At 41.3% G+C, this 57,671-nt stretch carries 22 protein-coding genes; 3 read left to right on the forward strand and 19 right to left on the reverse strand.

Going from position 1 to position 57,671, the window contains the following annotated elements:
- Window positions 1-164 precede the first annotated feature (164 nt).
- Together IFO66_RS15950 and IFO66_RS15955 are read right to left on the reverse strand one after the other, a co-directional pair.
- Window positions 165-1,445 carry a hypothetical protein gene (locus IFO66_RS15950; RefSeq protein WP_192026121.1) on the reverse strand — a complete coding sequence of 427 codons (1,281 nt, stop codon included), beginning with the start codon at window positions 1,443-1,445 and terminating at the stop codon, window positions 165-167.
- Window positions 1,446-1,725: 280 nt separating this feature from the next.
- Entirely contained in the window at window positions 1,726-3,621 is a 1,896-nt protein-coding gene (locus IFO66_RS15955) for a PrkA family serine protein kinase (protein WP_192026122.1), read from the reverse strand.
- A 345-nt stretch (window positions 3,622-3,966) separates the two neighbouring features.
- Between IFO66_RS15955 and IFO66_RS15960 the strand changes: the two genes are divergently transcribed.
- Window positions 3,967-4,767, forward strand: a complete 801-nt coding sequence (locus IFO66_RS15960; protein ID WP_225445818.1) for a DUF2161 family putative PD-(D/E)XK-type phosphodiesterase — start codon at window positions 3,967-3,969, stop codon at window positions 4,765-4,767.
- A gap of 15 nt (window positions 4,768-4,782) precedes the next feature.
- On the opposite strand, the gene IFO66_RS15965 is transcribed toward IFO66_RS15960, so the two are convergent.
- Together IFO66_RS15965 and IFO66_RS15970 are read right to left on the reverse strand one after the other, a co-directional pair.
- Window positions 4,783-5,997, reverse strand: coding sequence for an aminotransferase-like domain-containing protein (locus IFO66_RS15965; RefSeq protein ID WP_192026123.1), 1,215 nt, complete (start codon window positions 5,995-5,997; stop codon window positions 4,783-4,785).
- Window positions 5,998-6,142: 145 nt separating this feature from the next.
- Window positions 6,143-8,497: a hypothetical protein gene (locus IFO66_RS15970; protein ID WP_192026124.1), complete on the reverse strand. Its 2,355-nt coding sequence runs from the start codon at window positions 8,495-8,497 to the stop codon at window positions 6,143-6,145.
- A 348-nt stretch (window positions 8,498-8,845) separates the two neighbouring features.
- On the opposite strand from IFO66_RS15970, the gene IFO66_RS15975 reads away from it, so the two are divergent.
- Window positions 8,846-9,256 carry a hypothetical protein gene (locus IFO66_RS15975; protein WP_028594358.1) on the forward strand — a complete coding sequence of 137 codons (411 nt, stop codon included), beginning with the start codon at window positions 8,846-8,848 and terminating at the stop codon, window positions 9,254-9,256.
- A gap of 13 nt (window positions 9,257-9,269) precedes the next feature.
- Complete coding sequence (locus IFO66_RS15980) at window positions 9,270-10,331, forward strand: phosphodiester glycosidase family protein (RefSeq protein ID WP_192026125.1); 1,062 nt, start codon at window positions 9,270-9,272, stop codon at window positions 10,329-10,331.
- 367 nt (window positions 10,332-10,698) lie between these two features.
- Here the strand turns inward: IFO66_RS15980 and IFO66_RS15985 are convergent, their stop codons facing one another.
- The 15 genes from IFO66_RS15985 to IFO66_RS16055 all read right to left on the reverse strand — a co-directional run bounded on the left by IFO66_RS15985 (window position 10,699) and on the right by IFO66_RS16055 (window position 57,540).
- A complete protein-coding gene (locus IFO66_RS15985; protein ID WP_028594356.1) occupies window positions 10,699-10,947 on the reverse strand; it encodes an AbrB/MazE/SpoVT family DNA-binding domain-containing protein in 249 nt (82 codons plus the stop codon).
- A gap of 216 nt (window positions 10,948-11,163) precedes the next feature.
- Window positions 11,164-11,628, reverse strand: a complete 465-nt coding sequence (gene trmL, locus IFO66_RS15990) for a tRNA (uridine(34)/cytosine(34)/5-carboxymethylaminomethyluridine(34)-2'-O)-methyltransferase TrmL (protein ID WP_192026126.1) — start codon at window positions 11,626-11,628, stop codon at window positions 11,164-11,166.
- A gap of 323 nt (window positions 11,629-11,951) precedes the next feature.
- On the reverse strand, window positions 11,952-13,352 hold the full coding sequence (locus IFO66_RS15995; RefSeq protein ID WP_192026127.1) for an acyl-CoA thioesterase/bile acid-CoA:amino acid N-acyltransferase family protein: 1,401 nt from the start codon (window positions 13,350-13,352) through the stop codon (window positions 11,952-11,954).
- Between the two features lie 25 nt (window positions 13,353-13,377).
- Window positions 13,378-13,953 (reverse strand): helix-turn-helix transcriptional regulator, encoded by a 576-nt coding sequence (locus IFO66_RS16000; RefSeq protein WP_192026128.1) that lies wholly within the window; start codon window positions 13,951-13,953, stop codon window positions 13,378-13,380.
- Between the two features lie 217 nt (window positions 13,954-14,170).
- Window positions 14,171-14,503 (reverse strand): hypothetical protein, encoded by a 333-nt coding sequence (locus tag IFO66_RS16005; protein WP_192026129.1) that lies wholly within the window; start codon window positions 14,501-14,503, stop codon window positions 14,171-14,173.
- A 146-nt stretch (window positions 14,504-14,649) separates the two neighbouring features.
- A complete protein-coding gene (gene fabD, locus IFO66_RS16010) occupies window positions 14,650-15,912 on the reverse strand; it encodes an ACP S-malonyltransferase (protein ID WP_192026130.1) in 1,263 nt (420 codons plus the stop codon).
- Window positions 15,913-16,144: 232 nt separating this feature from the next.
- Window positions 16,145-17,431 (reverse strand): MFS transporter, encoded by a 1,287-nt coding sequence (locus tag IFO66_RS16015; RefSeq protein WP_028592996.1) that lies wholly within the window; start codon window positions 17,429-17,431, stop codon window positions 16,145-16,147.
- Between the two features lie 85 nt (window positions 17,432-17,516).
- On the reverse strand, window positions 17,517-28,229 hold the full coding sequence (locus IFO66_RS16020; protein WP_192026131.1) for a non-ribosomal peptide synthetase: 10,713 nt from the start codon (window positions 28,227-28,229) through the stop codon (window positions 17,517-17,519).
- 22 nt (window positions 28,230-28,251) lie between these two features.
- Window positions 28,252-35,991: a non-ribosomal peptide synthetase gene (locus IFO66_RS16025; RefSeq protein ID WP_192026132.1), complete on the reverse strand. Its 7,740-nt coding sequence runs from the start codon at window positions 35,989-35,991 to the stop codon at window positions 28,252-28,254.
- A gap of 60 nt (window positions 35,992-36,051) precedes the next feature.
- The gene (locus IFO66_RS16030) at window positions 36,052-51,921 is read right to left on the reverse strand and encodes a non-ribosomal peptide synthetase (protein ID WP_192026133.1); all 15,870 of its coding nucleotides are present in this window, start codon (window positions 51,919-51,921) and stop codon (window positions 36,052-36,054) included.
- A 718-nt stretch (window positions 51,922-52,639) separates the two neighbouring features.
- On the reverse strand, window positions 52,640-55,039 hold the full coding sequence (locus tag IFO66_RS16035) for an ABC transporter permease (protein WP_192026134.1): 2,400 nt from the start codon (window positions 55,037-55,039) through the stop codon (window positions 52,640-52,642).
- 6 nt (window positions 55,040-55,045) lie between these two features.
- Window positions 55,046-55,828, reverse strand: a complete 783-nt coding sequence (locus tag IFO66_RS16040) for an ABC transporter ATP-binding protein (RefSeq protein WP_192026135.1) — start codon at window positions 55,826-55,828, stop codon at window positions 55,046-55,048.
- 101 nt (window positions 55,829-55,929) lie between these two features.
- Window positions 55,930-56,682: a DUF4097 family beta strand repeat-containing protein gene (locus IFO66_RS16045; RefSeq protein ID WP_192026136.1), complete on the reverse strand. Its 753-nt coding sequence runs from the start codon at window positions 56,680-56,682 to the stop codon at window positions 55,930-55,932.
- Entirely contained in the window at window positions 56,679-57,224 is a 546-nt protein-coding gene (locus IFO66_RS16050) for an HAAS signaling domain-containing protein (protein WP_192026137.1), read from the reverse strand. Before IFO66_RS16050 ends, IFO66_RS16045 begins: the two co-directional genes overlap by 4 nt.
- Window positions 57,217-57,540, reverse strand: a complete 324-nt coding sequence (locus IFO66_RS16055; protein ID WP_028593003.1) for a PadR family transcriptional regulator — start codon at window positions 57,538-57,540, stop codon at window positions 57,217-57,219. The genes IFO66_RS16050 and IFO66_RS16055 overlap by 8 nt, the downstream gene beginning before the upstream one ends.
- Window positions 57,541-57,671 lie beyond the last annotated feature (131 nt).

A 57,671-nucleotide genomic window follows, 5' to 3' on the forward strand; every position in this document is an offset into this window, starting at 1 on the left:
TCCAGCTTCCTTCAGATTCTGCCTCACGACAGACACCCTTGCTCTTGGCTAACGGTAGGCGTTCGCCAGCCCCCGTTCGGGACTTTCACCCTAGAGATGACGCCCATGCTGGGCGTACAACAATAAGAGAAGCGGCCTCATACAGCCGCTTCTTTGTGTCCACTTTATTGGGAAGTATAGTCTTGACCTGTCACACTGTGTACTTGTCCTGTCGCTTGATAATTCGTTAGCGCAGAACCCTGATGACCACCTTGTGCATGATAAATGTAGCTATGCACTTGACCCGTTGGTTGATACGATTGTGGCACTACGTTCTGATGCGCACCATGCGTTTCCGCTGTTACACTGTGAGCCTGGCCCGTTGGATGATAATTCGTTGGCTGCGTATGCGCATAGCTATTCACTTGACCGGTTGGCTGATACGATTGCGGCACTACGTACTGGTGTGCACCATGGGTTTCCGCTGTTACACTGTGTACTTGACCTGTTGGTTGGTAATGGGATTGTTGTGCATGAACGTGACTCTGTACTTGTCCTGTTGGTTGATAATGCGAGTCAGGTGCATGCGCTTGACTTTGTACTTGGCCAATTGGCTCATAGTGTACTTGCGTTTCTTGCACATGGGCATAACTCTGCACTTGACCTGTTGATTCGTAATGCGGTACCACTTCTTGATGTGCTCCATGCGTTTCCGCTGTAATACTGTGTACTTGGCCCGTTGATTGATAGTGCGTTTCTGGTGCATGCACATGGCTCTGTACTTGTCCTGTTGGTTGATAATGCGTGTCAGGTGCATGCGCTTGACTTTGTACTTGGCCAATTGGCTGATAGTGCACTTGCGTTTCTTGCACATGAGCATAACTCTGTACTTGACCTGTTGGATCGGTATGCGGCACCACTTCTTGATGCGCTCCATGGGTCTCTGCTGTTACGCTGTGTACCTGACCCGTAGGTTGATAGTGGGTTTGCTGCGCATGGACATAGCTTTGCACTTGTCCTGTTGGATGGTAATGGGCTTCAGGTGCATGCGCATAGCTTTGGACTTGACCCGTTGAATGATAATGGGATTCTTGCGCATGAGCATGGCTGTGTATTGGTCCTGTTGGCTGATACGATTGCGGCACTACGTTCTGATGCGCGCCATGCGTATGTGCAGTTACACTGTGTACTTGACCTGTTGGCTGGTAATGTTGAGCTGCGCCATAATAGTTGTGTCCTGCTGCTGAATAACCAGCTTGGTTATGTAAGGAACCACCTTGCGAATATCCGCCTCCATAGGAACCAGCAGTACCGCTGCTATACCCTGTATAAGCTGGGTATGTATTTTGTTGTTGCGAAAGCGTGTGTCCATATCCACCATAGGACGAATTAGATACGTGCTGCTCTATTCCATGAGCATGCTGCAACAATTGAGGAGCCTGATGACGCGATTGGTTGTTAGGCATGAAGTAGCCTCCTTTTAGAAATGTTCTGTCATGACGCTGAAGCATGAAATGCTCAGATTCAGCACATGACGTTATTATGCTTCCAAAGAGAGGAACCTTATTCATCCAATTGTGAATAAACCTCCATGTCATATTTCCCTATTTCCTCACCCTAACAACTCGAATGTTCTTGATGTATACGAACCTAAACACAAACAGCCTGCATGCAATTCGCATACAGGCCTTTACCATCTTCACGAAAATGACAACACACTCATTAGATCCAATAACAAACAAACCATCACCGGTTCAATAAGCTGCCAACATAACGAAGAAGCTCATTCGCGCACACTGAGCAATAGCCATGCTCATCAATAAGTCGAGCTGTTACTTCATTAATCCGCTTCAATTGATTCTCATCAGGCGTCTTCGTCGAAGTCGTAATTTTGACGATATCTTTCAAGTCTGAAAATAGCTTCTTCTCAATTGCCTCACGCAAACGATCATGGCTGTTATAATCGAACTTCCTGCCTTTTCGAGAATAGGAGGATAACCGAATGAGAATCTCTTCACGGAATGCTTTCTTCGCATTTTCCGATACCCCTATTTGCTCCTCAATCGAGCGCATGAGCCTCTCATCCGGGTCCATTTCCTCATCTGTAAGCGGATCTCGGATTTTTTTCCAATTGCAAAATGCTTCTATATTGTCTAGATAGTTCTCAAACAACGTCTTCGCCGACTCTTCAAACGAATATACAAATGCCTTCTGTACTTCTTTCTTCGCTAGCGAATCATATTCTTTGCGAGCAACGGAAATAAAGTTCAAATTCCGCTCTCGTTCTTCTTTTGTAATGGATGCATGCTGATCCAAGCCATCTTTTAGCGCACGAAGTACATCCAGCGCGTTAATGCACGAAAGATTTTGCTTAATCAAAGCACTGGAAATTCGGTTAATGACATATCGTGGGTCTACCCCTGACATTCCTTCTTCAATATACTCGCTCTGCATTTCCTTCAGATCATTTTCCTTGTAACCTTCAACTTCTTCACCATCGTACATTCTCATCTTCTTCAATAAATCCATACCTTGCTTCTTCGTTTCTTTCAATCGTGTCAAAATGGAGAATATTGCAGCCGCGCGCAGCGCATGCGGGGCAATATGGATATGGTGCATGTCACTCTGACCGACCAATTTCTCATATATTTTCTCTTCTTCTGAAACCTTCAAATTGTAAGGAATCGGCATTACGATCATGCGAGATTGAAGAGCTTCATTTTTCTTATTCGAAATAAAGGCACGGTATTCAGATTCATTCGTATGCGCGATAATTAATTCATCCGCTGAGATCAGAGCGAATCTTCCTGCCTTAAAGTTGCCTTCTTGCGTTAAGGAAAGCAAGTTCCAGAGAAATTTCTCATCGCACTTCAGCATCTCTTGGAACTCCATGACACCCCGGTTCGCTTTATTCAGTTCACCGTCGAAACGATAGGCCCTTGGATCAGATTCAGAGCCATACTCGGTAATTGTTGAGAAATCAATGCTTCCCGTTAAATCTGCAATATCTTGAGATTTCGGATCAGACGGACTAAACGTTCCGATACCAATTCGATTCTCCTCTGAGATAAGCACGCGCTCAACTAATACCTTTTCAATTTCTCCATTGTATTCCGTACGGAGACGCATTTGGCAGGAAGGGCATAAATTGCCCTCAATCCGAACGCCAAGTGCTTTCTCGACTTCTGGTCGAAGTTCATTCGGTACGAGATGCAAAGGTTCTTCGTGCATCGGGCAGCCTTTGATCGCAAATACAGCGCCTCGCTCTTGCCGCGAATATTGTTCCAAACCGCGCTTGAGCATCGTGACAAGTGTCGATTTTCCCCCACTTACTGGCCCCATGAGTAATAATATCCGTTTGCGCACATCCAGTCGCTTCGCTGCCGAGTGAAAGTACTCTTCTACTAATTTTTCAATCGCTCGATCCAATCCGAAAATTTCCTGTTCAAAAAACTTGTAACGCTTATGCCCATTCACTTCTTCCACGCCATGTGAAGAAATCATTTCATACACCCTTGCATGGGCGGTCATCGCCGGAGCGGGGTCGTTTCGCAACAGTTCTACGTATTCTTTGAACGTACCGGTCCAGCCAAGCCGTTCACTCTCGGCACGGTGTTCAGCTATTCGCTTGAAAATGTCCATCCCTCTTACCTCCATTGCTCCCGATTCACAACACTGCCCTCCATCGCCGTCTTTCTTCTGTCGTCGTTGTTATTAATAGGCACGTGCCAACTTGAGAATTGACTCGCGCTAATGACCCAGCAAACTTAAAAAGAAAAGTGTATTACATACCTATGCGCATAGGTGGGATTAGTTTCTAACAATTTTGCCTGAGACAACATTGTTACGTTCTCATATAGGAGGCATGACGAGACGGTTCAAACACTAGCTAGCACGAATCGTGATATAATGGAGGTTGTAGCTATTAGGAGTGTTTTGCATACAGCATGGAGGCTGTGCATGAAATAGACAAGGATGGGATGTAGGATGACGAAACGACAAGAAACGGAGCTGTATGCACCTTTAAAACAATATTGGGAGCAGTTAGGGTATGAAGTCCGTGCTGAAGTACGGCACTGTGATCTCGTTGCCATTCATCCACAATGTCCAGAGCAGCCAGTCATTGTCGAGATGAAAGCAAGCGCGAATCTTACCTTACTGCTGCAAGCGCTGGACAGACAAAAATCGGCTGCGCACGTTTTCATCGCAATAGAAGCCAAACGCAGCAAACAAGCCAATCAGAAGCGACTGCGTGCTGTTGCTGAGCTGTGCCGTCGCATCGGTATTGGCTTCTTAACGGTAACGCTTTATGCTCGCAAACCAGCGTTTGTAGAACTGCATACTGCACCCTACGGGTGGGAAGACCGAAGCTCTCGCTTCTTGTACTCAAACTTAGGAACAGGTGGTAGCATTCATGAAGACAACGAGACTTATGATGATCATGATCAAACTCCCCCTATTATTCCTCCAAAAAAGCCAATGGCAGCTCGCCAAGCCAAATTAATACGAGAGTTCAACGGTCGCAGCGGCGATTACAATGTTGGCGGCTCCACGAAACGCCCACTCGTTACTGCTTACCGAGAGAAGGCACTTCGAGTTGCTCTCGCTTTACAGCAAGGGCAAAGCAAGCCTGTTCGAGTCAAAGAAGCAAGCGGCATTGGAGATGCCGCTGCTATTCTACGCCACAATTATTATGGGTGGTTCGCCCGCATTGAACGTGGTCAATACGCTTTGACTAGAGATGGTGAGGCAGCATTGCTGCAATATGCCGAAATTGTAGATGTATAAGTCGGATATTACTTGTTACACATCCGCATAGCGACCCGTAAATTCGCCAATCGCTTCCCCAAGCCGTTCCATACCTGAACGAATAACATCAGGGGAAGCAAAGGAGTAATTGAGCCGCATCGTATTGCGTTTACAGTCTTCCACATAAAATGGGAAGCCTGGTACGAAAGCAACACCTTTCTGTACAGCAACGCGAAGCAAATGTTCAGCATCCAATCCTTCAGGAAGTTCCAGCCACAAAAACATTCCGCCTTGCGGCTTGTTCCACTGTGAACCTTTCCATACATCATTCTGCTGCAAGCTTGTTATCATCGTCTCCATACGTTCCTTATAAATGAGAGACACTTTATGAACATGATCATCCAGTGAAAAGGAATCGGAACGGAGTAGCTCACTTAATAGGAGCTGATCCAAAACACTAGAATGCAAATCGGCCGACTGCTTGCCTCGCGCCAACATTTGAATAATACGCCGATCCGCAGCAACCCAACCTGTACGCAGACCAGGGGCAACCAGCTTGCTAAACGTACTCGTATATACAACGAGTCGATCTGGCGCATCACCTTCCAAGGCAGCTATTGTTGGCAATTGATGATTCGTGAAGCTTAACTCCCCATATGGATCATCCTCAAAAATAACGGTTCCTGTGCGACGACACTGATCCAACAATGCTTGACGACGAGCCAAGCTCCATACACGTCCCGTTGGATTGCTAAATGTCGGAACCACATACACCATCTTCGGACGATATTTGTCCAACTTGTAAGCAAGATCTTCTGGAATCATGCCCTCTGCATCACTTTGCACTCCAACAACTTGCGCGCCGTACAGCTTCATTACCTGCAAGCATGCCAAGTATGTAGGGTTCTCTACTAACACAACATCACCTGGATCAATAAATGCTTTGGCCATCAAATCAATCGTTTGCTGTGAGCCAGACGTTAGCATAACCATAGCAGGTTCAACCGCGATCTTTTTGTGAAGCTCCATGCGTTTCGCCAATTGCTCGCGCAGTTCCATAATGCCTTCCGTTACTCCATACTGCAAAGCTTTAGGACTTTGCTTAAGAACGATATTACTGACCTTGCGAATTGCTTCCATCGGAAACCATTCCTCAGCAGGGAGCCCCCCTGCAAAGGAGATGATCGATTTACCTTGGGTAAGTTGTAAAATATCACGAACAACCGAACTTTCTACGGATTGAATACGATTGGAAAACATAAATTGCATCTGTCAACGCTCCTTTCATCTTTCTAAAAAGAATACACTCCGCCCTCTCGGTTGGCAATTGTTTAATGATGAATAACGAAAAAAACAGAACGAGGAAAGTCTCCCTTCGTTCTGTCTTCTATAAATATATACGTCTAAAACGCGCCTATTTCGTTGATACATTCCCACTTCGTGCAAACTCAGACTGCTTCTCTGAGCTCAGCGGCACATTTACTTGGAGGTAGGAGCCAATCTGATCAGGATATTGCGCGGAAACGAATTTACCATCCAGCATCGTTACTCGGTTACGTAATTGTTTAAACGTATATTCCTCAATGACTGCCTCATTCATATCGTAATGGAACCCAATCCCATTGTCTTGATAAACAATATGAGCATAACCATCATGAACATTAATCTGAAGCTGAAGCTCCGTTGCATATCCGTTTACTTTTCCATTGTATAATAGCAGCTGAGAAATACGAAATACACCTGTGACCCATTCTTCTGACTGGATATCCAATACAAGAGAAGGCTCATCTACGTGAAGAATCACTTTCGTTCGATCTGCGAACTCCCTCTCAACCCATTGACGAAGGGCGTTAGCGAACCCAGCTGTTTTTAACAGGGTAGGCTTTAACGTCTGACATACATGCTGCAACTGGCTGTTTACTTCAAAAATACTTTCTTTCACTTCAACCAAAACGATTTTGTGCATATCTTTGCTCAACTCAGAATCTGCACTGTGAAGGCTTTCTTCTAATGCTACCGTGACATCATGAAGTAGACGCATGACGCGCTTCTGAATCTCCGAAGAGAATCTACTCCGTTCCTGCTCGTCCATATCGAAGAGATCACCCATCACATTGCGTTCTATCGATTGTCTTAACTTGGAGTTTCTATCTGTATAGCAAGACAATTGCGTACGGAGCGTTTGAACATGATAAATATGATTCAAGCTAAGTGATAAATAAGTAATCACTTGCTGCATCCACTTATCTTCTTCATGGTTGAGCTTCGCCTTCGTAGATTTACGAACGATGACGACATAGTAAATCGAGTCCGACTGCAAATTGATTTCATACCAGAAGTAATGATGATGACGGAAATGAGAAGATTTCAACTGACGCTCTACTTTTTCTTGGTCGACATCGCCTTCAACTGACATTTCAATCGTACCCAAATGGTCTTTTCGCACAAGCGCAACTCCATCAGCATCAAGCGCATTCATAATGAGCGGAAGAATTCTCGTATACCACTCGTCTTGATACTGATGCTGGCCAAGCCGCTCCGCAATGACAAGCAATGCGTGATGCAGCTTGTGCTTCCGCGGAATTAGAACGGTTTCTAATCTATTTACATAATGGTCCAGCGTATGCGTAATGGCAGTAATCACAAATACCATAAACAAATATGTGAAAAATTGATAACTAAAAGGACCCTCCTGTTTAAATACGACACCGTACCATCCTAGAATGAGCGCACTCGGTACCATTGCAATTAATACATGAACAAACAATCTCCTAAGAATGACACCTATATCATTCAGTTGATAACGCATCGTCAACAATGCAAATACAAGCAGCATCATGATGGCAATCCAACCAGCAACAAGCGGAGGCACAAACGGCGGTAAGCCCATCAAATGCGGAATGAAAGACAGACCAATGACTGGTATAGCCGCAATGCTCACGATTACAAATACGATGAATACGACCGAGCTGAAATACGAGCGCTCATGCCTAAATCTTAAATATAATCTCGTTATGTAGATTAATGTGACGCCTACGACAAAGGCAAAAAATAAATAAGTTATCATGTCATCAAATTGAGTGGAGGCATAGGACCACTGTGTCAATAAATACATCCATTTGACAACAAGACAAATAATAAGCGAACCGTACAGCCATTTAATATGATTCATCGGCAACTTAATGCTAGACTTCTCTTGTATAAAAGAACAAATAAATTGCAGGAACAAAATCGGCAAAATCATAATACCGCTATACATTAACCATCTACCTACAATATCTCCACGTATCGAAGCACCATAAGCGACATACACCAAACTAATCGCTAAAAAGAGCAAACTCAACTGCACAATCGCTGTAGATGCTCCTCGTCTTCGATATAGGAACTGCGAGATAAAGAGCAAAAATATCGTAGATACAACAGGCAATACATCGTATAGATGATGAGGTTCCCCAGGAGTCAGATATAGAAAATGATAATATCCGTCTCTCTCTAGTAAAACATTGTCCGCTTGTTCAAGCTTTCCCCACTTTTGCAAATAAAAATGGGTCGCAGCGTCATGTCCATTTACCTCAACTAGCCGGTCGCCCTTCTGTATATGAAATTCTGCACCGACTCCCCCATTAAGCGCGTAGGATACACGCCAATCATCATCGTCCAATTTGGCATACACACCAATAAAAGGGTGTGAAAATGTGACAATTATAAGCCAAATATATACGAGACCGAGAGCAATCAGCCCACACTTGCGTATAAAAGTAAGATTCATCTTTTCCCTCAATCCTATAACAATTACGAATTATGATAAGCGCACAATTCGACGCTATTCTCTAAAAACTAACATACTTTGATTGTATAGAAGCATGCTCATATACGCAATGAAAAAAAGTACTATCTAGGTCATTCGAAATCGAGCATTTATTGCACGGATGAAAGGTTACTTCTATCGCCATTCCAAAATGTAATGGGATTAAAGAAGTAGAAATCTATCAACTTATATGTAGGGAGAAGCAGAATGTTGTCCTTTTTGCTTGCGCTTGACGGTCGTGATAGAATGATAGGATGTATTGAAAGATTTGGGTCAACTTGGATAAAAGTAGCTTTGAGGTGATTAGATATGCAACCTTCTTTCGAGAATGAGCGGGAAGCTTCCCGTAGATCCCGAACGAAGGCGAACAGAGTAAGCCCCGCATGGTTCTTATTGTTCTGGTTCGTCATGATTGCGGTCGGGATAACCGCAACTTATTATTACAGTCAGCACATGAAGCAATCCATGATTGAACAGGTGCAGGCACAAACTAATGCGCAGATTACTAGTATGCAGCGCAATTACGAGAAACAGTTGAAGCAAATGAATGAGAAGCTCGACCAATTGCAAAGCAAAGTTCAGTCATTTAATGAATTGCTGGAGTTCACGAAGGACAATGCGTCCAACAAGACAGATAACAGCAATAAGCTTTACTCTCAGTTGAATGAAGTGAAGAAGCAGTTAGCAGCGCTGCAGCAGAAAATGGAGCTTTTAAAATGATTGAGGCCAGCCGATGACACAAGTTAAGCGTATAAATCGCATATTTATGATGGCTGTCGCACCGTTCATCGGGATGATGATATTTATCCTCATCTCTTCCTTACAAGTATCCATTCAACTGACGATGCCAGACAATACTTCCTTCACGCAAGATTGGAATGAAAGTCAGAAGCAAATCACGCTAGGGTTAACGAAAGCCCAGCACACCGCGGAGTATACGATGGAGACGGTAGGTCGTGTTTCTAAGCTGTATCAGAAGACAACGAACACCATGAATTCGATTGTGAACACCGCTTCTGCACAAGCTAAACGTCCTGAACAAATTTATAATCGCCGCATTACAGCCAAGCTTGGCACACCTATGGACCAGGTTAACAGCGATAAACTGACAGCAGAATTATATCGCATAGGTTCGACATCCTATAATGGCTACGCGATGAAAGTAAAGCTTAAATCACCAGAAGCAATGAAAATGACGCTAGGCAATGACAAGTTCGGTGGTACCGAAACGACTATGCAAGCTGTACAGCGTTATGGCGCTATTGCTGGTGTAAATGCAGGCGGTTACGCAGATGGCCGTGGTGGACGATATCCGTTAGGCACTACCGTTATGAATGGCAAGTATATAGGTGGTTTCCATCCAAGCTTCAAGGATCTTACCTTTGTAGGCTTTAATAAAGAGGCTAAGCTTATCGGTGGCAAGTTCTACAGCCAATATCAATTGGACAAGATGGACCCACATTTCGGTGCCAGCTTCGTTCCTCAGCTTCTGCATAACGGCGTCTCCTTAAAGATTCCTGAGAAATGGGCAAGCTCACGCGCTCCACGAACCGTTATCGGAAACTATAAAGACGATCAGCTTCTTATTATGGTTGTAGATGGCTATGATGAGAACGGAAAGTCGGGTGCTTTGCTGTCAGAGATGCAGAAGAAGATGCAAAATCTCGGTGTGCAGGATGCTTATACGCTCGATGGTGGCGGTTCATCTTCTTTAATTTTCAAAGGAAGAGTTGTCAATAATCCTTCAGATGGACACCTTCGTCAATTACCGACACATTTCTTGTTTTTTAAATAATCTCTATCCAAGAACGATCGATGAATAGATTCAAAATGGGTAGCTGAAATTTCCGTTCTACATTCATGTTTTCATTTTCTTTTTGGAATGTATTGGTTATAATGATGGTAGTTTGTAGGAGGTGCTTCATATGACATTCTGGATTATTATGCTCGTATTCGTTTTGTTCTTGTTGGCTATGTTCACCTCTGGATACAACGAAGACAAGACCGCTGGTCTGTAACATCATTGACCAATAAGAGCAATGCGAGACGTCGGCCAAGCGCCGGCGTCTTTACGTATTTCCCTATTTCCCTCAATCATATGTAGTTTTTCGATAACAAAAAAGAGACATTGATCTCGCAATGTCTCTTCCTTGCCCCCTATGTTACCTTACCAAGTGCGTCATTTCGGTCATACATGTTGAACAGATATACCGTTCTTTAAATTCTGCTACGCCATCCATATTACCGCAGAATACACATTTTGGACGATAACGCTCCAAAATGATATGATCCCCTTGAACTAAAATTTCTACAGGATCTCCTTCATTCATCTGATAACGTTTACGTAGTGACTTCGGAAGTACAATGCGCCCCAATTGATCGACTTTACGGACTACACCGGCAGGTTTCATCAGATCCACCTCTCTTTACTATCTCTCATGACTTACCCTTTTTGAACTCTGCCCCTACTTATTCGATGCCTGATCTGAAAATCCTGCTGAAATTTGTCAATTTTTTTAGGTTTGCATTATTTTTTGTAACAAAGTGACTAATTGTCACACAAAATCACGTTATTAGGTCTCCATACTCATAATTGTAGGCGATATTTCTCACCTAACCTAGTTCCGTTAATCCAAGCCTGGGTAATCTAGTTGTCTCAGTGCTTCATATACGACGATGGCTGCCGTATTAGACAAATTCAAGGAACGAACTTTGTCTGTCATCGGCATTCTCATACATGTTTCCGCATTTGCAGCAATTAACGATTCAGGCAACCCCTTCGTTTCTTTACCGAATACGAAGAAATCTCCGTCTCGGAATTGAAAATCACTGAAATTGTTCTTTGTTTTTGTTGTTGCATAAAAAAAACGCGCTCCCGCGTGTTTGTCCTGTAGCTCCGCAAACGAATCATAATATTGAACTTGCACGGCACTCCAGTAATCCAAGCCAGCACGCTTCAACGTGCGATCATCCGTATTAAACCCTAATGGTCTAACCAAATGCAGATGGGTCCCTGTCGCTGCGCATGTACGAGCAATATTGCCTGTATTTGCAGGAATTTCAGGTTCGACGAGTACGATATTCAGAGCCATCTGTTATTTCACCTCACATTCATTCATGCCCTTATTATACACCAATGCACAAAATGAATCGATAAATGTCTGTAAGGGTTATAGCCATAACTCGTCAGGCTGCTGTATAAACACTGTGTAAACATATCTCACCTCAAGAGGTAAGGAAAAATAAGGAGGGGGATCCGCACATTTTGTTCCTTTCATATGACAATACAAAGCGCACGAGTCCGTTGTTCCCTCCCGTTTCTTAGCTATGGCAAATATCGTTACATGATAGAAAGAATACATTCATTACGATCTATTGTGAGATATGCGCTAACGTGTTCGTGAATTCGATAGAGTCATTCCTTTACAACGTTAGGTACGGGATAGGATTCGCTTAGATGACCATTAGCAGTCTTTTGTAAAAACGATACGATTGCTTTCCATGCATGCTGTTCAGCCGCAGCCACTGCAGCAGGGCTCACGTTAGGATGGAACACAACCGCGGGCAAGTTAGGAAGGAAGAAGGAGTGTCCTGCATCTGGGTAGCGTAAGTGTTTCACTTTATATGAATATTCATAATTAGACAATGTATGAACGATAGACAAGCTCATATCTGAAGTTGGACCCATTTCATCTTGATCACCTGAAATAAGCAGCACATTTGCGCTCATTCTTTCGACTGGAATTCGAGACTGTTCAACCGCATCCGAATTTTGTAGAGCTCGTGTAATCGTATCTCGCAAGCTGGATTTATCAAAAGATGCAGTTACTGCATAATCGTCTGGATACGGCAGAAATGCTAGCGGTGCACCCGCATAAGACCAAGAGGATTGGGGGGTGTAATTCGTCATTGAGATCCCTTGCATAACAATATGGGCAGGAGCAATAGCTACAACGGAGCTAATCGATTCATGGTATGTGCTTCCTAGAAGCAGCGCGAGTTCACCACCTTTAGAAATACCGACAACCCCTATCCGTTCACTGTCAACTTCGGCTCTCTGCTGTAACCAATTGATACAAGCTCCAAACTGCTCTAGCGGAATATTTACTAATTCATGAGGTAAACCATAACTGCCTTGATAATCAAAGTAAGCAACAGCCATCGCTGCAATTCCTCTCGAAGCAAGCACAGAAGCAATGTGTGTCGACCAACCAAATCCACCGCCCGAGCCGCCTACAACGATAACTCCGGGCAACTTGTTATGTTCCTTGTTGGTAGTTGTAGAGGTGGCTGGCATATAGTATTGGCCAATAAATCCTTCCGTCACATCAAGCACCTGAACATGCTCAGCTACAAAGTCCATTTCGAAGGAATGTTCAGCCACAATTGTTTTCACTTTACTTGTATCGTCTCTTTCAGTATCGTAGGTATTTCCTTGTACAGGACTTTGCTCATATACTTTTACATTATAGCGATTAGGATTCAAGCTCATCTTCATATAAAAAGGAATAGAGTGTGCATGCTCCCAAGATAGTTCCCCAGCCTGCTCCTTCAACTGCATAGACCAGAACAAACCATTAGCCATGATACCGCAATAGCTCCCGCTGCGAGCTGGATGGATAGCCGTATCTAGTTCTCCATTATGATCAGCTTCAAACTGTGCACGGGCGCACCAAGTACGACCTAGATCATCCAACATCTCAACATCAAGCTCATACAACCATTGTGGATGAAGTCCCGTAATACGCAGACTTATTGGCTCATCTATCATACGGCTTGCTCGATTTACCTCTATCAACGCGTTTCCCTTGTTCATGCTTTGAAACCCTCCCCATTCATCATTATTGTTCATCCTTTACAGGAGGAAACTCGATTGCGGACTGAGCTTGCATATCACTGAGACAGTCTTTCAATTTGTGCAAATAGTTGAGCTGTATCTCGTATTGCTCGAACATATTCTCGAAGCTGAGCGCAATATAGGCCGGAAGCGGTGCATAGGATTCTTTGGCTTGTTGCCCTAGCTTCATACTTGCTAACCCTGTTTGTAACAACGTAATTTGCTCATCTATCGCCTTCACAGCCATCTCAGTGGGCAGCATGTGCAGGAAGGAAACCGCTGTGTAAAATGTAGTCGGCAGTTCAATCGAAGATTGTGCAAGCGACTGCCTCAACATGTTCATCATCTCTTCTCTGCCTTGCTCTGTTATCGAATATATCGCTTTGGCTCTGTGCCCCGTATGCTCTACAGCTTCAATCTGAACGAGCTGTTCTTTCTCCATTTTTTTTAGCGCATGATAGATTGATCCTGGTAATATGCCGGCCCATTTATCCGTCTCCGATATTTGCATGTACGTTTGCATTTCATAACCTGACATCGGCTTCATCATCAGTAATCCAAGTACCATTAAGCGTGCCACTGCATTCACCTCGAGTTTATATTTAACGATGTATAATCAACATTGACTATTTGATTTTCTATAATTTAACACAACGCTCCTAACGTGTAAATAGGAGATTAGGAGTTTTTTTCAAAGAAAATTAAAGGCGCTCAGTCCCCATTAGCACTCTAGATGAACAAATACATGCAAAAGGACCTTAAAGAATTGCTCCTTTAAGGTCCTTAAGTTGCCGAAACTAAGATGACTTTTTGCGTTCAAATAACTTATATCGCTCATTATCCCAGTTCGCTAACAACGTATTTTCATCCACCTGATATATTTTCGTACCTTTGGAAAGTTGATTGGAAGAGAATTCTTTTGTTGGCAGTTGATTAGTTCGTACCATCTTCGATACCGATCCTACCTGGCTTACATTAGGATATTGTGATTTGGCTACCAAGTTGTCTCCTATGTACTCCTGATTGTTGTAGATCAGAATGGAAGCATACGTTTGAGATTCTCCACTGCAACCAATGAATAAAGTAGTGAACATGCAAAAAAGAGCTATAGCTATAATACCCTTCTTCACTTTATCACCCCGCTTATGAATCGTTACTTAATAGCATACAAGAAACACCAGGTAAGCAAAAGATGCTCATTACAATAGACGATCCATAAGCCCATTTTGTTTCTGTGAAATGAAAGTTTTTCTATATCCCTTAAAGTTATTTTTACTTATACTATTAATAGGCGTTCATTCTTATGGAACGATATATCTGTATTGGATTTGTTTAATAAGATACTTATCCGTTTATGACATTCCTCTTGAGGGACTCCTTTTGTCACTAGAATTCGTTGCAGCAACGTTAATGCCTTACTTATTTCTTCCTCGTTTGAATGACGTTGTTCTTTCATAATCAATTGATAGAGACTCTGAATATCCCGGCATGGTCCCACAACTCCTTTTTGGTAAGCTTCTTCATCCCAATTCGTATTACGTGTACTCACCGCAGCCCCTAAGCAAAGAGCTACTAAATCCGGTACTTTTTTGTCACTTCGCACGAATAGACTGAGTTCTTTTTTTATTGCTTCTCTATCAATCTCATTATCATAGGCGTAAACTAAAACATTCGATAATGTTTGTAAAGTAATCTTCTTAAGAACATCCTTAGGCCCCATTTCAACCCAATGGGTCACCCCATTACTGTATAAATGAGTAAGAACCTTTGTCCAACGAACTGCTCCCGTCAGTTGAGCTGCCAACACAGATCGGATGTCATCATCTTTTGAATACAAACGTCCCTCATGACAATTCATAACGGGTATGTTCATATCTCCTAGATCCATTTCTGATAAAGCTGTAATCATAGGGCTTACAGCTCCCATCATATATGTACTATGAAATGGACCGCTAACGTTTAGAGGAATTACAGTCGCTCCTATTATTCGAAGGTGCTCTTCTACAAAGGAGATTCCTTCCGTACTTCCTGAAAGTATCGTCTGAGTAGGAGTATTATAGTTTGCAATTTGAACATCGCAGCCTTTCTTTTCTAACTCTTTCAATACATTCTCGATAGTGGATGGTTCCATATTCGTGACTGCTATCATCCCACCCTTATTGTCATTTGAGCAAGAGGCCATAGCCTCTCCCCTAATTCGTGCTAGTTTCACTGCGTCAGTAAACGGAAATACTCCAGCTGCGGTTAATGCGGATAATTCACCAAGACTATGTCCAGCTAAATAAGAAGGCCGGAGACCTTCGTTGACAGCAACTTCAAACATAGCCACACTAAGTGTTAAAATAGCTGGTTGTGTATTTTCGGTCTTTGTTAAAACCTCTGATGTACTATTAAAACATAAGTCAGATATATCAACCCCCAATACCTCAGACGCTTCTGAAAACCGTCGACGTACAGATTCATATCGTTCAAAAAATATTTTCCCCATACGAACATATTGTGATCCTTGACCCGAGAACAAAAACGCTATTTTATTCATATCGTACGCCCCCTTCGTTGACTGCTTATAACGCAGCGCAGTGCAGTACATTGCACAAAAAGTCGCCAACCGGTCAATGATTGTAAGAATCAAACACAACCGATGTTGGCGACTCCAACATGTCCTATAAAAGTCTCTCGTACAAAATAAAAGCTCCCTTTAATTGCTTATTCCATTTTTCAATTTTGCAATTTAACTCCAGGAGGAAGCTACCTCCATTTTTGAATTACGACTACACTTCTTTACTAGAAGCGGCTTCTGAAGAAGCCAACTTACTCTCTTCATGAGTTGCCTTAAAGAAATCCCGTAATGATTTATTACGATGAGCCATATAACCAACCACAAACAAAATAAGGCTGGAGCCAATCATAAAGTATGAGAAATCTACTTGTTCTAACAGCAATCCATATATCCACATCCCGATTGGAACGGAGATCGTTGTAACGGTACTTACAACTCCGAAAATACTAGCTCTTATGTGATCTGGCACATACAGTTGAACATAGGAGACCATTGGAATATTTCCCATAGACATCAACATTCCAGTAGATGCAAGTATGATGATGTAACCGAACGTAATCCAACCGGTAGCTTGAATATCAACAAATGGTAACTTCGGAAAAGCCCATAGCACTAGTGCAACTGCCTGCAATTGAAATAATACAAATATTTTATTGGAGATAAATGTACTCAACTTCCTCAGTGATATTAATATCGCTCCGATAATCAGACCTGCCGAGGCTGCTGCTTCAATAAATGCTAGCTGATGAGCTGACATCTTTAATTCTTGGTAAATAATAAACGGCAGTACTAATCCCATAGCAGGTGCAATAATGAAGTTTGTGACGATAAATACACCTAACAAATATTTAATAGCAGAACGTTGATAGATATATTGATAAACTTCTTTTAGACTGTCCCAATACGGTTTCTTATGTTCTTCAGCAGCCTGACTCTTCTTAAATACTAAGAATATATTAACGATTCCAGATGCGATAAAAGCGATACCATTAACGAGAAGAATCGTACCTAAGTCCATGATACTGTAAGCGACAGCACCAACGATTGGCCCCGCTATGTTGAGAAGTGCATTGATACTTTGGTTACTAGAGTTTACTGCAGAAACTCGATCAGCAGAGACGAGAAGGGGAACAGATGCACTCACTCCTAAGCTGAATAGAGCTTGCAACGTACTAAGAACAAGCGCATAGCCAATGAATAACCCTATATGTGTTGGATAAAATTGAAATGCGACCAGAAAGAGAAGGATGGCTACCCCGCTTAAAAGATCACACATGACAAGTACCTTTTTCTTGTCCGAACGGTCGATATACACACCCGCAAAAATATCCACAATTACACTAGGGATATACATACAAGCTAATACAATTGAGAACATGCTGGCCGAACCTGTTATATCTAAGATGTAAAGACTCAATGCAAACTTGAACATGGACGTCATTAATTCTGAAAGCAGCCTACTGATACTGAACAACACTATATTTCGAGTATTATTCATATCCCCCTACCTTTCTATCCATTAATTTGTAAACAATTCCTTTGCTTTTCATCGATACAACACAGCTAGTAACACGTAAAAGGCCTTACGTCAGAATGATTTCATGCGATTGCAATAAGCATTGAATCAGTCTATCTGCATTTTCTGTAAACGGGAGTGCTACATTCACATAGAGATGTCCTTTATCGTGCCAACTTGTGAATAAAATGCGTTGTCTACCTTCTGTATTAACTTTATTAATCTCAGCATCTTTAAAATAATCTTGGGATGAATCCTGTTCACCCAAATAGTTGAAATTAATAGGCATGCAAGCAAATGCCTCACGAATATGCTGTGTGGAACGACTCCACAATTCTGTGGCAGCAGGATTATACATCAAATTAGCCATATTAAGAGAAGTATCATTTGCTAGCGCCACAAGTCTATGAATATTGTTGAACTGCTCAATAATATTTGCCTCCACTTCAAGCACAACTGGGATGTAATCAATACACTCTCCAACTACATGATAATAATTAGATTTATTATATTGTCGCCCATAATGCGTAAGCCACATAGGTATATGACGAAGTCCAAAGTTGACATTAAAGAAGGTAATAAACATTTCCAGTGCCTGTCTCCAGTTGCCTTCTACTCCGTCATAAACACACTCTGTCTTGAAGGTAATAGAAGTACTGTCTGTTGCAGCAAAACGATTGAATAGCTGCAAAGAATCGATTGCAGCAGAATGAAACTTTTCAAGGGCAAATCGTTGCATAATCTCTTCGTCGTCCATTTCTATTGGACCCAAACGAATTTGATTAACGAAATTCCGGTAAGTGCTCCCTGTATATGCAGGTAGATCCCAACCTTTTCCTAAACTATTGCAATATTCGATTAGCGAGGATTTAATTACTTCACTGCTCATGTAGTCAAAAATAGCGTGCGAGCAAGGCAAAATGATAGTATGTCGATGACTATCCATCTTCAAAACTAGTAACCTGTACATCAACGTGTCCGATGCAGTGTACGAACGAAGGAACCAATCATGCAGCAATTTCTGCATAATCAAATCTTGAGATGAACGGTCATAATTTGATAAGTCTACATACGGGATGCGAAGTTGATCCGGCATTGTGAGTAGTTTCCAACCTCCATCATTGCGCTTATCAAGTATACTGCGCAGCACATCTTGTCTAGAAATAAGATGGGTGATAGCGTCCTCTAGTACACTGCGGTCTACAGGCTGTTCCAATGTAAATATGGTCCCCGATACATCATGAACATCTAGATGATAGAACTGTGTTGGAGAAATGGGATATACCTCCTCCACTTCGCCTGCAAGCAATTCAGATACAAACTCCTCCTGCATAACTTCAATGCTTGCCATTAAATCCGTTATTTCTTGACTGCTGATTGTACGGTATTCGATAGGTTCGAACTTCATATCCAACGAATAAGAAGTTTCATTATGATTTGTCATCCATTCCGCCAATGATGCCGGTGTAGGGTTTGAAAATAATTGTTGAATCGAGAGATTCCACCCTTGCTTCGATAGTCTTGCAATAACTTCGATCGCGTTTAACGAATGACCACCGATTGAAAAAAAGTTATTGTAAACACTGATCGGCTTAACGTTAAGTACATCCTGCCATAGTTCTACGATCTGTTTCTCGATATCATTTCGTGGCTTAATGATTTCCTCTGTAGTGCTTATTTTTTGTTCAGGAGCTGGAAGAGACTTACGATCCACTTTACCGTTTGTTGTTAATGGAAGTCGATCCAGCAGGACGATATAGGACGGAATCATATACTCTGGCAAATGCTCCTTCAAATATGCTCTAAGCTCCTCCTCACTCATCTCAGCTACCACATATGCACACAATGATTTGCTTTCATCATCCTCTGTTACGATCGTAACAACAACTTCACTCACTCCGATGTGTTGGATGATTTGGCCTTCAATCTCTCCTGTTTCTACACGGAAGCCTCGTATTTTCACTTGGTAGTCGAGTCGGCCCAGAAATTGTACGTTACCATCTGGCAGCCATTTCGCCCTATCTCCCGTCTTGTAGATCCGCTCGCCTTGCACCCATGGATTCGGCACAAACTTCTCTGCCGTCAAGTCGACATTGTTCCAATAGCCTCTACCTACGCCATCACCGCCAACCCACAACTCACCTGGTATACCGATCGGCAGGAGCTGCCCATGCGCATCTACAATATAGGCTGTTGAATTGCTGATTGGTTTCCCGATTGGAATATTGGTTTCGATGTTGTCTTCAATGAAATACGTAAGAGAAAACGTTGTATTCTCTGTCGGCCCATATCCATTAATCATAACGAGATTCGGGCAACGATCACGTACTGCTTGTACTTGTTTAGTAGGCAAAGCATCGCCACCAATTAGTAAATAGGTAAGTGGCTCAAACAGGTCCGTTCGCTCTTGAGCAAGCTGACCGAACAACGCGGCTGTTAGCCACATCGTCGTAATGCTGTAGTTTTGAATCGCCTCTCCCAGCTTGTGAGGATTTAGAATGGTATATTTGTCTACCACATACAATTCCAAACCATTCAGCAAAGCTCCCCATATTTCAAATGTTGTCGCATCAAACACAGGCGCTCCTGTTTGCAGAATACGCTCACCTTCTGCAAACGGCATATATTGATTGTTTTTTACTAATCGCACTACATTCCGGTGCTCGATCATCACTCCTTTTGGACGACCCGTCGAGCCTGATGTGTACATAACATAAGCCAGATCCGTGACATTATCTTCTCTAGCTGCCATTTCGTTTACTTGCTCCGTGCTCGCCTTACTCCAGCTTGTCTCGTCTTCCAGTACAAGCATGGCAACATCTCCTGGCACCTTATCAGCATAAGCAGCTTGCACTAGTACAAGTTGGCATTGACTGTCATGAAGCACATATTCAATCCGATCCGATGGATAATCGGGATCAATTGGTACATAAGCGCTTCCTGCTTTTAGCACGGCAAGCATACCTACAATGATAGCGATCGATCGATCGCCGATTATTGCCACAGCTTGATTTCGTTTTACGCCTTGCGCTCGTAAAGCATGTGCCAAGCGATCTGCCCGCTCATTCAGCTCCTTATATGTAAGACGATCTTGCTCAAATGTAAGCGCAATCCGATCCGGTGTACTTGTCACCTGCTCCTCGAATAGAGCGTGAATCGTCCTCTCACGTGGATACGCTGTCCATGTATCATTAAACGATTCTAAAATTTGTGTACGCTCCACTTCAGTTAATACGCTTATTTGAGAGAGTAAAATATTAGGATGTTCCATTACGGTCTCTAGAATTTGGACAAAACGATTAGCCATTTGTTCGATCGTTGTGCGGTTGAATAAGGCTGTAGCATATTCAATATCTAATTCGATTCCCTGACTATTTTCAGTTATCGTGAAAGTCAGATCAAACTTCGCAATCGTTCGTGGTGTCGTATATGGCTCCAATATCAACCCTTCCGCTTGCAACTCCCCAAGCGACATATTTTCCACTGCAAACATCGTGTCGAACAATGGATTTCGGCTAAAGTCTCGTTGGATGTTCAGCTTATCTACCAACTGCTCATATGGATATTCTTGATGTTCGAATGCCTCCAACACGCACTCCTTTGTAGCCTGCACATAGTCCAAAAATGTAAGCGTTCCTTTCGGACAATTGCGTACCGCGAGCGTGTTGACGAACATCCCTACCATTTGTTCAAGATCAGCATGCGGACGACCTGCAGTCGGTGTTCCTACAACAATATCCTCCTGCCCACTGTATTTCGCTAACAAAACGGTATAGGCAGCCAGCATCACCATATACAAAGTAGTTCCTGTATCTGCAGCTAGCTTATGTATACGCTCGCGTAGATCCGTATCAAGATAGAGCACCAGGGTATCGCCTTCAAAACTTTGCATCTGAGGTCGCGGATGATCAAGCGGCAGCGAGAGCACTGGAAGCTCACCTCCAAACTGACAGAGCCAATACTGCTCCTGCTTATCTAACCGACCATTCTGTGCTTGTTCCTGCTGCCATACTGCATAATCTTGATACTGAATCCGAAGATCCGGTAACGTTTCTTCACCATACAGTCGGCTAAACTCTTCCACTAGCACACCAATGGAAGTACCGTCTGCAATGATATGATGCATATCCACGAGCATGAGATGCTCTTCATTTGAGATATGAAGTAGTCGCGCCCTGAATAGGGGACCATTATACAGATCAAATGGCTGCATAAAACCTTCCACTTCTTGTTCGAGCGTAGACTCTCCTCCTAGCAGTTCCTTTACATCTACAGCTTCTTGCCTAACAAGCCCCACCTGCTGCATCGGTTCTCCGTTCACCCAAGCAAAGGTGGTGCGTAGGGAATCATGCCGTTGAACTAAATGCAGAATGGTTTTTATCCAACGTTCCTTATCCACATTTCCCCACAAACGAACAATAACAGGCATATGATAAGCATGTCCTACCCCTTCTAACTGTTCGATGATAAATATGCGCCGCTGTGCATATGATACCGGATAATACACTGCAGGTGATGCAGGATTAATTTCGCAATAATTGCTATCATATCTACTTGTCAGCTGTGCCATATCCGATAAGATCGGTGACTTGAATATTTCCTTTAACGGAAAATCAGCATGTAACTCCTTACTAATTCGAGCAAGAAGTATAGCCGCTTTTAGGGAATGTCCACCAAGCTGAAAGAAATGATCGTTGCGTCCTACCTCATTCACTTTTAATATGTCTTTCCATATGTTAGACAGTCTGATCTCAATATCAGTCAGAGGTGGTATATACACGTTACCTCGACCTCGAATAGGCTGAGACTCTGGTTGCGGCAATGATCTACGATCTACTTTTCCATTTGGCGTTAATGGGAGCCGATCCATCCTAATGATATAGGACGGAATCATATATTCTGGTATTTGTTCCTTTAAATAGGTTCTAAGCTCCTCCGTGCCCATATCCGTAACCACATAGGCGCACAATGACTTACTCTCATCTTCTTCTGTTACGACTGTGACCACTACTTCACTTACTGCTTTGTGCTGTGCAATTTGGACCTCAATCTCACCCGTTTCTACACGGAAGCCTCGTATTTTCACTTGGTAATCTAACCGACCAAGAAATTGTACGTTACCATCCGGTAGCCACTTCGCCCTATCCCCTGTCTTATATATCCGTTCGCCTTGCACCCATGGACTCGGCACAAATTTCCCTGCCGTCAGCTCATCATTGTTCCAATAGCCCCTTCCTACACCATCACCGCCAACCCACAGCTCTCCTGGTACACCAATTGGCAGAAGCTCGCCGTATTTATCTACGATATAAGCGGTGGAATTGCTAATTGGTCTGCCTATTGGTATATTGCTTTCGACGTTGTTTTTAATAACGTACGTATGGGAGAACGTTGTATTTTCTGTCGGCCCATATCCATTAATGATAACGAGATTTGGACAACGATCACGTACAGCTTGAATTTGCTTCGCAGGCAATGCATCACCACCTACTAGTAAATAGGTAAGCGGCTCAAACAGGTCCGTGCGTTCCTGAGCAAGCTGACCGAATAATGCTGCTGTTAGCCACATCGTCGTGATGTCATAGTTACGAATCGCTTCTCCCAGCTTCTGTGGATTTAAAATGGTATATTTGTCTACCACATACAATTCCAGGCCGTTCAGCAAAGCTCCCCATATTTCAAATGTAGTTGCATCAAAGACAGGTGCTCCTGTCTGTAAAATGCGCTCACCTTCTGCAAATGACATATACTGATTATTTTTTACCAATCGCACTACATTTCGATGCTCGATCATCACTCCTTTTGGACGACCGGTAGACCCTGATGTGTACATAACATAAGCCAGATCCGTTACATTAACTTCTCTAGCTACCATTTTGTTTACTTGCTCCGCGCTAGCCTTACTCCAGCTTGACTCATCTTCCAGTACGAGCATAGCAGCATCTCCTGGCAGCCTATCAGCATAAGCTCCTTGCACTAGTACAAGCTCGCATTGACTGTCATGAAGCACATACTCAATCCGATCTAGTGGATAATCGGGATCAATTGGCACATATGCGCCCCCTGCTTTCAGCACAGCCAACATACCGATAATAATGGCAAGTGAACGATCACCGATTATCGCCACTGCTTGATCTCGCATAGTCCCTCTTGCCTGCAATGCATTTGCCAGTCGATCTGCACGCTCATTCAGTTCCCTATAAGTGAGTCGCTCTTCCTCAAATGTAATCGCGAACCGATCCGGCGCGCTTGCTACCTGCTCCTCGAATAGAGCGTGGATCGTCTTCTCACGCGGATACTCGGTCCATGTATCATTAAACAATTGTAAAATCTGTGTACGCTCATCTTCGACTAGTAAGTTAACTTGTGAAAGCAAAGTACTTGGATGTTCCATCACGATCTCTAATACTCGGACATAATGCTTAGCCATTCGTTCAATCGTTGCACGGTTAAATAAGGCTGTAGCATATTCAATATCTAATTCGATTCCCTGACTATTTTCAGTTATCGTAAATGTCAGATCAAACTTCGCAATCGTACGTGGTGTCGTATATGGCTCCAACGTCAGCCCTTCCGCTTGCAGTTCCCCAAGCGACATATTCTCCACAGCGAACATCGTGTCAAACAATGGATTTCGGCTAAAATCACGTTGGATATTCAGTTTATCCACCAACTGCTCATACGGATATTCTTGATGCTCAAATGCTTCCAAAATACGTTGCTTGGTCACTTGTACATAATCCAAAAATGTTACAGTTCCTATTGGGTAGCTGCGTAGCGCAAGCGTGTTGACAAACATCCCTACCATTTGTTCAAGATCAGCATGCGGACGACCTGCTGTCGGTGTTCCTACAACAATATCCTCCTGCCCACTGTATTTCGATAACAAAATGGTATAGGCAGCCAGCATCACCATATACAAAGTAGTTCCTGTATCTGCAGCCAGCTTATGTATACGCTCGCGCAACTCGGTATCAAGATAGAGTACTAGGATATCGCCTTCAAAACTTTGCATCTGAGGTCGCGGTTGATCAAGTGGCAACGTCAGTACTGGAATTTCTTTTTCGAACTGACTAAGCCAATACTGTTCCTGCTTGTCAAACTGACCATTCTGAGCTTGCTCTTGCTGCCACACTGCATAATCTTGATACTGAATCCGAAGGTTAGGTAACACTTCTTCTCGGTACAGCTGGCTGAACTCCTCGACCAACACACCAATGGAAGTACCATCTGCAATGATATGATGCATATCCACAAGCATAAGATGCTCTTCAGCTGAGATATGAAGCAATCGAGTACGGAATAGCGGGCCATGGTACAAATCAAACGGCTGCATAAAGTCTTCCACCGCTGTCTCTAGATCTGCTTCACCTCCAAACAGTTCCCTAACATCTACAGCTTCTTGCTTAACATGCCCCACCTGCTGCATCGGTTCTCCGTTCACCCAAGCAAAGGTGGTGCGCAGGGAATCATGCCGTTGAACTAAATGCAGAATGGCTTTTCTCCAACGTTCCTTATCCAGATTTCCCCGTAAACGAACGATGACAGGCATATGATAGGCATACCCTACCCCTTCTAGCTGTTCGATAATAAATATGCGTCGCTGTGCAGGTGATACCGGATAATACGCTGCAGGTGCTGCTGGTTCAATAGCGGCATACCGATTATCTGTTCCCGTTATCATTCGAGCCATGTCAGATAACAATGGCTGCTGGAAAATATCTTGTAACGGCAATCCAAATTGGAGCTCTTTTTTTATGGCTGAAACAAGCCTAATCGCACTTAGTGAATTTCCGCCCAAAGCAAAAAAATGACTATTAACTCCAACATACTCTACACCCAATATATTTTTCCAAATGCTAATCAGTTTTGCTTCTATCTCATTAGTAGGATTTGCATGTTCCTCACTTTCGATATCAGCCTCTTTCGGATACGGAAGAGATTGGCGATCGATCTTTCCATTAGAGGTAAGCGGCATCTTATCTAGAAATATCAAATAAGTAGGGACCATATAATCTGGCAATATTTTAGCAAGGCGACGTTTCATTTCAGTACTGGTTACGGCTTCTTCTGCAACCATATAGCCTACTAGTATCTTCTCACCATTCACTCGCTCTAAAATGGTAACGGCTGCTTCTTTAATCTCAGGCTGTTGAAACAAATGCCATTCAATTTCTCCTAATTCAACCCGATAGCCTCTAATCTTGACTTGATTGTCTATTCGGCCTAGAAATTCGATATTGCCATCAGGCAGCCAACGGCACAAATCTCCCGTTCGGTACATCCTTTCTCCTGACACATACGGATCTGGTATAAAGCTCGATTCTGTTAGATCTGGTCTATTCCAATATCCTCTAGCCAAGCCTGTACCAGCAACGTATAATTCTCCCGGCACTCCCACTGGTAGCAAGCATCCATCGTCATCAGCAATGTATACTCTTCCATTGGAGATTGGCTTTCCAATCGGGATATTGTGTAAAAGACTGCTTACCGGAAATACGGTTGAGGTAATGGTGTTTTCGGTTGGGCCATAATTATTGTAAATTTGGAAACTGCAACTTTCAAAATGTTTGAGCTTGTCTCCACCGGTGATCAGTCTTGTTAAAGTACGATTGCCCAGTTTGATGAATTGCTCGGTTATGGCAGCAGGAAATGCAGCAATTGTAACTCCTTTTGCTTCCATAAATTGATTGAGTGCATCAAGTTCCAATCGGATTTCTTCAGGTATAATAACGATAGAACTTCCTGCAAGGAGCGGTGGTACCATTTCACTAACGGAAGGGTCGAAGCCAAATCCTATGTATTTAGCACATTTATCATGCTTCGAGAATTTATAATATTCGACATACCATAGTGCGAAGTTCAACAGTGATCGATGCTCAATCATAACTCCTTTGGGCTTTCCTGTAGAACCAGATGTATAGATAAGATAAGCTAAATCCGTCGGTTGGACATGATGATTGAGATTGGAATGTTCAAAAAGATCTAACTGAATATCCTCAATTGCAGCATACCTAACTACCCATGCTGCCCATGGTCCTTTCCGCAAACAACTCTGATTCGACAATAACAAAGCAGCAGCACTATCTTCGAGCATATATTGAATACGCTCGATAGGATAACTATGATCAATGGGTAGAAATACGCCCCCCACTTTTGCAATAGCAAGCATACCAACGACCATTTCAGTGCAAGGCTCTAGCATCAGACCAATCACTTGTTGATGTGTTATTCCCTGTTCCTTCAACCAATATGCCAGTTGATTGGCACGTTCATTTAGTTGTTTATAGCTTAACTCCTGATCACGATAGACTACTGCAATGTCATCAGGACAGACTTGAACTTGTGCCTCGAATCTTTTTAGAAAGGTTCCATCTAAATCGTAAGACACCGTTGTTTCATTAAATTGTTCTAATAGGAGCGTGCGTTCGATGTCAGTTATAAGGCAGATAGCTCCGATACAAATTCCAGGCTGGTGACTAATCTGATGTAGGATATGTTTGAAGTGATGTTCTATGTTTTGCACCATGTATGCATCATAACAAGTAGCATTATATTTAAAATTAACTTCCAGCCCTTCGCTAGCGCTCACAATAACGTTAAAATCATAATTGGACTGCTCAAAATCTTGTTCTTCTTCGATTGTAAATGTATACGTCTCAGGCTCATCTTGAGGATTATGTTTAAACGGATAATTTTGAAATCCATATAAATGGTGAAGCAGCGTTTGTTTCAACTCAGAGTTAGATTGTATATCTGCTAAAGGGTAATAATCATAGTTTTGCGCTTCTACGCCAGAACGTTGAACCTGTTGAAGCATTTCATCAAAGCGATCATAATTATCCCACTTTATTCGAACAGGAATGGTATTAATAAATAACCCTATCATTTCTTCCACACCGTCAACTGCAGCAGGCCTTCCTGATGTAACTGTGCCAATTACTACATCATTGGTACGATTGTATTTGCCTAACATGATGGCCCACGCAGATTGCAATACGGTGTTTAAGGTCACCTGCTGCTTCTTGGCAATGCTTTCTAGTCTGAATCTTACATCTTCGTCAATTTGAAAAAAATGATCGACTTGGACATATTCCTGTTTGTTCTCCTGCCCATTTACCCCCATGGACAAAGATGGCAGTATGGCTTGCGTTGAATAACCTTCAAGGTATTTCAACCAAAACTGCTTGGCTTCATCACGATCTTGTTGCTCCAACCAACGAATATAATCTGCGTAAGGCCTTACTTTACTTATATGGAGTGGTTGGCTATTCAACAGTACGTTATAGTACTCAAGCCACTGCTGAAGCAGTAGCTTGAGACACCATCCATCCATCAAAATATGATGATAGCTCCATACAATTTTAAATCGATCCTCACCCACTCGGAATACAGCGAGACGAATCAACATATCTTTTGCTAGATCAAAACCGTTACGTTTATCTTCTACTGCATATTGTTCGATAAATGCGTCGGCTTCCGTTATATCCATCCCATTATTGGATAGATCCTCGTACTTAATAATAAGCTCTCGTTTCTTAAATACGATTTGCTTCGGACTTTTCAAATTCAAATGCATAAAGTTAGTTCTTAAAATATCGTATTTTTCTATTAAAATATTAAAACTTTGCTCCAATAAGCGCACATTAAGTTCACCAAGAAGCGTACATTGAAATTGTTCGAAATATGCCGGTGATGTTGGATTCAGTAAAGTGTGAAATAGCATTCCTTCTTGCATCGGCGATAAAGAGTAGACGCTTTTAACTTCCAATTTCTCCAACCAAATCCCTCCCGCAGCAAATCTAATTACTATAGAACTGTAGAATTTCGTCTAATTCCTCTGAGGATAAATCCTCTGCACCAACATCTGATGCTGTTAACTCTTTTTCCTCTTTCGAGATACAATGTTCTAGAATTCTCAGGAGTGCCAACTGGAACGCATCAGCCAACTTGGCAATATGGCTATTGCTAAATTCATTTGCGTTATAATCGATCATGATCCTCAACTTACCATTCTCAATTAGTCCGCCAATATTTAAAGCTACTTCTCTATCTCCGTCCATACTTTCATTTTGCCCACAATCTAATGGAGAAACTTGAAATACACCTGTATTGATATCTGTATCGAACTGACCAAGATAATTAAATTTGACCTCAGGCTCTAGCTCAACATGCATGCCTTGTTTATGCTCTGCCGCAGTCAAATATTTTAAAATCCCGTATCCGATCCCTTTATTCGGTACACGTCTAAGTGATTCTTTCACGTTTTTAATCGTGTACGAGAGATCATTTGGAGCGCCCATATCCAGCCCAATTGGGAATACCGATGTAAACCATCCCACAGTTCGACTTATGTTGACTTTATCTAGTAACTCCTCTCTCCCATGACCTTCTAGAGAGATTGCCACTTGTAGATGTCCTGCCCATTGTTGAATGGCAATACCAAGTGCTGATAAAAGCAAGTCATTAATTTCTGTACCGTACGCTGCATGCGCAGGCCCTAGGAGCAATGCAGTCTCGTCCTGCTGAAGTTCAAAAGAATACTTTCGGTTGTGTTTTACTCTTATATCATTACTATTACTCAAGCTTTCCTTAGGCAAAGGAGCGATGTTCATTGCATTTACTTGAGCCCAATAAGACATTTCCTTCGTTAACGTCTTACTATTTGCATATTTCAACAACTGCTCTGCCCAATATTTATAAGAATCCGTTTTTGATGGGAAGACAATTTGCTCATTACGTGTTAGCTGCATATATCCTGATGCGAAATCCTCAAATAAAATGCGCCATGACACACCATCAACAACTAAATGATGGATTACAATGAACAAATGATCTCCATTCTCTGTGTGATACAATGCAAGCTTTACTAATGGGCCATCAGCTAAATGGATCGAAGATTGAACCGATTCAGCATGTTGTAGAATGGCTGATGAAGGATCTAAAAGATGGGAAACATCAACATATTCTAGCTGAGGTGCTGAAGCACTTAACTCTTGATTAATTTGGATGATAGAACCCTTTTCATCTTTATACACCATACGCAAAGCATCATGATGCTTTACGATATGACCCCATACTTGCTCCACTATTTTTGCATCATAACCTTCTCGGTTGTACAACATGACCGATTGATTCCAATGGTGGGCATTAACGAATGATTGTTGGAAGAACCAATGCTGAATAGGAGTAAATGGCACCTCCCCTTCAACTGCACGCTGGTCGATTTCTCTATTCTCTGAAGTTACCCAAGGGCTCAACTGAGCAATTTGTGGATACTGGAACAAATCTTTTATTTTCATACGGTAACCTAATGCGCTAAGTCTAGAAGAGATTTGAATCGCTTTAATCGAATCTCCACCAAGTTCGAAGAAATTATAATTGGTTCCAATTTGCTGGTGACCAAGTACTTCTGCCCATATTTCTACCATATGTGACTCAAGTTTGCTTGCAGGATCAACAGCGACTTTCGTTGTACCTACATTTAAATTGGGTTCAGGCAGCGCATTACGGTTAATCTTCCCGTTATCCAATAACGGCATAGCTTCCAAATATACAAAATACGTAGGAACCATATAATAGGGAAGTGCTAGTGAAAGTTCAGACTTCAAACTCTCTAAATCTAGTATTTCATTTGAATTTGAGGTCAGATAAGCACATAAATAAGGATCTTCCCCCTCTTTCGTTAACACTTTGACCACTGCTTCTTTCACAACAGATTGTTGAAGAAGCACTGCCTCAATTTCTTCTAGCTCAATGCGAAAGCCTCTTATTTTCACCTGAAAATCTTGACGACCGTAGTATTCGACTGTACCGTCTGCTAGCCATCGGCCCATATCCCCTGTCCGATATATCGTTTGTCCAGGTACATCCGAAAACGGATCAAGGATAAAGGAGCCCTTCGTTCGTTCAGAATCTCTGATGTACCCTCTACCTACACCAAGTCCACCTATACATATTTCTCCAACAACTCCAAGAGGACATAATTGTATTGCTTCATCCACGATATATACATTTACGTTAGGTATAGGTATTCCAATAGGAATAAGCTGCATATCCTCAGGAGCTTGCTTCATTAGATATTGAATACTATCATCCGATGCCTCAGCAGGCCCGTACGCATTAACCATCGGAATAGGAGAGCATAAACGGAACCAACGATTCACTGTCTCTGGCTTGACAGCTTCACCCGTGATCATAAGCATACGTAATCTTGATGGTGCAAGATTACCTTTTTCAAGTACGTCCATCATGACAGATAAATAGGTCGGGACAACTTCCAATAAGGTTATGCCATCATCATCCATGCGGTGAAGAAACGTCTCCACATCTAGAATTAGGGCATTTGAGTAAATAACAGTAGTTCCACCAATAGCTAGCGGTCCAAAAAACTGCCACACCGAAATATCGAAACATACGTTGGCATTTTGGGCAAACACTAAGCTCTCATCTAAATGTAGTTCATCCGCTTCTGCTAGAATATGATTTAACATGCCAAGATGCTCAATCATAACTCCCTTCGGCTTGCCTGTTGATCCAGAAGTAAACAAAACATACGCCAAATCATGTATATCCGATTCGACCTTAGGATTTGATACAGACTCTGACAGCAATTGCTGTTCAATTTCATCAATAAACAGAACCGTTCCTTCAAATGCTACCTGTCGAACCGTTTCCTTGTACTCCGATGACGTAATCCACAATGACGCCCCAGAATCTTGTACAATATTTCGCTGACGTTCCATCCCATAAGCCGGATCAATAGGAACATAAGCTGCTCCTGCTTTCCATACTGCCAGAACACTCTTTATAAAATGCGGTGTCCGATCTAACATGACAGCCACGACTTCTTCACGAGCTATTTGCTGCCGTAACAAGTAATGTGCCAAGCGATTGGCATGCTCATTTAATTCACGATAGCTAATTCGTTCATGCTCATAAATAACTGCGACGTGATCTGGAGTGCTTATAGCATATTGCTCAAAACGCTGAGCTGCATTTTTACTAAAATCGTAATCCTTTTGTACGCCACTGAACTGTTGAATAAGATGTCTACTTTCCGTATCCGACAATACATTTATAGCCCCAATAGCTACACTAGGATCAGACGCAACTTGGTCTAGAATATATAAGTAATGTGATGAAAGTTGCTTAGCTGTAGATTCCTTAAATAAATCGGTGCAATATTGTAAATCAAAATAAATATTATCTGTCTCTGTAAGTGCATCTAACATGAGGTCAAATTTCGCTGATTGGTGATTTAATTCTTGTGGGGTAATATGCAAGTTGTCTAATTGGATTTCATGTTCTTCAGCATCAAAAAGATTAAACATGGTATCAAATAATGGATTGCGACTCGTATCTCGCTTCACATCAAGTTCGTCAAGCAATTGCTCGAATGGATATTCCTGATGCTCCATCGCTTCGAGTGACAATTCTTTAATCGTATCTACTACCTGTTCAAATGTTTGTTCAGGTTGCGACTTGATTCGTAATGCTAGCGTGTTAACAAACATCCCAAGCATATTGTGTAAATCCGGATGATTACGGCCTGCAACGGGCGTGCCGATTATAATATCATGCTGAGCGGAATACTTGTTCAACAGCAAATAATAAGCAGCAAGTAGAACATGATATAATGTTGCTCCATTCCGTGATGCAAACTGATTCAACTGTGCGGTGAGTTCAGCGCCTGCTGTAAATCTCAGCGTATTACCTGCAAAACTTTGTTGGACTGGCCTCCTGTAATCTAAAGGCAAATTTAGCAGCGGTAATGACCCACTAAACTGCTCCAACCAATAGCCTTTATGATCCACCATTCTTGAGTCAGACAAACGTTGCTGCTGCCATACTGCATAATCCTTATACTGTAGAGCTAGTTCAGGCAACTGCTGTTGTGTATATAGAGCAATGGTTTCGTTAACAATAATCTGTCCTGATATGCCATCTGAAATAATGTGATGCATATCAACAAGTAAGATATGGTCCTGCTCGTCTATCTTCAACACTTCCATCCGAAGCAACGGAGCTTCTTCTAGATAGAACGGTCGAACAAATGCACGCATAGCAGAGTCAATTGTTGCTTCTGACCCCTCACTTCGTTCAATAGCAAATGAAACATTCGTACATTCCCTTTGTACAATCACTCCATCAATCGTTTCAAATACCGTTCGTAATAGATCATGCCGTCTTATTAAAGCTTGCACAGCCTGTTCTAACCTTGCAACATCCAGCTCTCCTTGAATTCGATACGCACTTGGCATATTGTAGGCTACACTTCTCTTATCCTCCAACTCATGTAATACGTACATTCTTTGCTGCATGGAGCTAACGGGATAATAGTCACATTTTTCAGCTACAGGTATTTGCTCTATCTTAGCAGGAGTCAATGTATGAATGTAATCAGACATTTCGCGGATCGTAGGTAGACGGAACACATCTCTTACCGACACATTTACGTCCAAGCGATTATAAATTTTGGAGATCAATACAGTTGCCTTCAGAGAGTGACCTCCACAGTTAAAGAAGTTGTGCTCTATTCCCCAATGATGTGGGCCTAATACTTCACTCCATATCTCACATAGCATTTCATCCGTTGTGTTGCGTGGAGCAATATATTCATCGTGAACTCGATGCGATGGACGTGGCAGTTGTTGACGGTCTATTTTCCCACTTCCATTGAGGGGCATTTCCTCTAATCGCATAAAGCATGCAGGTACCATATAGGATGGCAAATAACGACTTAGATACGATTTTAATTCGTCATCATGTATAGCTTGATAACTCTTATAATAGGTACAAATATAAGACTCTTCGTCTTCCTTCCATACTACAGAAGCCACTTCAATAATTAATGGATGGGAGGCAAGATGATTTTCAATCTCACCAAGTTCAATTCGAAATCCTCTGACTTTTACTTGATGATCGCGCCTTCCCACAAATTCGATCATTCCATCTTTACGCCATTTACCAAGGTCACCCGTTCTATACATCCGTACCCCTGGATCAGATGTAAATGGATCGGTTAGAAATACTCGCTGAGTCCGTTCCTCGTCATTAAGATACCCTCTACCAACTGCAATCCCACTCACGCAAATTTCACCGGTAACACCTTCTGGACATAACTGAAAATGTTGGTCAACGATATAAATATTAACGTTTGTTAATGGACTTCCAATAGGAATCTGTTCCATGCTTCCAGAAGGGTACTCATCGAATTTATACTGACATACATCATCCGAAGCCTCAGCAGGTCCATATGCATTTATCATTGGAATAGCAGGACATAACGAGAACCATCTCTTCACAATTGCTGGAGTAGCCGTTTCTCCGGTTATCATCAATAAAGACAAGTTAGAAAGAACAATAGAATCCTGTTCAATCAAATCCATCAGCACCGTTAAATAGGACGGCACAACCTCTAAAAGCGTAACAGCGTCTGTTTGAATTCGTTCTATACATTTTCGCGGGTCCATTACAATGTCATCAGGAATAATAACAGTTGTACCTCCAAGTGTTGGACCACATACGAACTGCCATACAGAAATGTCAAAACAGTGGCTAGCATTCTGTGCAAACACAAGTTCCTGAGATAAACCTAGAGCTTCTTGCTGAGCTAGAATATGGTTGAGCATACCTAAATGCTCGATCATAACCCCTTTAGGTTGTCCTGTTGATCCCGATGTAAATAGACAGTATGCTAAGTCATTCACGGATATTGGCAAATCAAGATTAATGCTTTCCTCCTGCTCAATAACATTCATCAGCTCGTCTAGCTCGACCAATTTTGCACCAAGTCTTTGCTTCAACGTATCCGTTGCACAATTCGCTTCGCTAAGCAATATTCGTGCATCAGAGTCTATCATAATGGACATAATTCGCTCTTCTGGATGACTCATATCTAGCGGAATATAAGCTGCGCCTGCTTTCCATATGGCTAATATACTTTGCAACATTAATGGAGAACGCTCCATCATAATTCCAACAAAGTCACCCGGCTGTAGGCCAAGTCGAACTAACCTTCTAGCAATTTGATTGGCTCTATCATTTAACTGTCCATAGGTCATATGCTGTTCTCTATACTTCACAGCAATGGCATGAGGATTGTGCAATACCCGCTCTTCAAATAATTGATGAACCGTCTTAGTAAGAGCATGTTCAAAAGTTGTTTTCTTTCCATTAAACAACTGAACAATCTGTGCATGTTCCTCTTCAGTAATGATGCTAAGATCACCTAACGTAATTTGCGAGTTATCTATCATTTGATTGACTAATTGCTTTAGATGGAACTCCATTCTCTGTACAAACGTTTCTTCGTAAGTATTTCCATTGTACGTAAACCGAACCTCTATCTCATCACCAGGAAACACCGTTACATCAAAGTCATAATTCACTTGTTCTTCTACTACAACATCTGAAATGGATAGTTGATTGTTATTTCCATGATTACTATCGATCAGCTCAGACTCCAACGGATAGTTTTCAAAAACCATAATATGCTGGATTAAGTGCTGCTTTAATGTCGTTAAGGATTGAATGTCTGCTAAAGATACGTGCCCATGAGTGTTAGCCTCAGCCATAGCAACGTTTATGTTCTGCAGTAGATTAGGTAAAGTCATGTCGCAGCTGCCTGTTACTCGTATAGGAACAGTATTAATAAATAGACCAACCATCTCTTCGATACCGACAATCTCCGGCGGCCTGCCGGAGATTACCGTACCAAATACGACATCATCACTATGATTATATTTTTGCAGCAATATGCCCCACATAACATGGAACACAGTACTTATGGTAACTTTCTGTTCAGAAGCAAGCTTTAACAAGTCGCGACTTGTTTCTTCGCTGAAGCGGAACGAATGACGACGATATTTAAATTCCGCTAATGGATTATAGCTATGTTGACTAGGGAGTAAGGTCTGATTTTCAAAGTCACGTAAATAATCAGACCAATACTGTAATGCGCTGCTGCTATCTTGAGCATTCAACCAAGTCAAATAATCACGAAATGGATATATCGTGTGATTTGGCATCCATTTACCTTGCTGCAGCTCATGATAGACACCGAATAAATGTTTAGCAATAATACCAAGGCACCAGCCATCCATAATAATATGATGGAAGCTAAATACCACCTTATATGTGGAAGACGTCGTTTGAAATAGAGACAATCGAATGAGCACATCTTGTTGCAAGTCAAAACCTTTTTCCTTTTCACGATTCTTAAACTCTTCTACATATTGCTGCTGCTCGAGTGGACTAAGATCTGTAAGGTCTACAAAAGGAATATTGGTCTCTACCTTCCGAAGTACGACCTGTAACGGTTGCTCTGATTCCCTGTAGATAAACACAGTTCTTAACACGTCAAAGCGTTCAATAATCTGATTAAAACTTTTCTCCAGCAGCGCTACCTCAATCTGACCGCTTAATGTAAATACAAACTGCTCAAAATAAGCATTTGATTCAGGATCAAGCAAGGAATGAAATAACATACCTTCTTGAAGTGGAGTCAACGTGTATATATTTTCGATCTCATAATTCAATGCTCGACACTCCCAAATTTTATTGGAATTTCAATGAGCTCGTCCTCTATAAAGAAGTGCTCATTTCTTCGAATGCACTTTGAAAAGATTTGATATTTTATCTAGCTGCTGCTGAGACAATTTATTAAAGTGAAAATCCGTTGGCGTATGTTCTACCATTTCTTTGCCCGTACAATGAGAAATAACTTCCTTCAAGTAATGCCGGTACGAAGTAGCCAATTTATCGATTGTTGCCGATTGATATTCATTACGATCATAATGAATATCTAAGCACAATTCGCCTTGAACAATCATCGCATTAAATTCTAGTGCATACCGCTTCACCATCTCCGGCCCAATATCTGAACCAGTGCTTAATGTAGAAATTTGAAGGCGTTCACCCGGTAATAATTGATCAAATTGACCTAGATAATTAAATATAACTTCCGGCTTTACGTTAAAAGTAAGAGGCAAGTCAGAACGATGGGTGGTCAACCATCTTAATATTTCATAGCCTATACCTTTGTTTGGAACACGTCGCAAGTTGTCCTTTACTGTTTTGATACTGCGGCTCATATCTGAAGTACTTGTCAATTCAAGAGCAAACGGATACACCGAAGTAAACCAACCAACCGTTCTTGAAATGTCGATGTCATCCATAATATCTTCTCGACCGTGGCCTTCAAGATGCACAACTATCGATCCATTCCCACCTATCCACGTCTGCAATGTCATTACTAACGCAGACAGTAAAAGTTCATTTACTTCTGTACTGTAGGTACGATTCGCCTCATGCAAGAGTTGGAAGGTCTCGTCCTTTTCAAGCTTAATACTTGTTTTACGACTATTCCTTTCCATACGCTGCATAATGACATTTTCTTTTGGTAGGAGTCGTGTTTCAACTTGCTCCTGCTGCTGCCAATACATTACTTCTTCTCGAATATCCTTACTATCGGCATAGGAGAGCAGTTGCTTAGACCATCGTTGATACGCATCTGTTTTGGGAGGTAGCTTTACTTCTTGCTTGCTCTCTAATTGTGTGTATGCCGTTTCAAGATCTTCGATAAGGAAGCGCCAAGACACTCCATCTACGATTACATGATGAATAATTAACAGTAAGTAATCACCTTGTTGCGTCTTAAACAACCCAGCCTTCAAAAGCGGACCACTGTCAAGTCGCATAGACTGCTGAATATAATTGGCTTGCGTCTCCATTTCTTTCTCAGCATATTCTTGAGCAATATCCATATAGTCAAACAGCAATAACTCGTAATGGTTACCTTCTAGACCCTTGTTTGTCTGAAGAACCTGATTCGTTTCATAGCTATATCTCATTCGTAAAGCATCATGGTGTGTGGTTAGCAATGTAAACACCGTTCTCAGCAATGTTTCATCAAACCTGTCGGGCTTCAACAACATGACGGAATGATTATAATGTTGTACGGTTTCCCATCCTAGGTCGAATAATCGCCTTTGTATTGGCGTTAGTTCGGTCGGACCCAATACTAAGCCTTGATCAATTTGTGCTTTAATCGGTTGAACATATTTACTCAAACGTCTAATGACTGGGTGTTGGAAAAGATGCCGAACTTCCATTTTCAAACCATGGCGTTGCATTCGTGAAGAAACTTGCAGTGCTTTAATTGAATCGCCGCCTAGCTCAAAGAAATGAGCATCCGTCCCAATTGGGTGCAATCCAAGCACTTCTTCCCACACTGCAACTAATGCTGATTCCACTTCATTTGTAGGAAGTTCAACCGTGCTGCTCAAAGTATTCATCCATTGCGGCTGCGGCAGAACATGGACATTTACTTTTCCGTTCTCATTTAGTGGAATTCGCTCCATATGAACGACATGTGTAGGAACCATATATTCTGGAAGCCCATCCGTTACCCACCGTTTAACCTCTACAGCATCGACCGTAATATCAGCTATAACATAAGCCACTAAGAAAGATTTTCCTTCTTCCTCCTTCAAAATGACAATTGCCTCACTAATATGGGGATGTTCAATAAGGCGATGCTCGATCTCAGAACATTCAATGCGATATCCTCTTATTTTGACTTGATGATCTGCTCTCCCAAAAAACTGTATCGTTCCGTCCTCGCACCATCTTACGATATCTCCAGTCAGGTACATTCTGTTGTTTTCTGCATCGGAGAACGGATTAGCAACAAATTTCTCAGCAGTTAAACTCTCATTATTCAAATAACCTCGTGATAAACCAGCTCCAGCAATAGCAAGTTCACCTAAGACTCCAATTGGCTGAAGTTTTCCATATCGATTTATAACATATACTTGTGCATTGTCTATCGGCTTACCAAGTACAGGTGTGCTGTTAGATCGATGTAATTGGTCGAAATCGATTGGTGCGGCAATACAGCCAATTGTCGCCTCTGTTGGGCCGTAGTGGTTAACAATCGTTGTATGTGAATATTGTTTATGGTATTGGGCGATATCTAACGTGTTTATTTTCTCTCCGCCAAGCACGATGAGACGCAAAGTTTCCAATGCTCCTTGTTGAATAGAAAAATCATCATTATTGATCAGAAGATGGAACATGGACGGTGTCGCCTTTACATAAGTAATGTGATGATCAGATATATATTGAGTCACATATAAAGGATCTACATAATCGTGCTTATTCAATATATGCAATTCTGCACCTCTTATCAGTGCAGACAACATTGATGTATAGCCAAGATCAAAACTTGGTGAAGAGAGAAGAACGGTTCGATCTTTATCGTTAATACTAAATTCATTTACAAACCAATGTAGATAGTTCACTACATTACGATGCTCAACCATAACACCTTTTGGCTGTCCTGTTGTGCCTGACGTGTAGATAACATAAATGAGATCATTAGATTCAAGTGTATAAGAAGTACATTTTTCGTCAGTTCCCACGTAATCCAACACACCATCGATCAAACATGTTGGAATAGTTGTATTCAAATCTCCCCTAGCTTGAGGAGATAGAAGTAGAGAAGCCCCGCTATTTTGCAGCATATATTCCATACGCACCGTTGGGAATTCAGGATCAATAGGCACATAAGCTGCTCCTACTTTTTGAATGGCTAACAGCCCAATCATTGTCTCAATTCTATACTCAGCTAAAATAGCGATAATCGGCTGAGTATGTGAGCCATTATCCAATGCAGAGCTTAGCTCAAATGCTAATTGATTTGCTTTTCTATTAAGTTCGGCATAAGTAAGTCGATCATTTCCGAAAACGACAGCAATATGATCTGGTGTACGGTGAACTTGTTGCTCAAACATTTGAATAAACGAGTGGGAGTCTAGTTCGCTTCGAAGCCTTCCATTAAAACCATACAGCAGCTGCCTTTGTTCCTCGGAAGCTAACATATCGATAGCAGCAATATTTATGCTTGGATGTTCCATTACTGCATGCAGTATATTCAGAAAATGTTCGACCAAACGCTCTATTCGTTTTCTGCTGAACAACTGCTTAGCGTAAACAAAGTCCATACTAATGCTGTCACCGTTCTCTTGAGCGGTTAATGCTAGATCGAACTTGGTCTTTCGAACGCGTAAAGGATAATCTTCCAAGAGCAGATCTTCCATCTGCATTCTATCCATTTCCACATTATTGTAAGTAAAAATGACATCAAATAGTGGATTGCGGCTAACATCTCTTGGTAGGCTTAATTGCTCAATTAACTGCTCTAATGGATAGTCCTGATGCTCAAGTGCATCAATCACAAGTCCTTTCATCTCTAGTAAATAAGTTGAAAAAGACTTGGTTCCCTCTGGCTTACTACGCAAAGCGATCGTATTTACAAACATACCAACTATTTTTTGCAGCGAAGCGTGCTGTCTTCCTGCTACAGGCGACCCTACTATAATATCTTCTTGCCCACTGTAACGAGACAAAAGAATCTGATATACTGCCACCAAGATCATATACGGGGTCGTACCTGTTAGTTGAGCAAGTTGTCTTACCCGTTCGGTATCCTGTTCGCTCAGCACGAATTTGTACTGTTCTCCATCAAAGCTTTGAACTTGTGGACGCGGGTAATCTGCTGGAAAGTCTAGTACTGGAACTTCCCCTTTAAATTGAGTAAGCCAATATTCTTTTGCGACAAGATTGATATCAGCCTGTGTATACATCCACTCGGAATAATCCTTGTACTGAATCGTTGCAGGCTCTACCTCTGTATCCTGATAAAACCTATTGAAATCATTAATAATGAGATGAATAGAAGTGCCATCCGAGATTAAATGATGCATATCCAGAATCAACAAATGAGTCTGATCTTCCATTTTAGAAAGTCCAACACGGAATAACGGCGCCTTACCTAAATCAAATGGCTGAATAAATCGGCATACATGTTCTTCAGTATCCTCTTCTTGTATATGACCCAAATCGTCAATTTTAAATTCGATTGATTGAGCTATAATTTGTACAGGCATGTCTTCAACCAATTGAAAGGACGTTCGGAAAGCATCGTGCCTCGCTATCAGTTGCTGGAATGTATGTTCCAGTCTTGTACGATTCAGATCGCCAACCAACTTTATCGCTGCCGTCATATGATAGGCCGTGCTTGTTGGATCAAGCTGTTGAACAATAAACAATCGTTTCTGTGCAGGCGATGCCTTATAGTAGATTTTCTCCTCTGATCGCGGAATTTCGATCACTTCGGTTGACTGAGCTAGACCTATCCAACTCGCCAATTGTCTAATCGATGGATGATTGAACATTACACGAACAGGAATATTTAATTGAAGCTCCTGATTCATACGAGCAATAAGAATCGTCGCACTAAGAGAATGGCCTCCTAGCTCAAAGAAATTATCAGTTGCTCCGATGCGCGGAACATTCAATGCCTCCTGCCACATTTCCGCAAGGCGTAGTTCTATGTCCCCCTCGGGTGAGATGTAATGATGATCATCGAGGATGAATTCAGGCATTGGCAATGCCTTTCTGTCAATTTTCCCATTTGGTGTCATAGGCATCTTATCCATGAATGTATATGTCGAAGGTATCATATATTCTGGCAGTTGCTTGGAAAGTCCATTTCTCAACTCCCCTACACTGCTCTCTGAATTAAGCTGTACATAAGCGCTTAAATACGGAATACCCGAGTCATTTTCTCGAGGTACTACTACTGCTTCTTGTACGCCCGACACCTTCATCAGTGCTTTTTCTATTTCCTCTAGCTCAATACGATAACCTCTGATCTTCACTTGGAAGTCCAGTCTACCTAAGCATTCTATTGTTCCATCTGGCATCCAACGAGCTAAGTCACCAGATCGATACATCAGTTTGTTTTCACTGAACGGACACGGTATAAATTTTTCATTCGTTAGCTGCTCTCGTTGATAGTATCCATTCGCTAAACCATCTCCAGCTATACATATCTCTCCAGGAATGCCTATTGGCTGAAGCTGATTATAGGCATCTACAATATACACTTGCGTATTCGCAATAGGTTTGCCAATTGTAATTGCTTTCTCATTTGTAATATCAATACCAGTTGAATAAACCGTTGTTTCAGTAGGACCATACATATTGTGAATACTAACATTTCCTACGTCCTGAAGTCGTCCTAGCAAGTATGCCGGTAATGGTTCGCCACCCAGTACTAGATCTTCAACAGGATCCAAACATCCACATTTCTCATCACTTGCAATCAACATTTTTAATCGCGAAGGTGTCATCTGCAATATGTTTATCTGTTCCTCAATAATTAGCTTTTTAAGTTCAACCGCATTCGTTTGCTGTTCTTCATCCGCAAGTACAATTCTCATGCCACGACATAGAGGCAATAGAGTTTCAAGAACAAATATATCGAATGAAATCGTAGTAAGCGCCAATATCGACTTCTCTGGTTCAAAAGCAATTCGAGTACTCATTCCAGCTATAAAATTTTGAACGGCTCTATGTGATATCAACACACCTTTAGGCTTTCCAGTTGATCCCGAAGTGTAGATGATATAAGCAACATCCTCTGTCGATTGATTCTCTTGTAAGGGCTCCAAACTTTCATCTTTGATGGAGTTTTCACAGATTAATATACGACGAGCAGTTGTTTGAATAGGATACAGATCATCGGTAATTACTAAAGATGCTCCACTATCTGTTAACATATATTCGATTCGTTCAACCGGATAATCAGGGTCAATCGGCACATACGCTCCTCCCGATTGAAGCACTGCAAGGATTGCGATAATCATTTCTGGTGAACGCCGAAGCATGATACCAATTGTGCAACCACGAACTGCTCCATGGCGTTGAAGATAACGAGCTAAACGATTTGCTTCTTCAAAAAGTTGGCGATAGGTAAGCTCCGTTTCCCCAAAGATTAAAGCTACCGCGTCTGGATTGTTCTCAACTTGTCTTCTGAACGATTCCTGAATGGTAAGTTCCCTATCATACTCCAAATACGTTTCATTAAATTGGTAGATGAGCTGACTCTCTTCCTGTGTTGTTAAGATTGGAATTTCCGAGAGTGCTACATTTCGGTTCTCAATTACCGACCTGAGCAATTGTATATAGTGTCCAGCCATTCTACTAATCGTAGAATCTCTAAATAAAGAGGTACTGAAATCGATAAGAAGAATGAGCGTATTATTACGATCCTCAATACTAAATGTTAAATCAAATTGCGATACACCCGGATTGTATTCTGAAGGTGTCCAAGTCAAATCAGCATGTTGTACTTCGTGCAAATTCATATTCTGTAATACAAACATCGTATCAAACAACGGATTACGACCGGCATCCCGCTGAACTTGCAGCAATTGCACCAATTTTTCGAACGGATATTGTTGATGCTCGTAAGCCATCAACATTCTCTCCTTCACCTGCTCTACGAACTGCAAGAAGGTAGTGGAGGAACTAGGCATGGTACGAATTGCAACTGTATTAATAAACAAGCCTATGATGTGCTCCGTGTCTGGATGATCGCGTCCTGACATTGGAGTTCCCACGATAAGATCCTCTTGACCTGTATAGCGGTAAAGAAGTGCTTTATACGCAGCTAGTAGTACAGTAAACAATGTAGTACCCGTTTCTTGTGCTAAGGTATGAATACCCTGCTTGAGTGCATCATCCAGCACAATGGAGAAACGATTCCCCTCATAATTCAATTGCTGTGGGCGATTATAATCAGTAGGCAGATTTAGTAGAGGAGTGTTCCCCGCAAATTGTTCTACCCAATACGCTTCTTCACGTTTCAACTCTCCATTGCCCAATCGTTCCATCTGCCACGCCGCAAAGTCTTGATATTGTACTCGCTCTGGTTTAATTGAACCCCGATCATAAATAGAAATGAGTTCTTGCATAAGGACTTCCATAGAATAGCCGTCCGAGATAATATGATGCATGTCCAGCAATAGCATATGATCGTCGAGAGCAGAACTTAATAACTGTACCCGAAACAACGGTGCAGAATCCAAAATAAAAGGTCGAACAAAACTTTTCATTTCTTCTTTCCAATTCATTGGATCTACAGGCTTGATCGGAATCGTGAGATCGATATTATTAGTAATCTTCTGAATAAGTTGCCCTTCTTGCAGCTTAAAACTTGCCCGCATCATAGAATGTCGATCCATTAATTGCTGAAATGCCGCGGTTAATCGATTTATATCTAGCGGTCCTTGAATACGAATAGTACCTGAGATATTTTGAACTAACCCGCCCTCTTCAAACTGCTCGAACATGTACACTCTCTGCTGTGCAGGAGACATCACATATTCGTCCTGATTAGGGGCAAGCGGTATTGGAATATAGGTGTCTGGTTCTAATCCGTCCATATAAAGTGCCAGTTCGTTTACTGTGCGAGAAGCAAGAAATTGACCGAGTGGTATTAACTTTCCAAATTGTTCATACAGCCGCGAAAGCAGCGTAGTTGCTTTCAAGGAATTTCCGCCCAGACTAAAAAAGTCATCATAACGACCAACTGTAGATACTCCGAGTAATTCCCTCCATATGGAAATGATCCGCGCTTCCGTTGTGCTCATATCGTTATCATCAATATGTTCGGGATGTGAAATTTTTATTAAATCCAATAAAATAGATTCATCTATGCGTCCATCGGGATAAACAGGCATCACACTAACTGGGATGCAAAGTCGTGGTATCAAGTAGTCAGGTAATTTCGAAAAGAGTTTGTTTCTAATTTCTTTGCTGCTCGCATCCGTAACTACAAAAGCGATTATTTCATCCACAGATGGAAGAGGTTCATTGGATAACTCGTTCAGCAGCTTCCTCGTAGTTACCACACATCCAGCTCCATCTAGCAACGAAGAAAGCGTCATCTCCAGCTCATACAGATTCGCAAGACGACCTTGAACGGGAACAACTCGTTTCTCATCATCTTTCCATACAAGTTTCCCGTCAACTGTGACAGATGCTTTAAATTCCGTCCGTACCCATCGGTCAGTGAACATATGAATGTTGCCTACCGTACCAAAAACAGCTGGTTGATTATATTGGTCATGAACTCCGACCATAGAGACAGAACTCTGCTGAACCGAACCATTCACACTCATCAATCGATTCAAAATATCGCCCATGTTAGATAGGCATATCAGCTTAAGTCGCTCTTGTTGTTCATCCGTAACGATAGACAGCTCATGAACAACCCGATCCTCATTGTTAGCCACGACCTGCAGCAATTGAATAAAGCTGCTCATCCATTCTTGAATCGTTTTTTCATCTATTAAGCGCAGTCTATAATCTACATCAATCCTCAATTGTTGACCAATTTCCGTAACATTTAAAAATAAATCATAATGCGAGTGTGGAGCTGGAATAGGAACAATCTGAGTCTGTAAATTAGAAAAATGCAGCTGCCTTATCGGTCTGTCCATATTAAATAGTACATTGATTATCGGACGTGATAACCCCGTACCAGTTGAAAGATTTGCCAAAGAGATGTGTTGATGCTCTTCCCATTGCTGCATATTGTTCTTAAGATTAGCAACGAAATCTTTGATAGAAAAATGAGACTCGATTCTACTGCACAATGGTAATAAATTAACACAATTCCCCATCATGATATGTTGTTCCATGTGTAATTGTCCTGCAGTAGGGATACCAACCACTACATCTTCTTGGCCAGTGATTTTGTGCAATAATAGTTTAAATGCAGCCAACATCGTTACGAAAAGACTATTTTGAGCACGAATGCTGAATTTCCTTAACGCTCTCGTTACGTCATGATCAAGGTGGAATGAATACCTTTGACTATCTGTCTTGTTCTGATCCACTAGAGCTTGATTAGAAGGTATAGGCAAACTTAAATACTTAAATTCGAACTGTTCTCGCCAATAATGAATCGCCGTATCGGCCTGCTCCCCCTCCAATACCGCATTCTGCCATGAAGTAAATTCACTAAATTGAGCTACATGCGGCAATTGAACAGAGTTTCCGTCTACCAATGAAGAATATACTTTTTCTAGTTCTCCTATAAATAAAGCGATCGACCAACCATCTATTACAAGATGATGGAAGGTGAATAGTACATCATGTTCATTATCGGAGCGTCTGAATATTCGTGTTCGAAATAATGACGATCTAGTTCGAAGATCGAATGGCGTATTCATTTCTGCCCTAAGCCAACTTTCATTTTGATGTTCGATTCCATCTTGGTGTGATGAATCTGCGACGGTCAATTGAATCTCTGCATGATATTCTTTAAGAATCTCAATATATTCTCCATCTGAATCTACGATGGAACGGAGTGCTTCATGACGGTCCATCATGATACGAACAGCTTGACGCAGCTTATCGATATTTAACTCGCCCTGCATATGCAGTATGAAAGTCTGATGTAATGCCAATGATGAAGATTCATCCGACATAGAGGCGATCCACATTTGTCGCTGCTCTTGGGACAGCGGAAGCAATTTATGCGAACTATTCTGTGCTTGATCATAAGAAAAAGTCTCTAGTTCACCTGCATATTCAGCTTCCCGAGTTCCAGATCCGCCACCATCTGGATGGTTTGGATTTTCAGGAAGAAACCCACCTTTGCGCAAATCAGAAACCGTATCCTTAACAGCTTGTATAATCGCCTCAATATTTTCCATAGTATGGGCTGTAGACAGGAAACAATTTCGGCCTTCCCAGATATAGATTCCTTTATGAATCAGGTGATAGAAAAACAACTCAATATCGCTGTATGACACAAAACGGAACAATGTCCCATATTGAACCATATGAATTGGTATTTGTTCATCCTTAAAATAACGATTCAATTCATCCGTTAAATATGTCGTTTTCCGATTAACTTCTTCATACAAGGCAGTGCCTTGTTCTTTTAAATAGTGTAATACCTTGAGAGAAACTCGCATTGTTAATGGATGGGTACAGAAAGTTCCACCTACAAATGTTTTTTGTGTAGCATGCGTAGGAGCCGAAGCATCTCCAAACGACCACAGTCCTCCATCAACCGGAGCCATAAATGTTTCTTTTCCAGCAACAACGCCAATTGGCATGCCTCCACCTAACACTTTTCCATAAACAACAAGATCTGCCTTAACACCAAACCAGGCCTGTGCTCCACCAATTGCAATTCGAAACCCAGTAATCACTTCATCAAAGATTAAAGCTGTACCAGATGATATAGTTATCTCCCGAAGTTCCTGTAAAAATGATTGTGGTTGTATATCTGGTCGTCGACTTTGAACAGGTTCTACAAGAACAGCAGCAAGCTCATTAGCGTGCTCTCGAATGAAATGAAGCGACTTTGGATTGTTGTAGTTTAACATCACGATGTCCTGGATATAGCTTGAAGCAATCCCTGGTGCCATCGGTAGTGCAGCTGCCTCATTTGAAGATGGATCGGCCACGCCAAGCACACCATCAAATGTACCGTGATAGGAGCCAGAGAAAATTACTACTTTACTGCGCCCAGTCACTGCTCTTGCAAGGCGAAGCGCAACCATTACAGCTTCCGTGCCAGAATTGTAAAATGCAACTCGCTCCACTCCCGTTAACTCGGCGATCAATGCTGCAGCTTCCCCAGCAACATCCGACATGGGACCTAGCGGTGGTAAATCACACTCTACATGTTTACTCATTTCCTCCTTAAGCCAAGAAGGATTATGTCCGAATAAATTAACTCCAAAGCCCATCGTAAGATCAATATATTCATTGCCGTCTATATCCCACATGCGAGAACCTAGTGAACGTGCTGCGATGATAGGATACACGATCTCCTTCCAGTACATACGAAATCCTGATGCGTTACGGTTATTCGCATGTAGCCTTCGGCTTGATTGTGTATACTGCTTTGAATAAATCGTTCGCTGTTGGAAGTCCTCAATGAACGATTTTAAATACATTTCTTGGCGTTTATTAAATCCACTTTCTTGCTCTAGCACAAGAGGTTGATAAGGAACAAATGGCCTTTCTCCTTGCTGCTCCGTAGGAGTATTATTATTTTTTTGAGAAATGAGCGATATCGGCTGTATAACTTGCAAGTCCTTAGAACTATTTTTAATCTGTGCAGTCCCATGTATTTCTTGTTGTACTGTAGCCGCAACATAACCTTGCTGCTGCAACACTTCTAACTGTTTCGACATGATATGGCTGAACATATCGTTCTGCTCTTTTAACAGTGTAAGCTGCTGCGACAATATATGATTCAAATTGTCTGACTGCACATTCGAATGATGAGGCGGAGTAAAATCCGATGATGCCCGCACTTGCTCAACATGTACTCCTTCATTTCCGGTAGTTACATTATTTCTTTCCATTGTTACATCAGCTTGATTTGCAGAAATAGAACTGCTTGCCGCAGCAACCTGTAATTGAGCCCCAGCAACCTGTGAAATATACTGTTCCAGTTGATATATGCTAGTAAAAGACTCGAAGAACTGTTTGATTGGAATATCAACTTGCAACTGTTCAGCAATATCTTTTCTAACCTGAACGAGCATAATAGAGTCCAAACCCATTTCAAGGAAATGGATATTCACTTCAGCCTGCGTTAAATCCAAACCAGAGGCGCTATTCACAATCTTCAAAAGAACATCAGTTATATGTTTTTGCATTGAACGATCACCACCAGAGCTAACTTTTATCCCATTATTCAGATGAATTTTGTCAACTTTACTTACATCTATAGGTATGGAATTGGCTATCGAATGACTAGATTCCATATCAATCCAACACCGTTTTCGTTCGAATGGATACAATGGAAGCGACACTCGCCGCAAAGATTTCGTTGCATATATTTTACTCCAATCTAGCTTCACACCTTGTACATAAAGATCACACAACCTCAATAGCTGCTCATCCATGTTCATGGAAATGATAAGTTCTTCACTTTCTTCTTGAAGTCGCTTCAATTGACTCTCCCTTATAGCTCCAGATACCGCCTGGTATGAATAAGAGTCCGGAATTACAGAATAGTGGCCCGTATAGATCCCAGGCATATCCTTCTCTCCATTAGCAATCTTATTTAACATTGAAATTAACTCATTAAGGTTCGTACATACGAATGCGATTCTTCTTTCACAATGAGCTCGTCCAGTGTTTGCGGTATAACATATACTTTCGATATCTGTATCTCTATACTTCAGCAATGATTGTTTGTAATCGATAACTAATTGCGTGAGCGCTGATTCTGTCTTCGCCGAACATGTAAATATATATTTTTTCTGCTGAGATGAATAGCTTTTATGTAGCGGTAGAGTATATTGTTCCAGCACTACATGCGCATTGGTCCCACTGAATCCAAAAGAACTGACACCACCACGAAGCGGCATGTCCTGTAATGGAAACGATGTCTTGTCAGTATCTACATAAAAAGGCGAACTCTCAAAAGATATGTTGGGATTCGGCACTTGAAAATGAACAAGCGGTGTGTTTTCCCTGTGCTTCAACATAAGAACCGCCTTTATCAATCCTGCTATACCCGCCGCTTCAAATAAATGACCAATATTGGTTTTTACAGATCCAATTGCACAGAACTGTTTTTTATTTGTGTACTTACGAAATGCGCGTGTTAAACCATTAACCTCAATTGGATCACCAAGCTTAGTCCCAGTCCCGTGTGCTTCTATAAAAGTCAACGACTCCGGGTTAATATTCGCATCTCTCCAAGCATCTTCAACAACTTCCGCTTGTGCAATCGGATTAGGAGCAGTAATACCCACTGTTGTTCCATCTTGATTGATTGCACTCCCTTTTATTACAGCATATATATGGTCCCCGTCCTCGATTGCACGCTGAAGAGGTTTAAGAAGTATCGATGCTACTCCTTCTCCAACTCCTGTACCATCAGATTCGGAATCAAATGTCTTAGCACGTGCATCTGAGGACTCCATATCAAGTCCTAGTGGGATCGGCAATAATACAGTACGGATGCCACCTGCAACAGCCATCTCACATTCACCTTGCTGTATTGCTTTACAAGCCATATGTACGGCAACAAGCGAAGATGAGCATGCAGTATCTAATGTGATCGCAGGACCTCTTAAATCTAGGTAGTAGGAAATACGACTCGCCAAAACAGAAGGTAAGTTCCCAACAATATATTGGGCTAGTGAATCTGGTTTACACGTAGATACAAGCCTTTCATAGTCATAACCTACCTTTGAAAAACCAGTATATACCCCTACTTTTCTTCCTCTTATTTGATCCCCTGCATAACCTGCATCTTCAAGTGTGTGCCAAACATTCTGCAAGAACAAGCGCTGGTTGGGATCCATAAGTTCTGCTTCTTTTGGACTTATTTTGAAGAAAGAATAGTCAAATCTATCAATTTCATCTAAATAACCACCTTCAACAAACTCGCTTTCTGACTTTTCCCACTGTAATGCGCTTAAAAATTGCTTAGCATCTCGCTTACGATCTTCAGAGATAGGGCGAATTAAGTCAGCACCATCGCTTAATCGCTGCCAGAACTGCTCTACTGTAGATACCTCAGGGAGTCGAAGTGCCATTCCTATAATTGCTATTTCCTGGTTATTTGCGCACTCCCGTTCATCTATTACATTTTTCGTATCGCTACTAAGCTCCGCTGTTAGATACTTCGCCAAATGTGAAAGGGATGGATAGGCGAACAGTTCCGTAACTGCTAACCTAATGCCAAATTGCTGTTCAATACGTTCTGAAATCTGTACTAATTGCAGGGAGTTTGCTCCTAAATCAAAGTAACTTCCATGTATATCTATATGTTCTCTTCCAAGTACTTCCCCGCATATCCGCTTCAATTTATCTTCTACTTGACTATGAGAAAGGAGCTCGGCTTGTTGCTCAGAACTTACTGAAATATAACTTTTCAATTCATGAGACAAACTACTATAATCACCATTTAAAAATTGCTTTTTCAACTTGTATCTTTGCACTTTTCCACTTGTTGTTTTCGGCATTTGTCGAATAGGAACAATTTCATTAATGACCCAGCCACCTACTCGATATAAATACTGTTTTAATTCCATAGCTAGCGGTGCAAACTTTTCCAACTTCCTCTTCGTGACAACAAATAAGATAATTTCCTCTGTGTCTGTATCGATATTATGCACTCCACATGCTGCGACTCTACCCAGCTCAACTCCGTCAACTTCCTCAGCCACGCGCTCAATATCATGCGGATATACATTCTGACCATTTACAAAAATAATATCTTTGGCTCGACCTGTAACTACAAGTTCACCATCCCGAAAAAATCCAAGATCGCCTGTTACCACCCATCCATCAGACAACCTCACAGCTTCTGTTGCTTCTTTATTGTTGTAGTACCCTTGTGTTACATTTTCGCCCTTAATATGTATGTTACCAACTACATTATCAGGTACAACATGATGCTCATCATCACATACTCTTATATGACAGTATTTAATAGCTTGTCCTACTTTTACGAAGCTGACTGCGGTCTGATCAGCTGGATCGACATCAATAACACGTTCATTCACATTTAAGTGATTACGGTTTAAATATAGTGTTTCAAACGAATTTCCCGGCACAGGAATTGCCGCACCAACAGAGGCTTCAGCCAATCCGTAAACAGTCAGCATAGCTGTTTTCTTCAACCCATAAATGGATAATGTATTTAGAAATTCATTGCATAATGCTGATGATATCGGTTCGGCACCATTGTAAATAACACGCACTGATGATAAATCCCAAGAGTCAATTTTATTTGGTGAAAAGAATGACAAAAAATACTTGTAGCCAAAGTTAGGAGATGACAATATCGTTATTCGATGATCATGCGTTTTTTGCATCCAAAGGATTGGTTTGCGAATAAATAGTTCTGTTGGCATTATGTATTGGGGAATTCCCATAACTAGAGGTGTAAGGTGGCAGGCAATTAAGCCCATATCATGTGTTAACGGCATCCAGGATAAGAAAGAATCCCGTTCATGAATTTCAGTATTATGAATAATACCGCAGGCATTATGTATAAGATTTCGATGTGTTAGCATAACACCTTTAGGATCTCCTGTTGAACCAGAAGAAAATTGAATAAAGGCAATATCATCGGATTCCGCAGGATAAATCTTTGCTAGCTCAGGATCTCCTGTTTGTGTATCCATCAGCATAATGTTATCGATTATATTTTTATCCGAGTGCTCCACTTTTTCTGTAAATTTGACAATATACTCGTATGCTTTAGCCGTAGCTATCATGCAGGGGGATTTTAACACTTTCCATATTTGGATTACTTTTTCTTTGTGTTCGTCATTCTTGCCTATACTAACAGGTACAGGAATCATTCCTCCAAGCAAACATGCCCAGAAAGCTACAACAAATTTCCGATTATCTTCGATCTGAAAAATAACCTCTTGTCGAGGTTGGACGCCTGACTGCTGAAGTTTGTGAAGAAATCCAAGTGCTTCCTGATATAACTCCTGATAAGTCACATAATCTTGCCGATGCTCTGCTTCAATGAATGTGATTCCCGTTTCTCTGATCGAACTACGATGTCGAATAGCATCCGTTAATGTCTTAAAGTTCAGCGTAAACATTATGGTCCCTCCTGCAATAGACAGTATTTAAAAGATGTTCTCTCTGAACAACAACAATTGGGAATGTGCTAATCTGTATGTAATTGTATTCTGGACTCTCATGCACAAAAGATATAGTTACCGCTAATAATAATTGAAATATTTCAATGTTATTGATATTTTAACAGTAGCTAGCGTTAACACAACCAACAATCATTACTTACAGCTTCAAGCCATGAAAGAACATCTACTTACCGTTCCTCCCAATCAACCACGATTCTGCTCAACATCTTCAATACATTTTGATATCGGTCGCATTCTATATGGCATAAAGATTAACACGAAGAAAATTATGTAAATCCAAAATATGAAAACCTACTCTAACAGCATTTGAAATTATCCAGTTCTCATGTCCTACTAAACGGTTAAGGCGAACGCAACTTTTCCTGATATAGGAAGAGGTTCCATTGATATCTTAATCTATATTTTTGTAAAAGACAAGATGATTCTGTCGTAAATTGATCCTTACTATCAATTTTAACCATTCAATACAATAAAACCATGTTCAGGCCAATCATCACATCCCTTCATAAAAAAACAAACAGGCACTCCCCACACAGAAAACTGCGAGGTAGATACCTGTTCTATAGCATTATTCCTTGTAAGTGTAAATTTAATCAATGTGGATCGTAAATGCATCAAGGCCTACACCTATGTGAACATTTTGTTGTATAACAACTCATGCCTCAGTCGTCAATATTCTCGGCGAAGTCCGTAATATTAAACGTGATGCAGCCCATGCTCCACACGCTGCCGCTACAGCACTAATAGGAACCATCAATCCAATTCCTGCTGCATTTATTACTAATGGAACCTCTACTATTCCATAATTGGATAGTACCATATTGAGCAATTGTGGCAGTGCGAATACTCCCACTAGAAGCCCTAGTAACCCGCCAATTAGAGAAAGCACAAATATCCCTGTAGTAATAGAGAGACGAATTTTTGCTGATGTCATCCCAATCGTTTTAAAAATGCCGTACGTTCTGCTTTCTTTCTTAATATTAATACGACATACACTATAAATAATGATAAAAGTAACTGCAATAAATAGGAAGCCCATACCACCCAACGGAACGAGCAAAACGTTTATAGCTTCCGAGAATACTTCATCTACCAAAGTACTTTGAGTTGCGACCCATAAGGCAGTACCATACTTGGTTTGTAATTCACTTACAAACCCATCTATTGAAACACCTTCCTTCACATTTAAGAACATCGATTCCATGTTATTGTAGTCCGGCTGTATTTTTTGTATCGCTTCTACTTTAAGACGAGCCGAGTTGGACATATTAGCAATAGCCTGATATATACCTGTTATTTCCATACTTATTGGTTTTCCTTGAACAAAAATTTCTATGGAATCACCTACTTCCTTCTGCAGCTTTTTAGCTACATTCACTCCAATAGCAATCTCATCACCATTCATGGGATTACGTCCTTTAAGATTAACTACTCCTGTCTCGTTATAATCCCCTTCCAGCACAGTTAAATATACTCCCATAGAAGTCTCACTATCATTTTGAAGATTCTTATTCAGGGCAACAATGCCATTCATATCTCCAAAACGACTAAAATTAGCTACACGTTCATCTAAATTAAATTGAGACCGCAACTGTTCATAGGATAGTTCCGCTGGTTTATCGATTTTCATCGAAATATCAGAACCATCGTATCCCCAATGCGAAATCGTCTGCCCTATAGACATAATGCTATAGATGAACAGAAATCCGAATACGAGAACCGCAGATGTCATTCCAGAAATGAGAACCATTAGAGAAGAAGCCCTAACATTCTTGATAAGACCTCTCATTCCAATGACTAGCGAAGCTGGAAATTGTTCGAAGCGCAACCATGCCCGTGCTGGCGAAGCAGCCTTTCTAGCAACAGCATGCTCAGCACCACCGTACCTAATAGCTTGCACTGGCTCGACTTTTCTTGCTTTACTCGCAAACAACCAAGACGAAGCGACGATGACAAAAATAATTAAAGCAGCCATCAGCCAAGACCAATCTGTGGATGATACGCTCATATCTATGTTGGCAGTCTTCAGATGTGAAACCGAGCTATCCATAATACGATCTGAAAATGCATAACTCAGAAGCACTGCTGGAACAACGGATAAGCAAGCCAATAGTCCATACTGGATGACATATACACTAATGATTTTTCGAGATGTCAATCCAATCGAACTTAAAATACCTATTGTCTTATAGCTTGAAATAATTTCATCTGATATGGTGAAATAAATCGTATAGAGAGCGATAGCAATCATTACTACCGACAAAAAAATCATGACAAATGCAATGAGCTTATTCGTGACAAGATAAAAGGAAGACAAGCTATCAAATTCCGATTTTCCTTCTAAATATGGAGTACCAAGAGATTTTTCAAATGATTCCCAGTACGTTTGACTCTGACTATAATCACTATACCTCAAGCTGATCATCGTCTTATCTACTTCATCCAACTTACTTGATACCTCACGGTAATCATCTGGGCTCATCCAGATACGGGATGTAGTTGTAAAAGGAGCACTATATGAAATATCTACAACGACGGCGGACACTTTGTAGTCAATTACACCATTTTTCGTTTTTACCCCAATGCTATCTCCAACCTGAATATCCTTTGATCTTGCCAAAGTAGTAGGAATCCATACCGTTCCTTCGTTCGGTATGGATGTTATTTGACCTTGGTCAAATAACAATTCATCTACAGCAGAAGGTTTTGGTGGAGTGTTTATCATCATAGCAGCCACATTGGAATGATCTTGCCCCTCATGCATAATTCCAGAGACATTGTGATACGGCATACTTTCCGAAACAGTTACTCCCTGCTGCTGCTTCCACCAATGCTGCACTTCTTCAGGATCATGAAGCCCATTCTCAATTTTTAATATCTGGTGTGCCCCTTGCAATCTCTCATGCATATTCAAGTAAGCACCACCCGAGTTACTAATAATAGCTACAGCTGTCATTAGTAACACCGCGGAGAGAAGAATAATAAGTGTGATGAAGAAATTCTGAATCTTCTTTTTTCGCAAACTTGATTTAGATAGTATCCAGACTGGTGACATATTCTATCACTCCTTCCCAGCAATAAATGAAAAGATCTGCTGTTCGCGGGACTGAAGCTGTTCTGGCTTATATTTGCCCAACTCCAATATCCCGCCAATCTGACCATCTTTGATGAGAATAATTCGATCTGCTCGACAGGCTGCTTTAATATCATGAGTTACCATGACAATGGTCTGTCCATCGCGATTAACTTCAGTTAATAAATCAAGAATAATCGTACCTTGCTCTTGATTCAAAGCTCCGGTCGGTTCATCCGCAAAAATAACTTCTGGGGAATTGATAAGTGCCCTTGCAATGGCAGCTCTTTGTTGTTGTCCTCCCGACACTTGTGATGGTAGTCTATCCCGTTGCTCTTCAATATTCATAAGCTTAAGTAAATAGAGAGCTTTTGTACGAATATCTTTATTTGATCGTCCTGCTACATGACCAGGGAGAGCGATGTTTTCATATAAATTTAAATCTGGGACTAAATTAATTGACTGGTATACATAACCAATTCTTTCTGATCGCAATGCTGTGATTTGTGTTTCTGATAGTTGATCAATTCGCTGTTCTTTGAAATACACACTACCAGAACTTACACTATCCAAACCACTTAACATATAAAGCAACGTAGACTTTCCAGATCCCGAACTACCCATTATAACTGTAAATTCACCTTCATAAATATCTAAGCTCATATCCTTGGCTGCGTGAAATTCCTCATTTCCAGTTTGATACGTTTTATACAGATGCTCAGCTTTTAAAATCACTGTTTTCTTCTCATTAGGTTTTAGTTGAACCTTCATTTCAATCGCTCCCTCATATGAATTAGCATTTTTTCAGTAAGGAATATCAGTTATAGTAGTGAAATCATGTAGTTAAAAGAAGATTAGTTATGGATAACGATTCATCTCTGCGTGAAAACGAGATTACCAGTATCTGAAACAAGTCGTACTCTAGGGGTCTTATTACTGTTTGAAGCTATGCTTGGAGGAAGGTTAGATTCTACGCTGCCATCGACTGTTTTCAGTTCATGCTGTAGAGAGTTAGGAATTTCATATGCTGTTACGGAAACATTACCTGTATCTGTCTTGACGAAAATATCTGATGTGATTTTCTTTAAATGTAAAGAAACTTCACCCGTATCTGTAGACACATTAAACTTTCCGTCATTTACGTTAGCGAGAAAATTACCTGTATTACTTGCTATTTGATATTCTATTGCGTGAACTTCTTCTATTGAAATATTTCCAGTATCGGTTTGTATCTGCAATTGTGCGAAGACTTGCTGAGGAATTTGAATGGTTAGTTTGACATTGGAGTAAAGAACAAAGAACTTTTCTGCAGTCTTTTCCTTCACAGAAATGACTACGTTTTTTCCGCTATGACTAACTTGCAACTCATAATCATCTGCCCAACGAGTTGTAATCGTACCAGTAAGCTTTGCTTCAATAGTTTCTCCTTTAGTCGGAGTCAGTTCAATATTTTGAGTGTCAGATATGACTTGAATATTTTGAATTTCTTGTGAATTAGCGCTCCATCTTTCACTAATTTCGGTTGTATTAAATGGTGATACACCCAGCAAATAGAGAGCAGTATTTCCAATTACCGCTATCACAATAAGCACCAAAGCCACTTTAACCTTCTTAGAGGCACTCATATATTTCTCCCCCATTTTCTTATGCTATAACGCAAATATCGAAGCACCTGGTTGTAGTACCAAGTTATCATTTTATTCAATCCATTCAGGAGCAGCAATCCCATACCTACTAATCCTAATATCCAAAAGAAATCAAACAAAAGGTTCCAGCTTACGCCATTCTGGATAAGCATAATAAGTGGTGATGCAAGCAACAGCGTTGCAATTACATACATACTTATAACTACGAACAAAGAAATTGCGAATGGTATCAGAACCGGTACTATATTGAATATACCAATACCTGCGATGGCAAAAGTAGCTTTAGTGATTCGATTTAATGTAGGAGAGTGTGTCGCTTGTTGCAGTCTATACTGTGCTATTATTTCTTTTGCAACCAGCTTGGGGGTTCCAAGACTTCTAACGATCTCCTCTTCATCTCTACTACAATACAGAGCATTAGCGAAATGTTCTTCATAATCACCCAACACCACCTCACGTTCTGATGGAGGGAGACATTTCAAATAGCTAGACAATTCACTTATATATTTTTGTTTATTCACCCCGCAGTCCCCCTTCAATTATTTCTTGAACACCTTCAGAAAATAATGTCCACTCCCCTAACAGCTGTTGAAGTGATTCCTTCCCTTTATCAGTCAGTTTATAATATTTTCGGGGCGGTCCTACATTTGATTGGATGTAATAAGTAGAAAACAAACCATCCACCGTGAGACGCCGAAGCAACGGATAAATCGTTCCTTCTGAAATTTCAAACTTGCGTGAAATCACATCTACTAACTCGTAACCGTAACGATCTTGCTTGGCAGTCAAAACCAGTACGCACAATTCCAATACACCCTTTTTAAACTGTACATTCAAATTAACCACCTACGCTTTTTCAGTACCTTTTAATCCGAGGTACCGGATTAAAAAACAATATCGTGTTCCAAATGCATTCCTTAGAGCTTACATGCTACTACCTTGCATTGCACAGTACCTAGTTACAAAAA

The sequence above is a fragment of the Paenibacillus arenosi genome (assembly GCF_014841135.1).
Taxonomy (GTDB): Bacteria; Bacillota; Bacilli; order Paenibacillales; family Paenibacillaceae; genus Paenibacillus_B; species Paenibacillus_B arenosi.

What these genes read in the sequence shown, in the direction of transcription:
- IFO66_RS15950 (WP_192026121.1), bottom strand. Translation starts at nt 1,445, where the DNA reads ATGCCTAACAACCAATCGCGTCATCAGGCTCCTCAATTGTTGCAGCAT.
- IFO66_RS15955 (WP_192026122.1), bottom strand. Translation starts at nt 3,621, where the DNA reads ATGGACATTTTCAAGCGAATAGCTGAACACCGTGCCGAGAGTGAACGG.
- IFO66_RS15960 (WP_225445818.1), top strand. Translation starts at nt 3,967, where the DNA reads ATGACGAAACGACAAGAAACGGAGCTGTATGCACCTTTAAAACAATAT.
- IFO66_RS15965 (WP_192026123.1), bottom strand. Translation starts at nt 5,997, where the DNA reads ATGCAATTTATGTTTTCCAATCGTATTCAATCCGTAGAAAGTTCGGTT.
- IFO66_RS15970 (WP_192026124.1), bottom strand. Translation starts at nt 8,497, where the DNA reads ATGAATCTTACTTTTATACGCAAGTGTGGGCTGATTGCTCTCGGTCTC.
- IFO66_RS15975 (WP_028594358.1), top strand. Translation starts at nt 8,846, where the DNA reads ATGCAACCTTCTTTCGAGAATGAGCGGGAAGCTTCCCGTAGATCCCGA.
- IFO66_RS15980 (WP_192026125.1), top strand. Translation starts at nt 9,270, where the DNA reads ATGACACAAGTTAAGCGTATAAATCGCATATTTATGATGGCTGTCGCA.
- IFO66_RS15985 (WP_028594356.1), bottom strand. Translation starts at nt 10,947, where the DNA reads ATGAAACCTGCCGGTGTAGTCCGTAAAGTCGATCAATTGGGGCGCATT.
- trmL (WP_192026126.1), bottom strand. Translation starts at nt 11,628, where the DNA reads ATGGCTCTGAATATCGTACTCGTCGAACCTGAAATTCCTGCAAATACA.
- IFO66_RS15995 (WP_192026127.1), bottom strand. Translation starts at nt 13,352, where the DNA reads ATGAACAAGGGAAACGCGTTGATAGAGGTAAATCGAGCAAGCCGTATG.
- fabD (WP_192026130.1), bottom strand. Translation starts at nt 15,912, where the DNA reads ATGAATAAAATAGCGTTTTTGTTCTCGGGTCAAGGATCACAATATGTT.
- IFO66_RS16015 (WP_028592996.1), bottom strand. Translation starts at nt 17,431, where the DNA reads ATGAATAATACTCGAAATATAGTGTTGTTCAGTATCAGTAGGCTGCTT.
- IFO66_RS16030 (WP_192026133.1), bottom strand. Translation starts at nt 51,921, where the DNA reads ATGTTTACGCTGAACTTTAAGACATTAACGGATGCTATTCGACATCGT.
- IFO66_RS16035 (WP_192026134.1), bottom strand. Translation starts at nt 55,039, where the DNA reads ATGTCACCAGTCTGGATACTATCTAAATCAAGTTTGCGAAAAAAGAAG.
- IFO66_RS16040 (WP_192026135.1), bottom strand. Translation starts at nt 55,828, where the DNA reads ATGAAGGTTCAACTAAAACCTAATGAGAAGAAAACAGTGATTTTAAAA.
- IFO66_RS16045 (WP_192026136.1), bottom strand. Translation starts at nt 56,682, where the DNA reads ATGAGTGCCTCTAAGAAGGTTAAAGTGGCTTTGGTGCTTATTGTGATA.